We start from the raw sequence: 57671 nt of genomic DNA, 5'->3' as shown, positions 1-57671 counted from the left end.
GCGGGGAGCCGGCCGCCCCCAACTCCTCAAGGACGATGGAGAGTTCGGAGATTCCGCCGCCTCCGCCGCCGTACTCCTCCGGGAGGTTCACGCCGAGGTAGCCGAGCTTGGCCGCCTCGCTCCACAGCTCCTCGGGGTGCCCGCCGGCGCCGACGACGCGGGTCAGGTAGTCGCGGCCGTAGCGCTTGCCGAGGGCCGCGACGGCGGCGCGCAGGGCCTGGTGCTCTTCGGTTTCGAGGACGGTGCTCATGCAGGCGTTCCCTCCTGTACGACGTCTGCGGTGGCTGCGACGTCTACGACGGCCAGCAGCGCGCCGACCTCGACCTGACGGCCGACGGCGGCGTGCAGGGCGGTGAGCGTTCCGGCGGCGGGAGACGAGATGCGGTGCTCCATCTTCATGGCCTCCAGCCAGATCAGGGGCTGTCCGGCCGTGACGGCGGCGCCCTCGGCGAGGCCTTCGGCGACACGGACGACGGTGCCGGGCATGGGCGCGAGCAGCGAACCGGGGGCGCGCTGCTCACGGGGGTCGGTGAACCGGGGCAGGGCGGTGAGCGCGAGGTCGTTGACGTACACCCGGTCGCCGTACGCGGTGATGCGGAACGTCCTTTGGACTCCGTCCACTTCGAGCACGACGCGGTGCGGTGCGGCGTGGACGACGCGCACTCCGTCGGCTGCGAGTCCGTCGCGGGTGTGGCGGTAGCGGACCTCGTGCTCGGTGCCGTACGGCTCGGTCCGGTAGCGCTTGGTCTGGGGCTGTGCGGGGACGTTGCGGAAGCCGCCGAAGCGATGGCCCTGCGCTGCCGAGGCCAGTGCGGCGGCGAGCGGCGCGTACCGGTCCTCGTCGGGGGTCGTCAGCTCGGCGAGGTGCCGCTCGTAGAAGCCGGTGTCCATGCGTCCGCCGGTGAACTCGGGGTGCCGCAGGGACCGTACGAGCAGGTCGCGGTTGGTGACCGGGCCGTGCACCTCGGCCCGTTCCAGGGCCCCGGCGAGCGCGCGGACGGCGGCGGCGCGGGTGGGCGCGTGCGTGACGACCTTGGCGAGCATCGCGTCGTAGTGCACGCCGATGGTGTCGCCGTCGGTGTAGCCGGTGTCGAGGCGGACCGAGTCCGGTACGGCGAGCCGGTGCAGGGTGCCGGTCTGCGGGGCGAAGGAGGCGGCCGGGTCCTCGGCGTACAGGCGGGCCTCGACGGCGTGCCCGCGCGGCGTAGGGGGTGTGGCGTCCAGGGCCTCGCCCTCGGCGATCCGCAGCTGCCACGCGACGAGGTCGAGGCCGTACACCGCCTCGGTGACGGGGTGTTCGACCTGGAGGCGGGTGTTCATCTCCAAAAAGTGGGCGGTGCCGTCGGCGACGAGGAACTCGACGGTGCCGGCGCCGGCATAGCCGGTGGCCCGCACGGCGCGCTCCGCCATCTCGTACAGGGCATCGCGCACCTCGGGTGCGAGACCGGGCGCGGGCGCCTCCTCGATCACCTTCTGGTGCCGCCGCTGCAGCGAGCAGTCGCGGGTGCCGAGGACCCACACCCTCCCGTGCGTGTCGGCGAGCACCTGTACTTCCACGTGCCGCCCGCCCTCGACGTACGGCTCGACGAACACCTCCCCGTCCCCGAAGGCGGACCGTGCCTCGGCCCGCGCGGCCGCCAACGCGCCCTCCAGGTCGGCGAGCCGGTGCACGACGCGCATGCCGCGCCCGCCACCACCGGCGGCGGCCTTCACGAGGACCGGCAGGTCACCGGCGCCGACGTCGGTCAGCGGCGCGATGCCCATCAGCTCCTTGGCGCGCGTCTTGGACGCCATCGCTTCGATCGCCTCGGGCGGCGGTCCGATCCAGACCAGCCCGGCGTCGGTGACCGCGCGCGCGAAGTCGGGGTTCTCGGACAGGAACCCGTACCCCGGGTGCACGGCGTCGGCACCCGCGTCGAGGGCGGCCTTCACGACGAGGTCGGCGCGGAGGTAGGTATCGGCGGGGGCGGCCCCCGGAAGACGTACGGCGAGATCGGCCTCGCGTACGTGCAGGGCCTCGGCGTCCGGGTCGGAGTGCACGGCGACGGTCCGTATGCCCAGGTCGCGGCAGGTACGGAAGACGCGGCAGGCGATCTCGCCGCGGTTGGCGACAAGTACAGAGCTGATCACGGTCGGCCTCACATCCTGAAGACGCCGAAGCCGCCGCGGGCGCCCTCGTACGGTGCGGTGTGGATCGCGGACAGGCAGATGCCGAGGACGGTGCGGGTGTCGCGCGGGTCGATGACGCCGTCGTCGTAGAGCCGCCCGGACAGGAACATCGGCAGCGACTCGGCCTCGATCTGCTGCTCCACCATGGCCCGCAGCGCGGCGTCGGCCTCCTCGTCGTAGGCCCGGCCCTTCGCGGCGGCGGACTGCCGCGCGACGATCGAGAGGACGCCGGCGAGCTGCTGGGGGCCCATGACGGCGGACTTGGCGCTGGGCCAGGCGAAGAGGAAACGGGGGTCGTAGGCGCGGCCGCACATGCCGTAGTGCCCGGCGCCGTACGAGGCGCCCATCAGCACGGACAGATGCGGCACCCGCGAGTTGGAGACCGCGTTGATCATCATCGCGCCGTGCTTGATGATGCCGCCCTGCTCGTACTCCTTGCCGACCATGTAGCCGGTGGTGTTGTGGAGGAAGAGGAGGGGGATGTCGCGCTGGTTGGCCAACTGGATGAACTGGGCCGCCTTCTGGGACTCCTCGCTGAACAGGACCCCCTGGGCGTTGGCGAGGATCCCGACGGGGTAACCGTGCAGCGCCGCCCACCCGGTGACGAGACTGCTCCCGTACAGCGGCTTGAACTCGTCGAAGTCCGAGCCGTCGACGATCCGGGCGATGACCTCGCGCGGGTCGAAGGGGACCTTCAGATCGTCGGAGACGATGCCCAGGAGCTCGTCGGGGTCGTACTCGGGCGGCTCGGCGGCCGGCGGATCGCCGTACGCCTTGCGGTGGTTGAGGCGGGCGACGACCCGCCGGGCCTGCCGGACGGCGTCCTGCTCGTCGACGGCGAAGTAGTCGGCGAGCCCGGACGTACGGGCGTGCATCTCGGCGCCGCCGAGGGACTCGTCGTCGCTCTCCTCGCCCGTGGCCATCTTCACCAGCGGCGGTCCGCCGAGGAAGACCTTGGCCTTCTCCTTCACCATGATCACGTGATCGGACATGCCGGGGACGTACGCGCCGCCGGCGGTGGAGTTCCCGAAGACGACGGCGACGGTGGGGATCCCCGCGGCGGAGAGCCGCGTGAGGTCGCGGAAGACGCCGCCACCGGGGATGAAGATCTCCTTCTGCGACGGCAGATCGGCGCCGCCGGACTCGACCAGCGAGATGCAGGGCAGCCGGTTGGCGAACGCGATCTCGTGCGCGCGCAGGGCCTTCTTCAGCGACCACGGATTGCTGGCGCCGCCGCGCACGGTCGGATCGTTGGCGGTGATCAGACACTCCACGCCCGCCACGACCCCGATGCCGGTGACGAGCGAGGCACCGACGGCGTAATCGCTGCCCCAGGCGGCGAGCGGGGAGAGCTCCAGGAACGGGGTGTCGGGGTCGAGGAGCAACTCGATCCGCTCGCGGGCGAGCAACTTCCCGCGCTTCCGGTGCCGTTGGACGTATTTCTCACCCCCGCCCGCGAGCGCCTTGGCGTGTTCCGCCTCGACCTCGGCCAGCTTGGCGAGCATCGCCGTCCGCCGCTCGGCGTAGCCGGGCCCGGCGGTGTCGAGCGCGGTTCCCAGTACGGTCACAACAGCTCCTCGGGTATGTCCAGGTGCCGGGCGCGCAGCCACTCCCCCAGGGCCTTGGCCTGCGGGTCGAACCGGGCCTGGGCCGCGGCGCCCTCGCCGAGCAGCCCTTCGACGGTGAAGTTGAGGGCCCGCAGCCTCGGCAGGACGTGACGTGCGACGGGCAGACCGGCGGTCTCGGGCAGGAGCCGGCGGAAGCGGTCGACGGTGAGGGTGTGCGCGAGCCAGCGCCACGCCGCGTCGGTACGGGCCCAGACGCCGACGTTGGCCGCGCCGCCCTTGTCGCCGCTGCGGGCCCCGGCGACCAGCCCGAGCGGCGCCCGCCGGGTGCCGCTGACGGGCAGCGGGGCGGGCAGCGGCGGTTCGGGCACCGGTACCGGCACGGCCGACTTGGCGACCGGCGGGACCGCGACCCGCTCGCCGTCCGGCAGGACGGCCACCTGCCGCACCTCCGCCTGCGGAACCGTCACCGCCTCGAACACCCCGTAGGGGGAGCCCTTACCGGGCGGCGCGGTCAGATGGAAACCGGGGTAGCTGGCCAGCGCCAGCTCGACCGCGGCGCCGCTGACCACCCGCCCGACCGCTTCCCGGTCGGCGTCCCGCACCACCAGCCGCAGCAGCGCGCCGGCCTCCTCCTGGACGTCGGCGTCGGCCCGGTCCGTACGGGCCAGCGTCCAGCGCACCTCGGCGGGCCGCCGGCCCGCCGCGTCGAAGGCCGCGGCCATCTGCGTCCGCACCAGCTCCGCCTTGGCCTCGACGTCCAGCCCGGTCAGCACGAAGGTGACCTCGTTGCGCCAGCCGCCGAGCCGGGTCAGCCCCACCTTGAGGTCCGGCGGCGGCGCCTCCCCGCGCACCCCGTCGATCCGCACCCGGTCCGGGCCGTCCTGGGAGAGCCGTACGGTGTCCAGCCGCGTGGTGACGTCCGGCCCCGGGTAGCGCGCGCCGGCCGTCTCGTACAGCAGCTGCGCGGTGACCGTCCCGATGTCGACCACCCCGCCGGTCCCCGGATGCTTGGTGATCACCGCCGAGCCGTCCGCGGCGATCTCCGCCAGCGGGAAACCGGGCCGCCGCACGTCGTGCGCCGTGAAGAAGGAGTAGTTGCCGCCGGTCGCCTGCGCTCCGCACTCCAGCACATGACCGGCCGCCACCGCCCCCGCCAGCCGGTCCCAGTCCGTCCGCGCCCAGCCGAAGTGCGCCGCGGCGGCCCCGCTGACCAGCGCGGCGTCCGTGACCCGCCCGGTGATCACCACCTCGGCCCCGGCCCGCAGGCAGGCCGCGATGCCCTCGCCGCCCAGATAGGCGTTGGCGGTGAGCACCCCGTCGCCCCATCCCCCACGTGCCAGCAGCTCGTCGCCCTCCACATGCGCCACCCGCACCGGCACGCCGACCTTCGCCGCCACCTCCCGTACGGCGTCCGCGAGTCCGGCCGGATTCAGCCCGCCGGCGTTGGTGACGATCCGCACGCCCCGCTCGACGGCGAGCCCGAGGGACGTCTCCAGCTGCCGCAGGAAGGTTTTGGCGTAGCCGCGGGAGGGGTCCTTCAGCCGGTCCCGGCCGAGGATCAGCATGGTGAGCTCGGCGAGGTAGTCGCCGGTCAGGACGTCGAGCGGCCCGCCGGTCAGCATCTCCTCGAACGCGCCGAACCGGTCGCCGTAGAAACCGGAGGCGTTGCCTATCCGCAGCGGCCGGGTGGCGCCGTCACCCTGCCCGCCCCCGCTCACGCGGTGGCTCCCCCGGCCCGTGGCGCGCGCCCCTTCCCCGGCGGTCCGGCGAACGCCTGGGCGATCCCCAGCCAGCGCTCCGCCTCCGCCCCCTCGGCACGCAGCGACGGCAGGTCGTCGCGGTGCGCCCGCTGGGTCACCAGCAGACAGAACTCCAGCGCGTCCCCGGTCACCCGCTGCCCGGCCCCGGTCGGCCCGTACGCCCAGACCGTCCCGTCCGGCGCCCGCAGCTCGACCCGGAACTCCTCGGCGGGCGGGGCGAGTTCATGAGCGGCGTAGGAGAAGTCCCGGGCCCGTACGCCGATCCGGGCGACATGCCGCAGCCGCGCGGTGGGCAGCCGGGTGACGCCCAGCGCATCGGCGACGTCCTGCCCGTGCGCCCAGGTCTCCATCAGCCGTCCGGTCGCCATCGACGGGGCACTCATCGGCGGCCCGAACCACGGCAGCTTCTCTCCCGCCGGCCGCTCGGCCAGCACCCGGAGCAGCTGCTCACGGCCGGCCCGCCAGTCGGCGAGCAGCTGTGCGGGCGGCACCGCGGCACCCGCCTCGGCGGCCTCGTCGACGAAGGTCAGCGGCGAGGCCAGCGCCTCCCGCGCGGCCCGCAGAAACCCCTCCGGGTCGGTCGCCGACCGCAACGCCTGCCGGTCCGTCCAGGCCAGATGCGCGATCTGATGGGCGATCGTCCACCCCTCGGCGGGCGTCCTCTCCGCCCACCTCCCGGCCGGCAGCCCGGCCACGAGTGCGTCCAGCTCCTCGCTCTCCGCCTCTAGATCCGCCAGAAGATCCGCCAGAACGGCACCGGCGTCACGATCGGACACGGGGCACTCCCCTCGTCGACCCCAACTGGCATGCCAGCAGGGCGCGTTGGCTCACGACTTCGACTGGACGACTGCGCGGTCCGAGGGTGCCAGCGCGGGAAGAAACAATCAAGCATGCGTGAATGATTTCTGGCCTACGCCATGACCACTCGGCCTACGCCATGACCACTCGGCGCCCACGCCCGCGTTCTGCCACCGGATCGGCCCGGCCCCCTGCCGGGGACCGGGCCGATGCCTGCCGGGAAGCCGGTTTCAGCGCGCCGCCGACCGCACCGCCCCCACACTCGCCACGACCACCAGCCCGATCGCGACGATCTCCGGCCACCCCAGCGCCTGGCCCAGGACCAGGAACCCGGCGGTGGCCGCGGCGGCCGGTTCCAGGCTCATCATGACCGCGAAACCCGAGGCCGGGAGCTTGCGCAGGGCGAGCAGCTCCAGCGTGTACGGCAGCACCGACGACATCAGCGCCACCGCGGCCCCCAGCCCCAGCGTGACCGGGTTGAGCAGTGCCGCACCCGCGCTGAACACCCCCAGCGGCAGGCTGAGCAGCGCCGCGACGGTCATCGCCAGCGCCAGCCCGTCCGCCTGCGGGAAACGCTGCCCCGTACGGGCGGAGAGCAGGATGTACGCGGCCCAAAGCCCGCCGGCGGCCAGCGCGCACCCCGCGCCGACCAGGTTCAGCCCGTCGAACCCCGCACGCCCCAGCAGCGCCACCCCGCCGAACGCCAGCGCCGCCCACAACAGGCTGAGCAGCCGCCGCGATGTGGCCACCGAGAGGATCAGCGGCCCGAGGAACTCCAGCGTGACCGCCGCACCCAGCGGTATCCGGTCGATCGCCTGATAGAAGAGCGAGTTCATGCCCGCGAGGGCCACCCCGAAGGCGAGCACCGTCCCCCAGTCCCCCCGCGAGTAGCCGCGCACCTTGGGACGGCAGGCGACCAGCAGCACCAACGAGGCGACGACCAGCCGCAGCGTGACGACCCCGAGCGCCCCGGCCCGCGGGAAGAGCAGCACCGCCACCGACGACCCGAACTGCAGCGACACGATGCCGCCGATCACCAGCGCCACCGACCCGATCCGCCCGCGCGCCCCCGCGGCGCCGGCGCCCGCGGCACCGGCCTCCGCCGTCAGCACCTCGGGCGAGGCCGGCACAGCGAGCGGAACCGCCACGTCCGCGGAGGTCATCGCGGTAGCGCCCGCCGTCACGGACGCGCCCGATGCCCCCTCACGGGACGCCGCAGCGGAAATGTTGTCGTCGTAGGGGGCGGGAGTGGCGGATTTACGTCCCTGAGGACCGTCGGCGGAAGCATGCACATCCCCACGCTAAGGCCCGCCCATCCTGTCCGTGAAATGCCTTTCTTCCTCTTGTTATGCTCCGCGCGCATGAGCATCGAGCTGCGTCACTTCCGCTGCTTTCTCGCCATCGCGGACACCCTGAGCATCACCCGCGCCGCCGAGCGCCTGCACCTGACCCAGCCCGCCGTCTCCCGCACGCTCCGCCAGCTCGAACAGGAACTGGGCCGCAGACTCGTCGACCGCTCCACCCACCACCTCGCCCTCACCCCCGACGGCACCGCCTTCCGCGACCAGGCGGCCATCGCCGTCACCGCCTTCGACCGCGCCCTGCGCCTCGGCCGGCACGCCTCCTGGCCGCTCCGCCTGGGCCACGCCTGGTCCGCCGCCGGTACGGACACCACCGCCCTGCTCCGCCGCTGGCAACAGGCCCACCCGGACACCCCGCTCGAACTCCTCCGCATCGACGACCGCACGGCCGGCCTCGCCCGCGGCGACGTGGACGCGGCCCTGATCCGCGGCGAGGTCCACACCCCCGGCCTGCTCACCGCCCGGCTCGCCACCGAACCCCGCGTCGCCGGCCTCCCGGCCGACGACCCCCTGGCCCACCGCCCCTCCCTCTCCCTCGCCGACCTTTCCTCCCGCACCATCGCCCTCAACACCGTCTCCGGCATCACCACCCTCGACCTGTGGCCCGCCGCGGCCCGCCCCACGTCCACGCTGCCCATCGCCAACCAGGACGACTGGTTCGCCGCCGTCACCTCCGGCCGTGCCGTAGGCGTCACCACCACCGCCACCGCCGACATGTACCCCCACCCCGCCATCGCCTACATCCCCCTCCCCGACGCCCCACCCGTCCCCGTCCTCCTCGCCTGGCGCGACGCCCCGGGCCACCCCCGCATCCCGGACCTGATCCAGCTGGCACGGGAGGTGATGGGAGGAGCGGAACGGGAGGGGTGAGGGGGCGGAGCGGACAGGAGGAGTGCGGGGGCGCGATGTAGGCCAGCTGAGGGTCACCATGCACTGTCCCGGTGGAAGAACCGGAAGGTCCTACGGGACTGCCACCTCAAGGGAGACGGCGTTCACCAGGCCAGACCAGGCCATGCCCGGCATCGCCGAGGCCACCACCACTTCACGCTCACGGGGTGACCTGGCTCTGGTTCACGGTGAAGGTGTCCCGTCCTTCCAGCGTCGCGATCCCGTCCGGCGACGTGCAGACAGTCACGACCTCGTCGCCGGCCCCCGCCTCGTCGCCACCCTGGATCACGCACCTCACCGCGACTTCCACCGGGTAGACGGCGTCGGGCGTCAGCTCATCGAACCGCGCGAAGACCGAGCTCTTGTCGATCAACGACCAGCGCTGGCCCGCAGCGTCAACGAACTGAACCTCGACGAGACCCGGAAACGGCTCGTCAGCCACCCAACGAACTGCTTCACAGCGCAGCTCAGGCACCCAGACTCCCGTCCTAGATCCGGACCACAGCGGCCACGAGCGCCAGTATGCCTGAGACGCCAACCTCCGTTACAGGACAGCCTTTAGCCACACTTTCAGGCCCCAAACCCGCCGCGCTTGACGGCCGCCACGAAGGCCGACCAGCCGGCCGCGGGGCTACCGCCGAGCTGTTCGTTCCACTGCTGAGGCGGCTGTTTCCACCCTCGGGACGCCGTAGGGCCGACGCCGCTGCACCCCTGCCCCCGCCGGTCGCACACGAGCGGCAGTACGGACCGGAGGCGGTGGCATGAGCGAGCCATCCGGGGGTGGGTGGCGGGCTGCGCCGACCGCAGCCCGCCACTTCTCCAGCGGGACGCGCCCCGTCAGGCCGTACGGCAACGAGACCCGTCGTACGACGGCCCGACGCCCGCGGTCGCCCCCGGTCGGCGCCCCGTCAGTCCGAACTGAACTTCTTCACCACGGCCCAGAGCACGACGATGACGCCGGTCGCCAGGATGAGCCACTCCCACCAGTCGAGGACGCCGTCGCCGCCGCCTCCGTAGGTGCCGGTGTGGTGGTAGTGGTGGGTGTGGTGGGAGCCACGGGCCAGTAGCTCGTAGGCGAGGTCCCCCGTAATCGGCTTCATGGGGCGGAGGGTAGGGGGAGGCGAGTGGGGGCGCCATGGCGGCACGGCTTCTGTAACCCGGATGAGATGCGGGCGGGGGTGCACAGGCGACGGTGCATGGGCGGAGGCGTACGGCGGAGGCGTACGGGCGGAGGCGTACGGGCCGAGGCGTACGGGCCGAGGCGTACGGGCCGAGGCGTACGGGCCGAGGCGTACGGGCCGAGGCGTACGGGCCGAGGCGTACGGGCCGAGGCGTACGCCCCGTTGTAGGGCGGGCTCAGGCGGGGAAGCGGTCGGCGACCCAGCGCCAGGTGAGTTCCAGCAGGGCCGAGGCCACGACGGCGATGGCGACGGCCGTCCACGGCATCGTCGTGCCCACCAGGCGGAGGTCGAAGAAGGTCTGGAGCCACGGGGTGGCGAGGACGACGAGGAACGCCATGGCCATGGTGAGGACGAGGGCGATCCGCCACCACGTGTAGGGGCGGGCGATGATCGCCAGGACCCACAGGGCGGTGAGGAAGAGGGTCAGGGTCGCGGCACTGGTCTCGGCGGCGAGGGAGCCGGGACCGGTGTAGTGGGCGCGCGCCAGGAGGTAGGTGGCGAAGGCGGCCAGGCCGGTGATGAGGCCGGAAGGGACCGCGTAGCGCATGACCCGGCGGACGAAGTGCGGGCGGGCGCGCTCCTTGTTGGGGGCGAGGGCCAGGAAGAAGGCCGGGACGCCGATCGTCAGCGTGGAGAGCAGGGTGAGGTGGCGGGGCAGGTACGGATACGGGATCTGCCAGCAGGCCACCAGGATGGCGAGCAGGACCGAGTAGACGGTCTTGGTGAGGAAGAGGGTGGCGACGCGGGTGATGTTGCCGATGACGCGTCGGCCCTCGGCGACCACTGAGGGGAGCGTCGCGAAGCTGTTGTTGAGCAGGACGATCTGCGCCACCGCGCGGGTGGCCTCGGATCCGGAGCCCATGGAGACGCCGATGTCGGCGTCCTTCAGGGCGAGCACGTCGTTGACGCCGTCCCCGGTCATCGCGACGGTGTGGCCGCGGGCCTGCAGCGCACCGACCATGTCGCGCTTCTGCTGCGGGGTGACGCGGCCGAAGACCGTGCCCTCGTCGAGGGAGGCAGCCAACGCGTCGCGTTCGGTGGCGAGTTGAGGGAGCCGGCGGGCGTCCACGGGGGCGTCGGCGCCCGGCAGCCCGAGTTTGCCGGCGACCGCGCCGACCGAGACCGCGTTGTCGCCGGAGATGACCTTGGCGTGCACCCGCTGCTCGGCGAAGTAGCGCAGGGTGTCGGGTGCGTCGGGCCGCAGCCGCTGCTCCAGGACGACCAGGGCGGTGGGGTGGACGTCCCGGGCGACCTCGGGGTCGTCCAGCTCACGGGTGGCGCGGGCGAGGAGGAGGACCCGCAGGCCCTGGGCGTTGAGATCGTCGGTCTCGGCGAGGGCGGGGTGCGTCGGCGGCAGGAGGACGTCGGGGGCGCCCAGCAGCCAGGTGCTGGATTCACCGTGCGGGTCGTTGAAGGATGCGCCGCTGTATTTGCGGGCGGAAGAGAACGGGAGTGACTGGGTACAGCGCCAGGACCCGTCCGCGGGGTAGGCGTCGATGACGGCCTGGAGCGAGGCGTTCGGCCGGGGGTCGGCTTCGCCGAGGGCACCTAGGACCTGCTGGACGTAGGGCTCGTCGGCGGAGGAGTCATAGGGCGGGGAGTGATGGGCCGGGGAGTCATGAGCGGCGGGCTCTTCGGCGGAGGGCTGCTCGCCGACCGCGGACGCATCGACGGCGGACGCATCGACGGCGGACACGTCGGTGCCGTTCAGGACGCGTAGGTCGCAGACGTCCATGCCGCCCTCGGTGAGCGTGCCGGTCTTGTCCAGACAGACGACATCCACCCGGGCCAGCCCCTCGATGGCGGGGAGTTCCTGCACGAGGCACTGTTTGCGGCCGAGCCGGATGACGCCGATGGCGAAGGCCACGGAGGTCAGCAGCACCAGCCCCTCGGGGATCATCGGGACGATACCGGCGACCATCCGGCGGATCGCGGCGTCACCGGGCAACCCGAGGGTGAGCAGATGGCTGAGGATCAGACCGAGCGCGGTCGGGATCATCATCCACGTCACGTACTTGAGGATCCGGCTGATTCCGGTACGCAGTTCGGAATGGACCAGCGTGAAACGGCTGGCCTCGTCCGCGAGCTGGGCGGCATACGCGTGGCGGCCGACCTTGGTCGCGGTGAAGGCGCCGCCACCGGCCACGACGAAGCTGCCGGACATCACCGCATCCCCGGGCTTCTTCACCACCGGGTCGGCCTCACCGGTCAGCAGCGATTCGTCGATCTCCAGCCCGTCGGTCTCCACCACCTCGCCGTCGACCACGACCTTGTCGCCGGGGCCGAGCTCGATGACGTCGTCGAGGACGACCTCGGAGGTGGGGATACGGGACGCGGTGCCGTCCCGGCGGACGGTCGGCTGTGCCTCGCCGATGACCGCCAGCTTGTCGAGGGTCCTCTTGGCGCGCAGTTCCTGAACGATGCCGATGCCGGTGTTGGCGACGATCACGAAGCCGAACAGACCGTCCTGGATCGGTCCGACGACGAGAATGATCGCGAAGAGCACGCCGATGATCGCGTTGAAGCGTGTGAAGACGTTCGCCCGCACGATCTCTCCGACCGACCGCGAGGACCGCACGGGAACGTCGTTGATCTCACCCCGGCCGACGCGCTCGGCAACTTCGGCAGACGTCAGGCCGGGGAGGGGGCCGGAGTGGGTTCCGGCGAGGGGGCCGGAGTGGGCCCCGGGGCGGGCTGGGGGACTGCTGGGGGCGGGGGCGTCTGGCGTCCGGCCGGCGCGTTCGTGATCTGTCGGCGCATCGGCCGGGGCAGGGCCGGGGGCGGGCGGTGGTCGGTCGAGCGGTTCCCGGTTGGGCGGTTCTCCACCGGCCGGCTCCCGGTCCACCGGCTCCTGGTTGGCCGGCCCCCGGTCCGCCAGCTCCCGGTTGACCGGCTCCCGGTTGACCGGCTCCCGGTTGGGCGGTTCTCGACCAGCCGGTTCCCGATTGGCCGGTGCCCGGTCGGCCGGTTCCGGTGCCCAGTCGGCCGGCTCCCGGTTGGACGTTTCTGCGTCGACCCGCGCACAACCGCTGGGCCCGCCGGGCTCACCCTCACCCCGCGCGCCCGGCTCACCGTCCGTCGCCATACGGCCGCCCGGCTCACCGTCCGTCGCCATACGGCCGCCCGATTCACCGTCGGTCGCCCCCCGGCCACCCGCATCACTGCCCGTCGGCCCCCGGCCACCCGGCTCGCCGCCCAGTTCACCGCTCGGCGCATCGCTCGACGCACCACTCGGCGCACCGCTCGGTACGGGATTCTCGGTTCCGGTTCTGGCCCGTTCCGTCATGCCCTCGACGTTACGGGTGGAATGCCCGGATCACCCGTCGGCCGAGCGCCCCGACGGGAGGGGAAAAACGCGTCGGACGGTCAGCGCGCGTCCGTAGCGGTCGCCGCCTGCTTGGCCGCGGCGTCGCGCTTGATGGCCGCGTCCCGCTTGCGGACGTACCAGATACCCAGCAGGCCGAGCCCGCCGCCGGCCAGGCAGGTCCACACCCACCAAGTATGACCGTGGTCGGCGAACCAGCCGTAGAAGGGGAGCTGACCGAGGAAGAGTGCGAACCAGATGATGGTGCCGCCGATGATCGTGCCTACGACGGGGCCCTCAAGAGGCGCCGGGGCCTCGCGCAGTTCGGACTTCTTCCACATGGTGCTCAGCTTACGGGGGCCGGTCGGACGGCCTTCCACCAGAGCTGCCGTTGGGGGCGCCCCTTGTCCGCCAAGGGTCTACGCGCGGAGATAGCGATCAATGCATTGTTTATTCATACTGAACCTTTCTGGATCTGACCGGTTTGGATCGTCGATTCATCCAACGCGATCCGGATAGCGATGCTCCTGTACATGTTCCGGGCCCTCGGGGCCCCTGCGCCTGCCCAGGCCCGTCCGACTGAGGTCCCGCATGTCCCCCTCGGCCACCACGCCGGTCGACACCCTTGAGAACCCGGCCCCGCAGCCCCCGAAGAACGGTTTCGACCGGTTCTTCAAGATCTCCGAGCGGGGGTCCACGGTCGGCCGTGAACTCCGCGGCGGCCTGGCCACGTTCTTCGCGATGGCCTACATCATCGTGCTGAACCCGATCATTCTTGGCTCTGGAGTCGACAAGTTCGGCCACCATCTCGACAACGGGCAACTGGTCACCGCCACCGCCCTGATGGCCGGCCTGAGCACCGTCCTCATGGGCCTGTTGGGCAACGTCCCGATCGCCATCGCCGCCGGCCTCGGCATCAACGCCGTGGTCTCCCTCCAGCTCGCCCCCAAGATGAGCTGGCCGGACGCAATGGGCATGGTCGTGCTCGCCGGCCTGGTGCTGATGATCCTGGTCGCCTCCGGCCTGCGGCAGCGGGTGATGGACGCCATCCCCAACGGCCTGCGGCGCGCCATCGCGATCGGCATCGGCCTGTTCATCTCACTCATCGGCCTGGTGGACTCCGGCTTCGTCAGCCGCAACCCGGACGCCGCGCACACCACCGTCCCGATGGGGCTGGGCCAGGGCGGTCAGCTCAAGGGCTGGCCGGTGCTGGTCTTCGTCATCGGCCTGGCCCTGATGTTCGTGCTGGTCGTACGCAAGACCAAGGGCGCGATCCTGATCGGGATGGTCACCATGGCCGTCGTCGCGATCATCATCAACGCGGTCACCAACACCCCGGACGCGGCCTGGGGCCTGGCGGTCCCGAACGTCCCGGACAAGATCATCGGTGCCCCGGACTTCGGCCTGATCGGCCACATCAGCCTCTTCGGCGGCTTCAAGGAAGTCGGCGTGCTCACCGGCTGCCTGTTCGTCTTCACCGTGCTGCTCTCCGGCTTCTTCGACGCGATGGGCACCATCATCGGCGTCGGCGAGGAGGCCGGGCTGACCGACGCGAACGGCAATCTGCCGGGCATGGGCCGGATCCTGATGGTCGACGGCATCGCGGTCGCGGGCGGCGGCTTCGGCTCCGCCTCCGCCAACACCTGCTTCGTGGAGTCCACGGCCGGTGTCGGCGAGGGGGCCCGGACCGGGCTGGCAAACCTGATGACCGGCGGCCTCTTCCTGCTGGCGCTGATCTTCACGCCGCTGGCGACGGTGGTGCCCTCGCAGGCCGCCACGCCCGCGCTCCTCGTCGTCGGCTTCCTGATCATGGCCGCCAATGTGCGGGACATCGACTGGGGCGACTTCACCGTCGGCATCCCGGCGTTCCTGACGATCATCTCGATGCCCTTCACCTACAGCATCACCAACGGCATCGGCATCGGCGTGCTCGCCTACATCCTGCTGCGGACCGCCACCGGGCGCTTCAAGCAGATCCCGTGGCTGCTGGATGTCGTCGGCCTCTGCTTCCTGGTCTACTTCCTGCTGCACCCGATCGAGCTGGCGCTCGGGGTCAAGTAGCGACTCGGAAGCGCGTAGCAAATAGCCGGCCGACTCCCCCTCCCCCCCGCCGCCTGCCCTTCCCGCCGCCTGCCTCCTTCCTCTACGGCAACGAACACGGAGAGTTATTAGTTCCGATCAGAGCGTAGCGGAGAGTGAAGTATTTAGGCAGCTGCTCCGGGATGGGTTCTGGATGCCCGGGCGGGCGTCCCTAGCGCGTCCAGGTTGCCGCCCCCTGGGTGTCCGGGTGGCCATTTCCTGGAGATTCAGGGGCCGAGGGCCGGAGGTTCGAGTGGCCGCCTCCTGGAGGTTCAGGGGGGCGAGATCCGGAGGCTCATGGGAGCGAGGCCCGGAGGTTCAGGTGGTCGAGCACCGGGGGTGCGGGTGGTCGAGAGCCGGAGGTTCAGGTGGCCGCCTTGAGGTTCAGGTGACTGCTTTCGGGGGCTCAGGTGACCGTGCCCCAGACGCCGAGGCGTTCGGTCTCGTCGACCGAGGATTTGAAGCGTTCGTCGAAGTCTTCGCGGATGAGCGTCCGGACGACATAGTCCTGGACGCTCATTCCGCGTTTTGCGGCGTGCCGCTGAATGCGCTCCAGCAGCTCCCCGTCCACGCGCAGGCTGAGCACTCTCGATCCCATACGGACACGGTCCCGCCCCCGAGCGGTCAGGTGTGTCACTTTCCGCCGCGTCCTCACTCATATGGGTGATCTGCGGAGAGCGGCCCCTCTTCGCTTTCCTTAGAGAGGGTAATGAGTTATGCTAAAGACCATGCCGGAACTGTCCCACTCCCAGCCAGAGGGCGGGGAGGCCTCCCCAGAGGACGCGGCCGCGGTCAATGCGCTGCGGTCCGCCGTGATGCGCCTGTCCCGCCGCCTGAAGCACCAGCGGGTGGACGAATCGCTGACGCCGACCGAGATGTCGGTGCTCGGGATGCTGGCCCGGTGCGGCCACGCCACCCCCGGCGAGCTGGCACGCAAGGAGCATGTGCAGCCGCCGTCGATGACCCGCATCGTGGCCATGCTGGAGGCCAAGGGGCTGGTCCGGCTGGAGCCCCACCCCGACGACCGCCGCCAGAAGGTCGTCACGCAGACCGAAGAGGCCGAGGCGATGCTGGAGGAGAGCCGCCGCCGGCGCAACGCCTGGCTCACCGAGCTGGCCTCCGGCCTGGACGAGGACGAGTGGGCCAAGATCCGGGCCGCCGCGCCCGTATTGGAGAAGCTGGCACAGCTGTAGCGAACACGAGGCCCGAGGAGGCGAACCCACTTTGAGTACGGGATCCGGAGCACACTCCGCCCCCGCACCGAACTCCCACGACTACACCATTCACGACGACTCCCCTCCTGCCCCGAGCGCCTCTGCCACGCCGAGCACCCCTGCCGTCCCGAACGCCCCGAGCGCCGCCGCAGGTCCAAGTGCCACCGCAGGCCCGGGCGCCGATGCAGGTCCGGGTGCCACCGCAGGCCCGGGTGCTGACGCGGGTTCGAGCCCGGATGCCGCTGATACGGCCACGATCGGTACCGCCGCGGCGCGTACTGTCACGGGTGCCACCGTCGACACCGGTGCTCCGGTCGACACTGGTGCCCCTCGCACCGCAAGCGCCCCTGGCGTCACTGGTGCCCCTGGCGTCACTGCTGCCCGTACCGCCACCGGTGCTCGTACCGGCCCCGGCGCCCGTCTAGACAACGGTGCCCGTACAGACAACGGTGCCCGTATAGACAGCGGTGCCCGTACGGCCGCCGGCTCCGGTTCTCTCGGCTCGCCGCGTAAGGGGACGTTCAGCTCGCTGCGGATCCGTAACTACCGTCTTTTCGCCACCGGCCAGATGGTGTCCAACACCGGCACCTGGATGCAGCGCATCGCCCAGGACTGGCTGGTGCTCAGCCTGACCGGCTCCTCCGCCGCGGTCGGTATCACCACCGCGCTGCAGTTCCTGCCGATGCTGCTGCTCGGCCTCTACGGCGGGGTGATCGCCGACCGCTTCGCCAAGCGGAAGTTGCTGCTGCTCACCCAGTCCGCGATGGGTCTCACCGGCCTCGCGCTCGCCGCGCTGACGCTCACCGGCCACGTCCAGGTGTGGCACGTCTACCTGGTCGCCTTCCTGCTCGGCCTGGTCACCGTCGTGGACAACCCGGCCCGCCAGGCGTTCGTTTCCGAGATGGTCGGCCAGGACGAACTGCGCAATGCCGTCAGCCTCAACTCCGCCAACTTCCAGTCGGCGCGCCTGATAGGCCCGGCCGCGGCCGGGTTCCTGATCACCGCCTTCGGCAGCGGCTGGGCCTTCCTCCTCAACGGCCTGTCCTTCGTGGCGCCGGTCGCCGGTCTGCTGATGATGCGGACCGCCGAACTCCACAAGGTCGACCGCGTCCCGCGTAGCAAGGGCCAGCTGCGTGAGGGCCTGCGTTATGTGTCCGGCCGCCCCGACCTGATATGGCCGATCGTCCTGGTCGGGTTCATCGGGACCTTCGGTTTCAACTTCCCGATCTGGCTGACCGCGTTCGTCTACCGCGTCTTCCACCAGGGCGCCGGTACGTACGCCCTGTTCAACGGCCTGATGGCGGCCGGCTCCCTGATCGGCGCGCTGCTCGCGGCCCGCCGTGGCAGCTCGCGGCTGCGGCTGCTGGTGGGCGCGGCACTGCTCTTCGGCCTCCTGGAGGTCACCGCCGCGCTCGCCCCGTCCTTCTGGGTCTTCGCGGCGCTGCTCGCACCGATAGGCATGGTCGGCCTGACGATCAACGTCACCGCCAACTCCAGCGTGCAAATGGCCACCGATCCACTGATGCGAGGCCGGGTGATGAGCCTGTTCATGATGGTCTTCATGGGCGGGACCCCGCTGGGCGCCCCGATCGTCGGCTGGGTCACCGACGCCTTCGGCGCCCGGATCGGCTTCCTGACCGGCGGCCTGATCTCCATGGCGGCCGCGGCCCTCATCGGCCTGATCCTCGCCCGGGTCGGCGGCCTCCGCCTCAAGATCGACCTGCGCCCCGGCCACCCGCACGTCAGGTTCGTGCCCCGGGTCGCCGGCAGCACGCGGTCCGAGGAGCAGGAATTGGCCTCGGTGGCGTAGGGCGGTAGGGGTGATAGGACGGTAGGGGGATAGGGCGGTAGGGCGTGGTGTAGGACCGGCGCCCGGGTGCGCCCTGGTGGTGGCTCGGGGCATCGTACGGGCGCCGCAGGGGGCGGCTTACTTACTGTGGCGGCCTACTTACGGTGGCGGCTTACGTACGAGGGCGGCTTACGTGGGTAGGCACGGTGGCTCGGCCGAGTGGTCGAGTGGCCGGCGGCTGGTGCGCTTGACCTCTACCTGCGCTCCGCGCTCCCCTTGCCCCCGACCTACGCTCCGCCTCCCTTGGCCCCGACCTACGCTCCGCCTCCCTTGGCCCCGCCCCGCGGTTCGCGCCCTCGCCTCCGCGTCCTCAAGAGGTCGTACGGCGCTGGTCGTCGCTGTTTCGGCGGAGGCGGTGGGTGTGGCGGGTGAGGTCGTCGATGCGGGCGGCGAGTTGGGGGTGGCGCTGCTGAAGGTGGGGGCGGGTGGCGGTGAGAGGGGCGACGAGCTGGGCGGCGTCGCTGTCACCGAGCGCCTGCCCGAGCTCTTCGAGGGGTGTGCGGGCGGCGGTGGGCAGGTCCGTCAGGGCGGCGATCTGGCCGGCGAGGCGGCGCAGGTCGGCGGCGTTGTGGCGGGCCCAGGCGGTGACGGTGCGGTCGGCGGCGCGGCGGTCGCGGGTCGCCTTGACGCGTTGCTCGCCGGTGGTGCCGGCGGCGCCGGGGCGCAGCCGCAGATAGCGGCGTTCGGCGGCCTGTCGGCTGGCCACGCCGAGGGGTTCTGCCAGGTCGGCCCAGCTGGCGCCGGCCTCCCGGGCGGTCTCGATCAGCCCCGTCTCCCACGTCGCGAGCCGCTCGCGCACCTCCCGCAACAACAGCAGCGAGGCCAGTGCTTGCTCGGCGCGGCTGCCCTCCACGGCCGGTGATGCGCCAGCCGATGCTGCCCCAGCCGGTGATGTCCCAGTCGGTGATGCGCCGCCCGACGGTGCGCCGCCCAACGCATGGGCCGGACCGTCGGCCGGTGCGTCGGTCTCCTCGGTACGGGCGCTGCGCAGGGCCTCGTCGATCGTGCGGAGCGCGGCCGCGGCGGCGAGGAAGGACGCGGGTGCGGCACTCTCGGGGCGTTCGTCTGCGGGCACGGGGCTCTCCTTCGCGACGCGATCAACGTCAAGACACAACCACAACGCCTTAGACACCAGGACAGCGAGATGCCGAGGCGGCACGGCGTGGGTTCTTACCTCATCAAGGCGTCAACTGGTCGATGACATCTCACTTGTCATCCATCGGATGACATGTTACAACGGAAGACAGGTGAAGCGCATTGGCAGGCAATCAGAGCCTGATCCCCCTGGAGGTGTTTCACGATGTTGATGCGCACCGACCCGTTCCGTGAGCTCGACCGTCTCACCCAGCAGCTGCTGGGCACGTCCGGCACCTGGTCGCGGCCGTCCACGATGCCGATGGACGCCTACCGCGAGGGCGAGGAGTATGTGATCGCCCTCGACCTGCCCGGTGTCTCCCCGGACGCGATCGACATCGACGTCGAGCGGAACATGCTGACCGTCAAGGCCGAGCGCCGTCCGATCACCAAGGCCGACGATGTGCAGATGGAGCTCTCCGAGCGTCCGCTGGGCGTCTTCTCCCGGCAGTTGATGCTGGCCGACACCCTCGACACCGAGCGCATCCAGGCCGATTACGACGCAGGTGTGCTGACCCTGCGGATTCCGATCGCGGAGCGCGCCAAGCCTCGCAAGATCAGCATCGGTGGGGACGCGTCCCGCAAGGAGATCCGCGGCTGAGCCGGAGCCGGACCGCCGAATCCCGGTGCTGAACCCTTGAACCGCTGAGCCACTGAACCGCTGAGCCACTGAACCGCTGAGCCACTGAACCGCTGAACCAGAGTGCGGAAACACGTGCGCCGGATCGGCGGTGGACGGCGGCGGACGTGCAGCCGGTCGGTGGTCCGGCTGCGCCACCACCGACCGCCCCCGGCTGCGCCACACTGACCGCATGAGACTCTTCGCCGCCGTCCTGCCGCCGGCCGCCGTGCTCGACGAACTCGCCGCCGAGGTGGCGCTGCTCAAGAAGCTCCCCGCGGCCGAGCGTCTGCGCTGGAGCGCGCGGGACGGCTGGCACTTCACCCTCGCCTTCTACGGCGAGGTCCCCGACGACACCGTGCCCGAGCTGCAGGAACGGCTTGCCCGGGCGGCCCACCGCCGGGATCCGTACGAGCTGCGGATCGCCGGCGGTGGCCGGTTTGCGGACCGGGTGGTGTGGGCCGGCGCGGACGGCGACCGGCCGGCCATGCGCAAGCTGGCCGACTCGGCGGCGGCCGCGGGCCGGCGGGTCGGTCTCGACGTGGACGAGCACCGCCCCTACACCCCGCACCTCACCCTCGCCCGGAACCGCATCGGCCATCTGAAGCTCGCCCCGTACGCGGCCGCACTGAAGGAATTCAGCGGCCGCGCCTGGACGGTCGGGAGGCTCTCCCTGATGCGCAGCCATCCGCCCACCCCCGGCAAGGCCGGAGCCCAGTCCCACTACGAGGAGATCGCCTCCTGGCCGCTGGGCGAGTGAGGCGGGGGCGGTCGAGCGAGGCGGTCGGGTGAGGCCGGGGGCGGTCGAGCGAGGCGGGCGGTCGGTCGGGTGAGGCGGGCGGGCGGTCGGCCCGGTGAAATGTTCGGGTCCACCCCGGTTACGCTCAGAGGGTGGACCCGAAAACCCGTAACCGCGTCATGTCCGGCCTGCTCGCCGTGCTGCTCATCGTCGTGATCGTGGCGGCAGCGCTGCACTGACGCCCCGGAACGCGGTCTACGGCTCGCGGACCACGGCCTCGCGCGGCACGACCTCTACGACCCCACGCGGCACGACCTCGCGGACCCGGACCTCGCGCGGCACGGCCTTCGCGAGCCGCGGCCTCACGGGGCACGGTTTGACGGGGCACGGCCGGCGAACCGGGGTTCACCAGGCGAACGCCTCCGGGGACGGGCCGGGGCCGGGGAAGATCTCGTCCAGTGAGGCGAGCAGTTCGTCCGGCAGCTCCAGCTCGACGGCGCGCAGCGCGGACGCGAGCTGTGCGGAGGTGCGCGGGCCGACGATCGGGCCGGTGACGCCGGGCCGGGTCAGCAGCCAGGCCAGGGCGACCTCGCCGGGCTCCAAGCCGTGCTTGTCGAGCAGCTCCTCGTAGGACTGGATCTGCGCGCGGACCTTTGCGTCGGTGAGCGAATCGGCCGAGCGGCCGGAGACCGACCGGGCGCCGCCGCCCTCCCGCTCCTTGCGGAGCGCGCCGCCCAGCAGCCCGCCGTGCAGCGGGGACCAGGGAATGACGCCCAGGCCGTAGCCCTGTGCGGCCGGGATGACCTCCATCTCGGCGCGCCGCTCGAAGAGGTTGTAGAGGCACTGCTCGCTGACGAGCCCGTACGAACCGCGGCGCGCGGCCGTCTCGTTGGCGCGGGCGATGTGCCAGCCGGCGTGGTTGGAGGAGCCGGCGTAGAGGATCTTGCCCTGCTGGACGAGGACGTCGATGGCCTGCCAGATCTCGTCCCAGGGCGTGTCCCGGTCGACGTGGTGGAACTGGTAGAGGTCGATGTAGTCGGTGCCCAGCCGCTTGAGGCTGGCGTCCACCGCGCGCCGTATGTTGACCGCGGAGAGCTTGTCGTGGTTCGGCCAGGCGCCCTCACTGTCCGGCGCCATGTTCGCGTAGACCTTGGTGGCCAGCACCGTCTTGTCGCGCCGGCCGCCGCCCTTGGCGAACCACGAGCCGATGATCTTCTCGGTGCGGCCCTTGTTGTCGCCCCAGCCGTAGACGTTGGCGGTGTCGAAGAAGTTGACGCCCGCGCTGAGCGCCGCGTCCATGATCGTGTGGCTGTCGGCCTCGTCCGTCTGCGGGCCGAAGTTCATCGTCCCGAGAACGAGTCGGCTGACCTTGAGTCCGGTGCGTCCAAGCTGCGTGTACTTCATGGGTATTCAGCCAAGCCGTTCAAGTGTGCTCTAAGCAAGGGTAGTTGGTTTGGGGGGTTACGTATCTGTCTGCTGCGCTGTGCGGTGCCTCCCACGTTCTTGGCTGTCCCGCCGTGGTGGTTTCTCGCCGTTGTGCGCTCAACAACCGCGGCGGGACGGCCAAGTACGTACGCGGCGCCGCACAGCGCAACGGTGAGCAAGCCCCGCGGCGGGACGGCCAGGTACGTGGGAGGCGCCGCACAGCGCAGCGGAGGGGTACGGGGCGATCAGGCCGCGTCGTAAGGCCGACCCACGCCCCACCCCTGGTGCATCGCGTCGGCGAATGCCGCTGCGAGGAGGTGTTCGCCCCGTTCCGAGGGATGCGTGCCGTCGTACGTGGACAGGTCGATCTGCCAGCCGGCCGGCTCGGAGGCCAGGAGCAACGGTGAGGCGGGGGTGGACAGGTCGGCGACGGCCTTGGCGAGCAGTTCGTTGAAGCGTGCGCACTCCGCGCCGAACGCCGGGTCCGCCGCCGCCCGTACGTTGGGGATGACCGGCATCAGCACCGCCCGTATGTGCGGCGCCGCGTCCCGCGCCGCGGCGACGAACTCCCGGACGTTCTCCGCCGTCTGCTCGGCGTTGGTGTAGAAGCCGAGGTCTATCAGCCCGAGCGAGACCAGCAGGGTGTCGACGCGGTACCGGCGTACCGTCTCGCCGATCACCGGCGCCATGTGCAGCCAGCCCTCGCCCCATCCGGCGAGGTGTCCGCGGGCGCGCTCGGGGAAGTCCGGGTCGCGGTAGGCGTGCGAGGTGGCGGCGTCCTCGGCCGGTTCGTGGAGCGTCTGGCGCGGCCCGACGATCCGGTACGGGCCGCCGAGGCAGGCGTTCAGGTGCTGCCACATCCGGTAGCGCCAGGTGAAATCGCCGGCGCTCCCGATCGTCATCGAGTCGCCGACGAACATGATCCTCATCCGGCCATGATGTCCGAGAACCCCTACTGCCCGGTACGTGACGCTGGCCACGCCACGCCCGCCCGCGACGCCGGCCCCGCCTCCGCCCGACGCGCCCCCCGTCCCACCCGTCCGTGACGCCGGCCCCGCCCGTACGCGCCCCGTCTCCCGCCAGTACGCGCCCCCGTCCCACCCGTACGGTACGCCGGCCCCCGCCCGTACGCGACGCCGGACGCCCCCGGCCAGGGCCGCCCCACGCGCAAGGCCCCCGCGGCCTCCCATGGCCCACGGCCTCCCATGGCCCACGGCCTTCCGTGCCCCCGGCCTCCCTGCCCCGCGGTCTACCGGCCCCACGGTCTACCGGGCCCGACGGCCCGCCCGGCGCGGACCGCCCCCCGGTCCCCACAGCGCCCGCGGCCCCCGCACCCGCACCCGCCCCCACCCCGCACCCACAGATGGCAGTCTGTGGCCATGCGTTCGCTTCTGTGCGCGGCCGGTGCCGCGGGGGCCTTGTGGGTGGGGGTGGTGGCGGTGGTGCCGGCCGCCGCCGATGAGCCGGACGGCTTCACGATCGGTGATCCGCGGATCACCGAGTCCAGCGGTCTGGCCGCCAGCCGCGCGCACCCCGGCATTTACTGGACCCACAACGACAGCGACGACGGCCCGTACGTCTACGCCGTGGACGGCAGGACCGGCCGGACCGTCGCCAGGATCACCCTGCGCGGCATCGGGGCGCCGCGGGACGTCGAGGCGATCTCGCTCGGTCCGGACGGTGACCTCTACCTCGGCGACATCGGCGACAACCTCGGCGGCGGCTGGAACCACGTCTGGATCTACCGCTTCCCCGAGCCGAAGCAGTTGCGCGACACCACGGTCACCGCCACCCAGTACACCGTGAAGTACGCCGACGGGCCGCGGGACGCCGAGGCGCTGATGGTGCATCCCCGGACCGGCCGGGTGTACATCGCCAGCAAGAAGCAGGACGGCGGCGGCGCGATCTACGAGGGTCCGCGGCACCTGACCTCCTCCGGAACCAACACGTTCCGCAAGGTCGCGCCGGCCGACCTGTGGGTGACGGACGGCGCGTTCTCGCCCGACGGCACCCGGCTGGTCCTGCGGGGGTACTTCGGCTCGCGGCTCTTCCGCTGGGCGAACGGTCGCCCAGCGGACCTCGGCAGCGTGGGCGTGCCGATCCAGCAGCAGGGTGAATCGGTCACGTTCACCGCTGACGGCCGGACGCTGATGTACGGCTCGGAGGGCCGGGACAGCGAGGTCACGCCGGTGGGCCTGAGCGGCAGTCAGCTGCCGGACTCGGCCCGGGGCGGCGACCGGAAGGGCGGCGGCGGGTCGGACAACTCCCGGTCGGGGGAGGGGGGTTCTGCCGACGGGGGCCTCCAACCGAGTTATGCCAAGGGTGCGTTGGTGCTCGCGGTGGCGACGGGGCTGGTGGTGGCGGTGCGCAGGTTGCTGCGGCGGCGCTCATAGCGGCGGCACTCGTGGTGAGCGGCGCTCGTGGTCGGCGACGCGCTTGGTGGGCGGCGCTCATGGTGGGCGGCACTGTGGTCGGCGGCGCTCGTGGTCGGCGGCGCGCTTGGTGGGCGGCGCTGTGGTCGGCGGCGCTCGTGGTCGGCGGCGCGCTAGGAGGAGCCGTCCGGTGCCGGACGCAGTTCGTAGTGGAGGGTCCGCTCCCGCTTCAGCCGGTGCAGCAGGGGCACCAGCAGGCCGTGGATGAGCGGGTACTTCCGGGTCAGGGAACGTTCGGCGCGGCGGTATTCGCGGGTCCGGGGGTCCAGCAGCCGCACCCGGGCCTGGACGGTGGGGCCGGTGGGACGGCCGCGCCAGGTGCAGGCGCAGAACTCCACGTCCGGGAAGTTCCGCATCCGCTTGGCCTTGCCGGCGCTGCCGTAGGTGCGGAAGTAGGCGTGGTCCCCGTCGACGGCGAGGTTGACGGGGGTGCCGACGCCGGTGCCGTCCCGCTTGTACGTGGTGAGCAGAACCGCCCCTTGCCGCTCGAAGGGGGCGAGGCCGGGGATCGGGGGAATCGTCATGCCCCCATACAGGCATATCCGGGCGGTTTCGTCACTCCGTGATGCGTCCGTACGGGTGGTGCGTCGGCGACCCGATCGGGTGGTCGTGCGGACGGGCACCGGACGGTCAACAAACGGGCACCGGACGGAACGGGCACTGGACGGCCCCGGACGGGCGCCGCACGGGCAACGCACAGGCGCCGGACGGGCGACGGCCCCGGCGGTTGCCCGCCGGGGCCGTCGTGACGTGCGGCGCGGAGCCTGCCGTTACAGCCGGCCGATGACGTGGTCGATGCAGGCCGTCAGGGCCTCGACGTCCGACGGCTCGATGGCCGGGAACATCGCGATGCGGAGCTGGTTGCGGCCGAGCTTGCGGTACGGCTCGGTGTCGACGATGCCGTTGGCGCGCAGGACCTTGGCGACGGCCGCGGCGTCGATCTCGTCGGTGAAGTCGATGGTGCCGATGACCTGCGAGCGCTTGGCCGGGTCGGCGACGAACGGGGTGGCGTACTTGGCGTCCTCGGCCCAGCCGTAGAGGGTGCGCGCGGAGGTGGCGGTGCGGCGCACCGCCCAGTCCAGGCCGCCCTGGCCGTTGATCCACTCCAGCTGCTCGTTGAGCAGGAAGAGGGTGGACAGCGCCGGGGTGTTGTACGTCTGGTTCTTGCGGGAGTTGTCGATCGCCGTGGGGAGCGAGAAGAACTCCGGGACGTGGCGGCCGGAGGCGTGGATCCGCTCGGCGCGCTCGATGGCGGCCGGGGAGAACACGCCGATCCACAGGCCGCCGTCGGAGGCGAAGGACTTCTGCGGGGCGAAGTAGTAGACGTCGGTCTCGGCGATGTCGACCGGGAGGCCGCCGGCGCCGGAGGTGGCGTCGACCAGGACCAGGGCGCCCTCGTCGGCACCGGCCACCCGCTTGATGGGGGCGGCGACACCGGTGGAGGTCTCGTTGTGGGTGAAGCCGTAGACGTCCACGCCCTGCTCGGCCGACGGCTCCGGGTGGCTGCCCGGGTCGGCGGTGATGACGGTGGGTTCGTCCAGCCACGGCGCCAGCTTGGCGGCCTTGGCGAACTTGGAGGAGAACTCACCGAAGGAGAGGTGCTGGGACTTGCGCTCGATGAGGCCGTGCGTCGCGATGTCCCAGAAGGCGGTCGAGCCGCCGTTGCCGAGGACGACCTCGTAGCCCTCGGGGAGCTGGAAGAGGTCGCGCACGCCGTCGCGCACCTTGCCGACCAGGTTCTTGACCGGCGCCTGGCGGTGGGACGTGCCGAGGAGGGAACTGCCGGTGGCGGCCAGGGCGGCCAGCGCCTCCGTCCGCACCTTGGAGGGGCCCGCGCCGAAGCGTCCGTCGGCGGGCTTGATGTCAGCGGGAATCTGGATATCAGCCACGGAGGAAGCCTAATCCGTCACCGTGCGCGGTCCGGCGGCACGTCCAGACGGTGAGATGACGGCGCGTCGTTCGTGGACGGGCGGCGGGGCGGGGAGCCGGGGCCGTGAGGACGGCCGGGAGCCGGGGCCGTGAGGACGGCCGGGGGCCGGGGCCGTGAGGACGGCCGGGGGCCGGGAGTTACACCGGACGCCCGTGGGCGCTGCCCGGGCGGCGGGTCCGCGGCGTACAGCGCGGTGATGCCGGCCGCGGCCTCGGCCAGCTCCCGGCGGGCCTCGGGCGGATCGAGCACCTCCAGGGCGTCGCCGAACTGCAGCAGCTGCCGCACGGCGCGCAGCACGGGGAAGGCCACTTCGACGACGGCCCACTCCCCGTCCCACTCCCTGTCCTGCTCCCTGTCCTGCTCCCTGTCCCGCTCGCCGCCCTGCTCCCCGGCCACGTGCCCCTTCCCGTCCGAGGCACCGGCCTTCCTCCCCTCCGGGTCACCGGCCCCCCTCCCGTTCGAGGCACCGGCCTCCTCCCCGTCCGGGGCACCCGCCTCCCTCCCCTCCGGGTCACCGGCCCCCCTCCCCTCCAGGTCACCCGTACGGGGCGGTCCGGTCAGTGCGCCGCCCAGGATCCGTACCGCGAGGTCCAGCCGGTCGCGGCGGATCCGGGCGGTCACCCGGACGTCCGCGGGGCGGTCCTCCACCTGGCGGCGCAGCTGCTGCCAGACCTCGGCCAGCTCCACGCCCGGCCGGCGCCGCACCGGGGCGTCGGTGACGACCGCGGACGCCACCCGGTCGGCCCGGAACAGCTGCGGCCGGCCGCGGCGGTCCGCGACGAGGTACCAGGTGCCGGCCTTCGCCACCAGCCCGTACGGGTCGACGGTGTAGGTGCGCAGGCGGGTCTCGCCGCTGTGGCGGTAGCGGATCCGCAGTCGCAGGTCGGCGAAGACGGCGGTCTGCAGCACGTCCAGGTCGGCCGCCGGACGGGGTCCGCCCAGCCAGCGGTCCGGGTCGACGAGGATGCGGCGGCCGGTCAGTTCCGCGGCCGGCCGGTGCGGGGCGGGCAGCGCCGCCATCACCTTGCGCAGCGCCGAACCGAGCGCCTCGTCCAGTCCGAGGGCGGTGTGCGCGCCCTGCGCGGCCAGCACGAACAGGGCGCGCGCCTCGTCGGTGGTCATGCCCGTGACGTCGGTGCGGAAGCCGGGCAGCAGCGCGATGCCGCCGTGCCGGCCGCGCTCGGCGTAGACCGGCACACCGGCCGCGGACAGTGCCTCGACGTCGCGGTAAACGGTGCGGGGCGAGACCTCCAGCCGCTCGGCGAGTTCCCTGGCCGGGACGCGGCCGCGGGTCTGGAGCAGCAACAGGATCGACAGCAGGCGGTCCGACTTCACCTTCCGATTTATATATGACGACGGATGTCCACTTATCCCGGGAGAGTGCGGGGCATGGAGATCAACGCCCCCGCCCCGCAGCCCGCAGCCCCCGCCCCCACCGCGCTCGACACCCCCGCGCTCGACACCGCCGCCCTCGCCCGGGCCGTCCGCGGCCCCGTCCTCCTCCCCGGCGACGACGGGTACGACGCCGAGCGCACCGGCTTCCAGCTGGCGCACCCGCACCGGCCGGCCGTCGTCGTCGGGGCGGCGCACGCCGACGACGTGGTGGCCGCGGTGCGGTTCGCCGGTGCGCACGGCCTGCCGGTCGCCGTGCAGGCCACCGGGCACGGCCTCGCCGCCGGCACCGACGGCGGACTGCTGATCACCACCCGGCGGATGGCCGGCGTCACGGTCGATCCGGCGGCCGGCACCGCGCGGGTCGAGGCCGGTGCCGTGTGGGGCCAGGTCGTCGAGGCGGCCGCCCCGCACGGGCTCGCGCCGCTCAACGGCTCGTCCCCGGGCGTCGGCGTCGTCTCGTACACCCTCGGAGGCGGGGTGGGCGTCCTGGCCCGCACCTACGGCTACGCCGCCGACCACGTCCGCGCGGTCGACCTGGTCACCGCCGACGGGCGGCTGCGCCGTCTCACCGCCGAGCGGGACCCCGAGCTGTTCGGGGCGCTGCTCGGCGGCGGCCACGGCCTGGGCGTGGTCACCGCGATGGAGTTCGCGCTGATGCCGGTGGCCCGGCTCTACGGCGGCCAGCTGGTCTTCGGCGCCGAGCACGTCGACGACGTGCTGGCCGCGTACCTGCGCTGGACCGGGACCGTCCCCGACGAACTGACCTCGTCCGTCGCCCTGATCGCCTACCCCGACCTGCCGCAGCTGCCCGAGCGGCTGCGCGGCCGGTACCTCGCGCACCTCCGCATCGCGTACACGGGCAGTGCGGAGCGGGGCGAGCAACTGGTCGCGCCGCTGCGGGCGGTGGCCCCGCGGGTCAGCGACGACCTGCGGGAGATGCCGTACGCCGCGTCGCACACCATCCACCGGGACCCGAGCGACCCGCACGCGTACGACGGCGACAACGCGCTGCTCAGCGACCTGGACGCGGCCGCGCTGCGCCGGGTGGCACGGCTCACCGGGCCGGCCGCGCCGACGATGTGTGTGGTCCAGCTCAACCATCTCGGTGGCGCCCTGGCCGCCCCGTCCGGCACCGTCGGCCACCGCGCCGCCCGTTACGCGCTGCGCCTCCTCTCCCCGCTCCAGGGCGACGGCCTCCAGGGCGACGGCCTCCAGGCCGTACGGGCCCTGCACGCCGAGGCGCTGGCCGCCGTGGAGCCCTGGCGGCTCGGCCGGAGCGTGAACTTCCTGTTCGGCCGGCACGGGGAGCGGCCGGACGCCGCCGAGGTCGCCCGCAGCGTCCACGACGCCGAGGCGCACCGCCGGCTCGCCGCCCTCAAGTCCCGTCTCGATCCGCGTGACCTCTTCCGTTTCCACCACGCCGCGGCCGCCACGCCGGACCGCACACCGGCCGTCGCATGACCCGGCCCCAGTGGGCAGGCTGGAGACATGGCTGAGCGCACGCAGACGGAGCAGCGGGAGCTGGCGCGGGAACTGTCGGCCGCGGTGCGGGGGGAGGTCTCGTTCACCGCGGCCGACCGGGCGCTGGTGACGATGGACGCGTCCAACTACCGCCGGGTGCCGCAGGCGGTGGTGGCCCCCAGGGACGCCGACGATGTCGCCGCGGCGCTGCGGGTGTGCCGGGAGCACGGCGTGCCCGTGGTGCCGCGCGGCGGCGGGACCAGCATCGCCGGGCAGGCCACCGGCGTCGGCGTGGTCCTCGACTTCACCCGCCATCTGCGGCGGATCGTTTCCCTGGACCCCGCGGCGCGCACCGCCGTCGTCCAGCCCGGTGTGGTCCTGGACGACCTGCGGGCGGCGGCCGGCGCCCACGGGCTGACCTTCGGCCCCGACCCGTCCACGCACAGCCGCTGCACCCTCGGCGGCATGATCGGCAACAACGCCTGCGGCGCGCACTCGGTCGCCTGGGGCACCACCGCCGACAACGTCCGCGAACTGGCCCTGCTCACCTACGGCGGCGAGGGCGTACGGGCCGGCCGCGGCAGCGACGCCACGGGCGCCCCCACCGGTCTCCCGCCGCGCCTGCGGGACGGCGTGAAGGCCCTCGTCGACCGCGAACTGGCCCTGTTGCGCACCGGTTACCCCGACCTCCCGCGCCGTATCTCCGGTTACGCCCTCGATGCGCTGCTGCCGGAGCGGGGCACCGACCTGGCCCGCGCCCTCACCGGCAGCGAGGGCACCCTCGGTGTGCTGACCGAGGCGACCGTGCGGCTGGTGGAGACCCCCGCGGCCCGGGCGCTCGCCGTCGTCGGCTACCCCGACGAGAGCGCCGCCGCCGAGGCCGCCCACACCCTGCTCGTGCACCGGCCGTTGACCGTCGAGGGGATGGCCGCCGATCTGGTGGGCGACGCGGCGGGGCTGCCCCGGGGCGGCGCCTGGCTGTTCGTGGAGATGGGCGGTGCGGGCCCCGCGGAGGCGGCCGCCCGCGCGGAGGCGCTCTGCCGGGCGGCGGCCGCGGACGGCAGCACCGGCCACGCGGTCGTCACCGATCCGGCCGGCCAGCGGGCGCTGTGGCGGATCCGCGAGGACGCCTCCGGGACCGCGACCCGTATGCCGGACGGCTCGGAGGCGTGGCCCGGCTGGGAGGACTGTGCCGTTCCGCCCGCCCGGCTCGGGCCCTACCTGCGTGACTTCCGGGCCCTCCTGGCGCAGCACGGCCTGCGCGGCACCCCGTACGGCCACTTCGGCGACGGCTGCATCCACGTCCGCATCGACTTCGACCTGCTCACCCCGCCCGGCATCGGCCGCTTCCGCGCCTTCTCCCAGGACCTGGCCGAACTCGTCGTCGCGCACGGCGGCTCGCTCTCCGGCGAGCACGGCGACGGGCAGGCCCGCGCGGAACTGCTCCCGAAGATGTACGGGCCCGAACTGGTCGGTCTCTTCGAGGACTTCAAGACGCTGTGGGACCCGGCCGGCGGCCTCAACCCGGGCATGCTCGTCCACCCCGCCCGGCTCGACGACAACCTCCGCTTCGCCCCGCTCCCGGGGAACCCGGTCCCGGTCGCCTTCGGCTACCCGCATGACAACGGCGACTTCAGCGCCGCCGTCCGCCGCTGTGTGGGCGTCGCCAAGTGCCGTAACGCCCGGACCGGACCGGGCTCCGCGGACGTCATGTGCCCGTCCTTCCGGGCCACCGGTGAGGAACAGCACTCCACCCGCGGCCGGGCCCGCCTGCTGCACGAGATGCTCGCCGGCGAGGTGATCACCGACGGCTGGCGGTCCACCGAGGTGCGCGACGCCCTCGACCTCTGCCTTTCCTGCAAGGGCTGCCGCAGCGACTGCCCGGTCGGCGTCGACATGGCCACGTACAAGGCGGAATTCCTCCACCACCACTACGAGGGCCGGCTCCGCCCCGCCGCCCACTACAGCCTCGGCCGCCTCCCCCAGTGGCTGCACCTCGCCGCCCCCGTCGCCCCCGTCGTCAACGCCCTGGCCCGGACCCCGCTGGCCGCCCCGGCCGCCCGCCTGGCCGGTCTCACTCCCGAGCGGCCGCTTCCGGCACTGGCCACGAAGACGTTCACCCGGTGGTGGTGGGAGAGGCGGAGGTCCGCGGGGGTGGCGCACGACAGCTCCGGCGGTCGCACCGTCGTCCTCTGGCCCGACACCTTCACCAACCACCTCTCCCCGCAGGTCGGCCGCGCCGCCGTCCAGGTCCTGGAGGCCGCCGGGCTGCGCCCGTTCCTCCCTCCGACGGCCCCCCTCCGCCCCGGCTTCCGGCTGCGCCGCCACCGCCCCCTGTGCTGCGGTCTGACCTACGTCTCCACCGGCCAGCTCGACCGGGCCCGCCAGGTCATGCGCCGCACCGTCGACGCCCTGGCCCCGCTCCTGCGCCCCGGCCGCCCCCTCGTCGTCCTCGAACCGAGCTGTGCCGCGGCCCTCCGCACCGACCTCCCCGAACTCCTCCCCGACGACCCCCGCGCCGCCCGTCTCGCCGCCGCGGTCCGCACCTTCGCCGAGACCCTGGAGCAGTACGCCCCCACCTGGCAGCCGCCACGCCTCGGCCGTCCGGTCGCCGGCCAGACCCACTGCCACCAGCACGCGGTCCTCGGCGACGCCGCGGACCGCCGTCTCCGTGCCCGCGCCGGCCTCACCGGGGCCCTCGCCGGTGGCTGCTGCGGCCTGGCCGGCAATTTCGGCTACGAACGCGGCCACTACGACGTCTCGGTCGCCTGCGCCGAGGAGCAACTCCTCCCCGCGGTACGGGACGCCACCGAGGACACCGAAATCCTCGCGGACGGCTTCTCCTGCCGTACGCAGCTCCAGCAGCTCGGCGGACGGCAGGGGCGGCACCTCGCGGAGGTACTGGCGGAGGGGCTGGCCGGGGGGCCGGGGGGCGGGGCCGGTTGAGGCTCCTGCGAGTCCGTCCGTGCCGTCAGTCGAACCAGCGCGCGCGTTCCAGTTCGTCCCCCCGGTCGGGGTCCTCCAGGAGGGCGGCGACCTCGAAGCGGCGGGGCCACTGGGCGGTGGCCCAGGCGAGGCCGGCGGCCACGCCCTCCAGGGTGGCGGCGTGGAGGGTGCCGTCGGGGGTCCAGCGCCAGTCGAGTTCGGTGGTCGGGGCCGTGCCGTCGGCGGTGTCCGGGCCGGCGGCGACGAGGAGTTCCTCGTGTTCTTCGTAGGTGGCCGGGGTGGTGGGGCCGAGGAGGGTGCGGACCGCCGGGGGCACCTCGTGCCGGACGCCCTCGGAGCGGACCTCGGCGGTGACCTCCTCGCTCAGCCGGCGCACCTGGAGGAGTTCCGCGAGGTCGGCGGCGCGGGACGGGCCGGCCGGGAGCAGCGGGCGGCCGGTCGCGAGCGGCATCAGGTCGGGGGCGTCGGCGACGACCGCGTCGGCGGCGTCCACCACCCGCACCTCGGTGTCGACGACGGCGCGAAGGTAGTCGGGGAGGGTGACCTGGTCGGGGTCGAGGGTCGCCAACAGGCCGTAGAGGGCGTGGAGTTGGGCGGCGCCGACGGGGTGGTCCGGGTCGGCGAGCCGGGCGAGGAGTTCCGCGGCGCCGCCCGGCTCGTCGAGGAGGGCGGCGACGGAGGTGCGGACGCCGAGGGCGCGCAACACCTGGGCGTCGACGTCACCGGCGTCCGCGGATTCGTACAGGCCGGCCAGCAGCGGGTCGCCGGCGGCGGAACGCAGCCCGGCGGGGCGGCGGCCGTCCAGGACGGGGTGGCCGCGCAGCCACCAGGCCGTGTAGGGGCGGACGGATTCGGTGGTGCCGTCGGGGAGGAGGACCCGGACCGGGGCGGTCAGCGCGTCGCGGAGCGGCGGCCGGGAGAGCATGGCCAGGACCTCGGGCCAGGCGTCGTCGTCGACCAGGTCGAGGTCGCGGACGGCGACCAGTTCGGTGACGACCGGCGGGACCGGGGTCTCGGGGAGGGCGTCGAGGATGTCCTCGCACCAGACGTCGACGGCGTCGAGCAGGCCGACGTCGTCGGGCTCGGCGAAGTCGGTGTCGCGCGGCTCCATCTCGTCCGGGTCGAGGACGACGTCGGTGGCGCGGACGAGGGCGAAGTCGGCCATGACGCCGACCGCGGTCAGCGGCTGCTCGCCCCAGCGGGCCGCCAGTTCGGCGTCGCAGGCGGGCAGTTCGCCCTCGCGGATGACCCGTTCGAAGGCGCTGCCGGGGTAGACGAGCTCGCCGGCCGGGGCCAGTTCGCCGTCCTCGTCGGGGAGGGCGAGGGCGCCCAGCCAGGGCTCGTCGCCCGGGGCGAGGTTGGCGTCGCGGACCAGGCCGAGGACGGTCTCGGCCAGTTCCTCGGAGCCGAGCGGGCCGTTCGGGCCGGCGCCGTCGAGGTCGTCGTCGGGGAAGAGGTCGTAGGCGTCCTCGTCGGCGTCGAGGGAGTTCGCCACGGCGGCGCGCACCTGGGGTGTGGTCAGCACGGCGCGGGGCGCGGCGGGGGTGGCGCCGAGCTTCTCCAGGAGCGGGTGGACGGCTTCGGGGTGGGCGACCTTCAGGCCGAGCCGGGCGAGGGTGCGGTGCCGGGCGGCGGCCCCGCCGTCCTCGTCCGGGCCGCCGCCGGGCAGCGGCAGCAGGACCTGGCGGGGGCCGATGGTGGTCCGTACCGCGCCGTGTGTGCCGGCGGGGCCGGGCGTCGCGGTGCCGGCCAGCGGCACCGGCAGGCCGGTGAGGCGGTCGGGGTCGGTGCCGGCCAGCGCGTCGTAGAGCCGCCACCACCAGCCCGGCGGGCGCTCGACGCCGGCGAGCCGGTCGACCATCTCGCCGAGCGGGACCCGGGTCACGCCCAACGACCGTAGTTCCGGGCGGCGTTCGAGTCCCGCGGGGAGCAGGCTGGGGAACAGTTCGGCGAGGACGGCGACGGTCGCGGCGCCGGCGCCCTCCAGCAGTTCGGCCTCGGTGGGCCGCAGGACGTAGCGCGGGGCGTCCGCGGTCCCTTCGGTGTCGTCCCACTCGTCGCGCGGTGCGCCCGCGGGCTCGGGCTGCTCGTCGGCGCCGGACGCGGCGGTGGTCGGCGCGGCGGCGCTCGGCAGGAAGCGGACCCGTGGCAGCAGGGCGAGCACCTGGCGGCGCAGCTCACTGTCCAGGCCGCCCTTGCCCAGCGGTCCGGGCACCAGGTCGAGGGTGCCGACGGTCACCGGCTGCCAGCCGGCCAGCAGGTCCGCGTAGGCCGCGGCGGCCCGTTGGACCAGGAAGTCGGCGAGCGGGCCGGGCGCGACGTGGCGGCGGGTCGGCTCCAGCGGGAAGGAGGCGATGAGCAGGGCGGGCAGGCCCAGTGGCTCGTCGGTGGGTGTCGGGGCGTGCACGACCGGCGCGGTCCGCGGGCGGGCCGGGGCGCCGTCGGCGTCCACCGGTACCGCCCAGGTCACCGACCAGAACGGGCGCAGCCGCTCCTCGACGGGCCGGTCGGCGAGCAGTGCCGGGTCCAGCGGGCCGCCGTCGGACGCCACCCGCCAGCGGGTGGTGCCGCGCTCGCTGTCCTCGACGACGAGGTACGGCCCCTGCCGGTGCTGCCGCAACTCCCGTACGCCGTCGGGGGTTTCGACGATGACCTCGGCCAGGCCGGGGAGGGTGAGGAGCAGCGCGTCGTCGATGCCGGCGAGCAGCCGCTCGGCGAGGTCCTGCGCGGCGCCGTCGCGCAGCGGCAGGACGACGGCGGTGTCGTAGCCGTCGGGTGCGGTGCCCTCGGCGGGCAGCGGGAGCCGGAGCAGCGGTACGTGGCCCTCGCGGCGGCGCAGCTCACCGCCGAGGCCGGGGCTGTGCGCGGCCACCTCCTCGGTCATCGCGCGGGCCTCGGCCAGGGACCAGCGGACGCCGCCGGTGCGGCCCACGAGTGCCGGTTCGTCGCTGACGGACAGCACGGCGGCGAAGCCGACGCCGAAGCGGCCGACCGCGCCGGCCGCGACGCTGGACTCGCGCTTGGCGGAGGCGCGCAGCGTCGAGAGCGATTCGACGCCGGTGGCGTCGATCGGGGCGCCGGTGTTGGAGGCGACGAGGACGGCGGGCGCGCCGCCGTCGGCCGGGTGCAGGGTCAGCCGGAGCCGGCCGGGGACGCCGGCCCGGGCGGCCGCGTCCGCGGCGTTCTGCGCCAGCTCCACGGCGAGGCGGTCGCGGTAGCCGCCGAGCGCGAGGTCCTCCTCCGCGTTGGCGTCCTCCCGGAACCGGGCCGGTGAGGCGGCCCAGGCGTCCAGCACGCCGCGCCGCAGCCGAGCCGTTCCGAACGGGTCGCCGGTTGCGCCTCGCACCCACGACGTAGCTGCCACGTCTTCGTCTCCTCTGTGTCCGTCGATGAGGTTGACGGTATCGCCCCGCGTTGCGGCCCGCGGCGCCGCGGGCCCGCCTACGGCGGGGAGGCCGGTCCGGGCCGGGGGCGCCCCCGCCGGCGGGGAATGACAAGGGCCGGGGCCGGCTGCGCCTCTGGCGCGGCCGGCCCCGGCCCGGGCTGCCTCAGCTGTGGCCCAGTTCCTCCGCCGGGCCGGCTTCCTCGACAGAGCCGCCGTCGCGTTCCGGGCGCAGGGCCAGCGGTTCGACGACGGTTTCGTCGACCACCGGGGGCGCGGGACGCGGCGGCTTCGGCATGACGGCGGCCTCGGAGTGGGCGCCGCAGCCGTACGAGAGGGAGACCACGCGGCCGTCCGCGGGGGCGAACTCGTTGGCGCAGACGCCGAAGGCCTGGCGCAGCGAGCCCGTGAGCGGGGTGAGGAAGCCGCAGGTCATGCAGGTCGCGGGGGCCGCCTGGGCCATCGGGGTCTTGGCGCCGAAGGCCTCTTCCCAGCGGTCGGCGGCGGCGTGCAGGCCGTAGCGGGACAGGACCCGGGCACGGGTCATGCCGAGTTCCGCGGCGACGTCGGCGATGCCGCCGCGGGCCGGGGCGGGCTGGAGCGCGGGCGAGCCGGGGACGACGTCGGCCTCTTCGGAGTCGGCGACCTCGGCGGCCATGCCCTCGGCGACCGCGGAGTTCGGCGGCGGGGTCTCCTCACCGGTGAAGCCGGGTTCCAGGCGGAGGTCGTCGGCCTCGGTGGGGAGCAGGTCGCCGGGGCCCATGTCGCCGGGGCGGAGGCGTTCGCTCCAGGGCACCCACTCGGGGGCGAGCAGGGCGTCGGGGCCGGGCAGCAGGACCGTCTCGTCGAGGGTGACGACCTTGGCGCGGGAGGCGCGGGCGACCGTCACGGCCCAGCGCCAGCCGCGGTAGCCGGGTTCGTTGCAGGTGAAGAGATGGGTGACGACGCGGTCGCCCTCGGCCACGGCCTCGATGTGCTCGCCGACCATGCCGGGGAGTGCGGTCTCCTCCGCCGCCGCCCGGGCGAGGTCGACCGCCTCGGCGCACAGGCGGTCAGGGGTACGGCTTCGCATCGCAGCACTCACAAGAATCGATTCTCTCTTCCACGCCGTCTCACGAGTGCGCCAGCCGGAGCTGTCCTTGTCCGTCCGGAGGGCCGGGGCGGGCGGAGCGGACCTGGGGACCGCGTCGACGTCCGCGCCCGATCGGTTCGGTCGAGCGCACCTCTTGCAACCCATTCTGCGGGATCGCGGATCGCAATGAGACACGCGGCCAAAACCGACCGCCGGTGGCGCGCTAGACACGCTACCCCTTCAACCGTGTACGACTCCTCGGAGGGAGCGGCAATTGGCAGCGGGTGGTGGTGGCGGCCCGGTGCGCCCCGCGCGGCAAGGGGGAGGAACCGCCCGGTCCTGGGCGAGTTGGGGCACTATGGCCAGGTGGCTGCCGCGCGGGCGTCGAAGGTACGGAAGCCGCGCGCACCGACGCGCGGCGGGTTCGGCGGCAGCCGGGGCCGGCGGGCCGCGCAGGCGGTGGGGCGGGCCGTGCACCGGCCGTTCACCCGCGCGGCCCGTGGCGTGCGGCGGGCCACGCATGCGCACGGCGCGGGCGAGTCGGGGCTGGGCAAGCTGATCGAGCTGCACGCGGTGAACTCCGCGGGCGACATGATGATCACCGTCGCGCTGGCCTCGACGGTGTTCTTCTCGGTGCCGACCCACGAGGCGCGCGGCCGGGTGGCGCTGTATCTGGCGGTGACCATGGCGCCGTTCGCGGTGCTGGCGCCGGTGATCGGGCCGCTGCTGGACCGGGTCCCGCACGGCCGGCGGGCCGCGATGGCCGGGTCGATGCTGGCCAGGGCGCTGCTGGCACTGACCATGTCGGGGGCGGTGGCGACCGGCGGTCTGGAGCTGTATCCGGCCGCGCTGGGCGTGCTGGTGTCGTCGAAGGCGTACGGCGTGGTGCGCAGCGCGGTGGTGCCGCGGCTGCTGCCGCCGCGGATCTCGCTGGTGAAGGCCAATTCGCGGGTGACGCTGGCGGGGCTGCTGGCGACCGGGCTGGCCGCGCCGGCGGGCGCCGGACTGCATCTGCTGGGGCCGCCGTGCCCGCTGTACGGGGCTTTCGTGGTGTTCGCGGTGGGCACGGCGCTGTCGTTCTCGCTGCCGCACAAGGTCGACTCGGCGAAGGGCGAGGGGCGGGCCCGGCTGGCGTCCCGGAACGGGGCGCGGGCGGGGGCGGCGGGGCGGGCGCCGAAGCCGGGGCTGCGGACGGTGGGGCCGTCCGTGCTGCACGGGCTGCAGGCGAACGCCGCGCTGCGGGCGCTCTCCGGTTTCCTGACGTTCTTCCTGGCCTTCCTGCTGCGCGAGCATCCGCTGGACGGGCTGGGCGCGGCGGCGTCGCTGGGACTGGTGGCGGTGGCGGCGGGGGTCGGCAATGCGCTGGGCACGGCGGTCGGGGCGTGGCTGAGGGCCCGCGGGCCGGAACCGATCGTCGCGGCGGTGCTGGGGCTCGCGCTGGCTGCGACGGTGCTGGCCGCGGTGTTCTACGCGGTGCTGGCCGTGGTCGTGGTCACCGCGGCGGCGGCGACCGCGGGACTGTGCCAGGCGCTGGGGAAGCTGTCGCTGGACGCGATGATCCAGCGGGACGTGCCGGAGGAGGTACGCACCTCGGCGTTCGCCCGGTCGGAGACGGCGCTGCAGTTGGCGTGGGTGGTGGGCGGCGCGCTCGGGATCGCGCTGCCGCTGGCCGGGGTGGTGGGCATGGCGGTCGCCGCGGGCCTGGTGGCGGCGGGCGCGGCGCTGTCGGTGCGGGGGCTGCTGCAGGCGGCGCGGCGGGGCGGTACGGCGACGCCGCGGGTGGCCTGAGCGCTGCGGGACGGGGCCGCGGGGGTGTCTTTCCGATCGGCCCGACGTGAGCGGGAGGCACCCCCTCGGGGCGTGCCGCGCGGCACGCCGCACCCGGGGGTGGCGTGGGACGGGGCGCCAGATAGCCTGCCCGTATGACCGCTGCGTTGATCTCCTGGGGCAAGGGCCGCCGCGCCGCTGCCGCCATCGGTGCCGTGTCCCTGGGTCTGGTGACCCTCTCCGCCTGCGAGAAGCCGACCGCGCTCGCGACCGTGACCGTCGGTTCGTCGACGGTGACGGCCGAGGCCACCCCCGGCTGCGACGGCAACGGCAAGGAACTGTCCAGGAAGGTTGTGGCCGCCTGCATCACGAAGAAGGGCGGCAAGACGATCACCGTGCACCCCGGTGAGAAGGTGCGCGTGGGTGTCGACCCGGAGGTCGCCAAGTCCGGCTGGATCGTCATCGGCGCCGGGCCCGTGATGCGCGAGCCGAGCAAGCAGACGTACCGCAGCTTCGACGCGGACACGCTGTTCATGCAGCAGAACCCGCAGACCGGTCAGACGACGTACACCAAGGACGTCACCCTGCAGGTCGCCGAGCTGCACGAGGGTGACGGCCCCACGACGATGTGGCACTTCACGCTGAAGCAGAAGGACTGAGCCCGCTGAGCGCACCGAGCGACGCCGGCCGGCCGCTGCGGGTGCTGGCCGTCACCGCGGTGGCCGCCGAGCGCGACGCGGTGTGCGCCGCGGCGGAGCCCGGCGCGCCGGCCGTGCTGCCGGGCGGCTACGCGCTGTGCCGGGCGGACGGCGGGCCGGTGGCGCTCGACGTGCTGGCCGCGGGGGTCGGACCGGCCGCCGCGGCCGTCGGCACGGCCACCGCGCTGACCGCCGCGGCGCTCGCCGGGCAGCCGTACGACCTGGTGGTCTCGGCCGGTATCGGCGGCGGCTTCTCCCCCGGCGCGCCGCTGGGCGCGGTGGTGGTCGCGGACGCGATCGTGGCGGCCGATCTGGGCGCCGAGACCCCGGACGGCTTCGTTCCGGTCACCGATCTCGGTTTCGGGGCGGTGCGGCACCGCCCCGACCCGGCGCTGGTGAAGGCCGTCGCGACGGCGGCGGGCGCGGTCACCGGCACCGTCGTCACGGTCTCCACGGTCACCGGCAGCGCCGCCCGCGCCGACGAGCTGGCGCAGCGTCATCCGGGGGTGCTGGCCGAGGCGATGGAGGGCTTCGGGGTCGCGGAGGCGGCCGCCGCGCACGGGGTGCCCGTGCTGGAGGTCCGGGCCGTCTCCAACGCCGTCGGCCCGCGCGACCGGGCCGCCTGGCGCATCGGGGCCGCGCTCACCGCGCTGACCGGCGCCTTCCGTACGCTTCCCGGAGCCCTGGCGGCCACCGCCGGGCCGGCTCCGGATCCTCCCCCACGCTCGACTTCGCTCACGCGGGGAGACCCCCACGTCCTTGAGGAGGGCCCGTGACCCGGCCGCTGAACATCGCGTACTCGCCGTGCCCGAACGACACCTTCGTCTTCGACGCGCTGGCGCACGGCCGGGTCCCGGACGCGCCGGAGCTCGCGGTCACCTTCGCCGACATCGACCTCACCAACGGCATGGCCGAACGCGGTGAGTTCGACGTGCTGAAGGTGTCGTACGCGGTGCTGCCCTGGGTGCTCGACGAGTACGCGCTGCTGCCCTGCGGCGGGGCGCTGGGGCGCGGTTGCGGGCCGCTGGTGCTGACCCGCGAGCAGAGGTCGCCGGCGGACCTGGCGGGCCGGACGGTGGCGGTGCCCAGCGAGCGGTCGACGGCGTATCTGCTGTTCCGGCTGTGGGCGGCGGCCGAGGTGCCGGGCGGGGTCGGGGAGATCGTGGTGCTGCCGTTCCACGAGATCATGCCGGCCGTGCGGGACGGCAAGGTCGACGCCGGACTGGTCATCCACGAGGCCCGGTTCACGTACCAGGACTACGGGCTGGTGTGCCTGGCGGACATGGGCGAGCACTGGGAGCAGACCACCGGGCTGCCGATCCCGCTCGGCGCGATCATCGCCAAGCGGTCGCTGGGCGAGCGGACCCTGCGGGAGCTCGCGGCGGCCATCCGGACGTCGGTGCTGATGGCCTGGGACGACCCGGCGGCGTCCCGGCCGTACGTGCTGGAGCACGCCCAGGAGATGGACCCGAAGGTGGCCGACCAGCACATCGGGCTCTACGTCAACGAGTTCACCGCCGACCTCGGCGAGGACGGCTATGCCGCGGTGCGCGGGCTGCTCACCCGCGCCGCGGCCGAGGGGCTGGTGCCGCCCCTCGGCCGCGATGCGCTGCGTTTCGTATGAGGTGGGTGCCGGGCGGTCCTTGAGGTCAGACGTCCAGCTGGTCGGCGACCGCCCGCAGCATGCCGGCGATCTTGGCGCCGTGCACCTTGTCGGGGTAGCGGCCGCGCTCCAGCTGCTGGGTGACGTTCTCCAGGAGCGTGGTGAGGTCCTGGACGATCGAGGCGAGTTCGTCGGGCTTGCGGCGCTGTGCCGCGGCCACCGAGGGTGCGGGGTCGAGGAGTGTCACCGTCAGCGCCTGGTCGCCGCGCTGACCTGCGACGACGCCGAATTCCACGCGCTGGCCGGGCTTGAGTGCGGCCACACCGTCCGGCAGCACCGACGAGTGCACGAAGACGTCACCGCCGTCGTCGCGGGAGAGAAAGCCGAAGCCCTTCTCGCTGTTGAACCACTTGACCTTGCCGGTAGGCACGTCTGTCCTCGTCCTCGTACTCGTTGGAAAAAAACTGGGATGGGGTCTGCCGCGGAACCGCGGAAGAAACGGTCTGGATAGCAATGCAGCGGGCCGCAGGACCCGCCACCACCAAGGCTAATGGTCGCCCGGCCGGTGACAAGACGCCGCCGGGGGGATCCTCGGTGCTTCCGGTGCGGACTTACCCTGGTCAGGTGTCTGACGAAACGCCCCGGGCAGGGGATCTGCTGGTCCGAATCGGCGCGATCATGTTCCTAGTTGGCGCGCTGGCCACTCTCGCCACGGTGACGCCGCTGTTCCTCGGTTCCACGCCGCTTCCGTGGGGCTTCTACTGGCTGTGCATGCTGATGGGCGCCGGCTTCCTGGTCGCCGCGAGCGGAGTGATCCGTTCCGCGGTGGTCCAGCGGCGTCAGGCGGTGGCGGCCGCCGAGGGGTCCGCGCCGTCCGCGCCCGCTGCGCCCTCCGCGAGGTAACGCGCCAGCCAGGACGGGAACTCCGTCAGGTCGGCGAGCAGCACCTCGGCGCCGGCCGCCCGCAGCTCCGCCGCGTCGCAGGGCCCGGTGGCCACCGCCACCGACAGCGCCCCGGCGGCGTGCGCGCCCCGGACGTCACCGGTGTGGTCGCCGACGTAGACCCCCGCGTCGTGGTCGCGCAGCGCCTCGGCCTTGGCCTCCGCCCACAGCGAACCGATCACCGCGTCCGGTCCGAGGCCCAGGTGGGCCAGGTGCAGCTTGGCGTTCGGCTCGTACTTGGCGGTCACCACAATCGCCCGGCCGCCGGCCGCCTGCACCGCGGCGACGGCCTCGTGGGCGCCGGGCAGCGCGGGGGTGGGGGTGATCGCGTGCTCCGGGTACAGCGCGCGGTAGAGGGCACTGATCTCCGCCACCCGCTCCTCGGGGAACCAGCGGCGGACCTCCTCCTCCAGCGGCGGGCCCAGCCGGGTCACCGCGGCCTCGGCGTCGACATGGGTGCCGGTCCTCGCGGACAGCTCCTCGTACGCGGCCTTGATGCCGGGCCGGGAGTCGATCAGCGTCATGTCGAGGTCGAAACCGACCGTCAGGGGGTACGCAGCCATGGCCGCCATTGTGCCCGCCGCCCCACGGGCGCCCGGACGGTGGCTACGCCTAGCCGAGGTGCCGAGCGCGGCGTGCGGGCGGGCGGGCGAAGTCCTGAAGGGCCTCGACCGTCCGTCCTGAGAGGCCTGGGCCGTCAGGGCACCCTGCCGGACGGGCGCCGGCACCGCTAGCGGACCGTCCGCCGCATCCGCCACAGCAGGAACAGCGCCGAGGCGACCGCCGCGACCCGCACCACACCCGGCAGTGCCTCCATCAGCTCCTGGCCCAGCCGCCCCGGCGCGATCGGCTCGCCCCACCGCCCGTCGAACCGGCCCCACAGCCACACCAGCAGACCGCCGACGACGGTCCCGGGCACCCCGAGCGCCGCGAACTTGGCCTCGACGGGGCTGAGCCGCCGCGACACATAGGCGAGCGCCCAGCCGCCCGCCAGCGCGAGCCACGACCCCAGCACCGCCCCGGCCACCAGGAGGACCACCGCCAGCGCCGGCACCGGACTCAGCCAGGCCCGCAGCGGCACCGGCCGGGCGGCCTCCGCCGCCACCGCGTCGTCGCCCGCGCCCTCGTCCGCGCCGCCGTCCGCACCGTCCTCCGCGCGGGCCCGGGCGTCGTCCCCGTCCGCATCGCCGTCGGCCTCCGTGCCGTCCTTCCGCAGCGACGGCCGCCCGGCCGGGTCGCCCTTCGGGCGGTGCCACATCTCTGGGATCTCGATCCCGCCCACGAAGCCGGGCACCGTCTCCCCCGGCCCGTACGGCCCGGGTTCCACCCGCCACCAGTCGGGCGCGTCCTGCCCGTCACCCAGTTCGTCCGCACCGGCGAGGTGCGGCGGCAGCCCGGCGGACGGCGCGGACTCCGGCTCGCCCGCACGCGGGCCGGGCAGCTTGCCGGACGCCGGGCCCTTGGCGAATTTGGCGAGGAGGCCTCCCCTGCCGGACGCCGGCCGGTCGCCGTTCCGGGGCGCGTCGTGCCCCTCCGCCGCCCTGTCCCCGTCCGCCGTCTGCTCCTTGGGCGCCGCCTGCTCCTTGGGCGCCGCCTTGGCGAGCAGCCCGTCGCGCCAGGCCGTCAACGCGCCGAGCCGGTCGCGGACGGCGAACCGGGCGGACGGGCCGGACGAGGCGGACGGAGCCGGGTCCGGCTGCGGGGCCCCGGCCGCCGCCGGGGCGCCCCCGGCCGCCTCGACCACCGCCTCCGGCGTCCCCAGCCGCGCCAGCATCCGCTTGGTGCCCACCACCGAGTCGGCCCTCTGCGCCTCGATCTCCGTCCGGAGCCCCGACACCAGCCGCATCCGCGCGGCGGCGGGCAGGCCCCGCTGCTGGGCCAGGTCACCGACCCGGCTCAGATAGTCAAAGACGAGCTGCTCACTCTCGATCCCCACGAAATCCCCTGCGGCGTCCGCTGGTTGCTGCCCCGACGGTACCGCGCCGGCCGCCGCCCGGCCCGGAGCGGCGGCGCGGCGCCGGCGGATCCCCCGCGGGCGGCCCGGCGCCGGATCCTCCGGTACCCCGCCGCCGCTCCCTGCCCCTCCCCCGTCCGCCCGGCTAACGTTGTACGAATGACCACCGATACCCCCCGGACCCTCGCCGAGGAGCTGCGGACCCGTAGTGACAGCGGGCTCGTCGGGCTGCTGCGGGCACGGCCCGATCTCCTCAGCCCGGTGCCGGGCGACGTCACCCAGCTGGCGACCCGGGCCGGGACCCGGGCATCGGTGGTGCGCGCGGTGGAGCGGCTGGACCGGTTCGCGCTGCAGACCGCCGAGGCGCTGGCGGTGGCGCCCGACCCGTGCCCGTACGACACGCTGGGCGCGCTGATGGGCGGGGACGCCGGGGACGAGGCGGTGGCCGCCGCGCTGCCCGGGGCCGTCGCGGAACTGCGCGGGCAGGCCCTGGTGTGGGGGCCGGACGACCGGTTGCGGCTGGTGCGGACGGCCCGGGAGCTGCTGGCACCCGGCGCCACGCGCCCGTCGCCGACCGGTCTGGGCCCGACGGTCGCCGAGGCGGCCGCCGGGATGTCGCCCGGCCGGCTGCAGGAGATCCTGGCCGCGGCCGGGCTGCCCCCCACCCACGACCCGGTCTCCGCGGTCGCCGCGCTGACCGCGCTGTTCCGCGACCGGGAGCGGATGGCGGCGCTGCTGGACACCGCGCCGGCCGAGTCCGTCGCCGTCCTCGACAGGCTGCTGTGGGGCCCGCCGTACGGCGCGGTCACCGACCGCCCGGCCCCCCATCTGCACTGGCTGCTCGACCGCGGTCTGCTGCTGCCGGCGGGCGCCCGCAACGTCGTACTGCCGCGGGAGGCGGCGCTCCATCTGCGCGGCGGGCGCGCGCACCGCAGTCCGGAGCCGGTGCCGCCGGCGCTGACGCCCACGACGGAACGCGATCCACAGCTTGTGGACAACGCCGCGGCGAGCCAGGCGTTCACCGCCCTGGCGACCGTCGAGGAACTGCTCAAGGAGTGGGACCTGGGCGGCCCGCCCGTGCTGCGCGCCGGCGGGATGAGCGTCCGCGACCTCAAGCGCACCGCGACCGCCCTGGACACCACCGAACGGCTCGCCGCCTTCTGGCTCGAACTCGCCTACGCGGCCGGGCTGATCGCCTCCGACGGCGAGGCCGACGAGCGGTACGCGGCCACCCCGGCCGCCGAGGAGTGGCGGCAGCTGCCCGATCACGAGCGATGGGCGGTGCTGGCGGCCGGCTGGCTGGCCGCGACCCGCACCTCGGGCGTGGTCGGCACCGCCGACGCGAAGGGGCGCGCGCTCGCCGCCCTCGGACCGCACCTGGACCGCTCCCCGGCCCCCGAGGTCCGCCGCCGCGCCCTCGCCCTGCTCGCCACGCTCCCGCCCGGCACGTCCGTACCGGCGTCGACCGTGCTGTCCCGGCTGCGGTGGGAACGACCGCTGCGCGGTGCGGCGGGGCCGGCGGCGAGCGGCGCCGCGGGGCCGGCAGCGGGCGGTGGCCCGGGGTCGACGGCGGGCGGCGCGCCGGGGTCTGCGGCGGGCGGCACACCGGGGTCTGCGGCGGGCGGTGGCCCGGAGTCCGAGTCCGCCGCCGACGGCCTCCGCTCGCGGCTGGCCCAATGGACCCTGGAAGAGGCCGAGTTGCTGGGCGTCACCGGGCGCGGCGCACTCGCCACCCACGGCCGGGCACTGATCGGCATGGCGGAAGCGGAGACGGGAGCAGGGCCGGCGGCAGAGGGCGGGACCGGCGCGAAAGCCCGGGCGGGCGCGGAAACCGGAGCGGGCGCGGAAGCCGGGGCGGAGGCGTCGTCCCTGACGGCCGGAGCGGCGTCCGAGGCCGAGGTACGCGCCGCGGCGACCCGGGCCGCCGGGCTGCTCGCCCCGCTCCTCCCCGAACCCCTCGACCACGTCCTCCTCCAGGCGGACCTGACCGCGGTCGCCCCCGGGCCGCTGCAGCGCCCGCTCGCCGAGGCGCTGGACGTCCTCGCGGACATCGAGTCCAAGGGCGGTGCGACGGTCTACCGCTTCACCCCGGCCTCGGTCCGCCGCGCCCTCGACGCCGGCCGTTCCGCCGCCGAACTGAAGGACTTCCTCAGCAGCCACTCCCGTACGCCGGTCCCCCAGCCGCTCGCCTACCTCATCGACGACGTCGCCCGTAAGCACGGCCGGCTGCGGATCGGCGCGGCCTCCGCCTACGTCCGCTGCGACGACGACGCGCTGCTCTCCGAGATCCTCGCCGACCGGCGCGCCGCCGGACTCCGCCTGCGCCGGCTGGCCCCGACCGTGCTCGCCGCGCAGACCGCACCCGAGCAACTCCTCGACGGGCTACGGGCGATGGGCTACGCCCCGGCCGCCGAGTCCGCCGCCGGCGACGTCCTGATCGCCCGCGCCGACTCGTACCGCACCCCGCCGCGGACCGCCCCCGCCCCCGTCCCGGACGGCCCGCCGTCCCCCGACCGCACCCTCCTCGAGGCGGCGGTGCGCGCCATCCGCGCCGGCGACCTCGCCGCCACGGCGGAACGCCGGCCGGTGCACGCCCCCGCCCCGGCCCCCGGCACGTTCCCCCGCACCACCTCCGCCGAGACCCTCGCCACCATGCAGGCCGCGGTGCTGACCAACTCCGCGCTGTGGATCGGCTACGTCAACGCGGACGGTGCGGCCAGCCAGCGGGTGATCGCCCCGGTACGGGTGGAGGGCGGCTTCGTCACGGCGTACGACCACACCGCCGACGAGGTGCGCACGTATCCGCTGCACCGGATCACCGGGGTCGCGGAACTGGCCGACGACGTGGTGTGAGGCGGCCGGGCCGCCGCCGCACACCGGCGCGCCGTCCGGCCGCCGCCACGAGGGCGACGGCCGGACGGCGGGGAACCCGGTGCGGTTCCGGATCAGCGCGGCCAGCCGCAGTGCACGTGGGTGCCGTGTCCCGCGTCGCCCGGCCCGAGGACCTCCCGCGCACCGAGCTTCCGGCACGCGGCCATCAGGGCACGGTGCGGCGCCCCGCTGCCCACGTGGCGGCCGTTGATGTGGGTGAGGTCGAAGGCCAGCCCCGCGTAGTGCTTGGAGCGGGTGCTGTGGTCACCGCCGACGACCTCGGACACCGCGATGCGGTAGCCGTACTGCGTCCGCAGCTTCAGCAGCCCGCCCAGCATCCGGGTGTCCAGGGCCACCCGGCGGTTGGGCCGGTCGCCCCAGGGGCTGGTGAGCGCGCCCTTGCCGTGCGCGGTGTCGACGATGTTCTGCCGCGCGGAGGAGGCCGGGTGCGGGCGGCTGACGTGGGTGGTGGCCAGCGCGATCCCGTTCGTCCGCAGGATCTGCTGCGCCAGCGCGGCCCGGCTCGGCGCGGCGGACGCGGACGCGGACGCGGGGGCGGAGGCGGGGGCGGAGGCGGGCGCGGCCGCCGCGGAGGCGGAAGCGGCCGACGGGGTGGCGGAGGCGGTGGCCGAGGCGGGGGTGGCGGTGCCCAGGAGGGCGGTCAGCGCCAGCGCCCCGGCGACCAGCCGCGGAGCGCGCGCGGTGGCCACGGAGCGGGGCAGGGAGCGGGGAAGGGAGCGGGGGAGGGAACGGGAGAGGGGCATATCGACTCCTTGTCAGTTTCCGTCTGTGGTGCGGTGATGGGTGGTACCGGGCCGGCGATCAGCCGGCCAGATCCCGCAGCTGCGCGAGGCTGCCGCGGAAGACGTTGCGGTCGCCGGTCCCCGGGATCCCGGGGGTGCGACCGTGCTCGGTGTGCTGCCAGAACGTCCAGGAGCGGCCGGCACCGGGCACCGGCTGCGGCTCCTCCGCGCCGCTGCCGTAGCGCGCGAGCCACAGCCGGTGGCCGGCGAAGGCCCGTCCGTCGCCGCCCATGCACTCCTTCACGAAGGACGCCCGGGTGTAGACGATCGGCGCGACCTTGAAGGCCCTGCGCACCTCCCGGAGGAACACCGCCACCTGCTGCGGGCGCAGCGCGGCGGGGCAGGCCTCCTTCCCGATGCGCCGCACCTTCTCCACGTCCAGTACGGGCGGGAGCTCACCGGCGCGACCGCCCCGGTAGCCGGCCGCGCGGGCGACGGTGATGAACTGCCGCGCCTGGGCGGCGCCGTCGGTGGTGCTCTTGGGGTCGAAGAAGTGGTAGGGCGCGTGCAGCAGTGACGTACGGGCGACCGCCGCGTAGTCACGGGTGAACCACGCGTCGTTGCCCGCCGCGCCGGGCCCCTGGCTGGCCTTGAGGAAAGCGAAACTGTGCGCCTTCGCCACCCGGTTCCAGTCGATCCGCTCGTTCTCGTGCTCCCCGTGGCTGTAGTGGCTGGTGTCCACGCCGGCCACGGAGTACGCCGCCGGCGTCGCGGCCTGCACCGGTGTCGCCGGGAGTGCGACCGCGGTGAGCGTCGCCACCACTACGGCACGGGCAAGCGCGGCACCTACCCGAACGGGTGATGTCAGGGGCATATGTCATTCCCTCGTTCTCGTTGCTGCACAGGTCGGTCGGACGCTCCCTCACCGGATCCGCGCAGGCCGGAGCAACCCTTGGCCAGGGGTGGAAACGGGAGGGGAAGTGCGGGGCCCGGTCGGCCGCGCTCCTCAACGATGCAGGAACGGCAGGGGAGTTCACCACGATCTGCCAGGCTCCGGCTCATGCATCCATGCAGCGGCCCGATGCACGGCGCTGACCTGCACGTATGCAGAACCCGTCGGACGGCACCACAGACCGCCGGACCCCTTCGGAGAACACCGAGCGGGCGCCGGGCCGACGGAGGACACACCAGGCACGAGCCGGACACGAGCCGGACACGGACGACGTACGGATGAGGGAGGGCCGAGCGGCGGCCGACGAACGGCCGAGGCACGGCCGCCCCGGGGGGAAGCATGACGGGATCAACCAGCCCGGACGGCGAGACGGGCCGCGCGAATGGTTCGGCCAGCCTCGGGAGAGGCGAGACGGGCCGCATGATCGGTTCGGCGGCGCACGATGCGGAGGGGGAGGCGGGCCGCACGAACGGTACGGCCGGCCTTGGGAAGGGCGAAGCGGGCCTCGGGAAAGGCGAAGCGGGCCGCACGAACGGTTCGGCGGCGCACGATCCGGCCGGGGAGGCGGGCCGGGCCCTGGCCCAATTACTGCGGCGCTGGTGGGAGGCGTCCGCCCGGGACGGCCGCCCGAAGCCCACCCAGCAGTCCCTGGCCGGGCGGCTGGGCATCGACCAGACCACCCTGTCCCGCTACCTCAACCCCGGCCACCCCTCCACCGCCCCGCTCAGGACCGTCGAACTCCTCCACACCGTCCTCCGGGCGCCGGCCGCCGACCTCCCCCGGGCCCGCGCGCTCTCCCAGCAGGCCACCATCACCGCCTCGGCCCGCCGCACCCCCCGCCCCCGCACCGCTCCCGACACCTCCCCCGAGGCCACCCCCAAGGCCACCCCCGACGCCCCACCCCTCACCACGACCCCCACCGCCCCGCACCCGCCGACGCCGCCCCGCCGCGCCGTCGCCCGTGCCTCTGCCCGTACCGCCCTCGCCCTCCTGGGCGTCCTCGCCCTCGGCACCGGCATCGGCCTCGCATGGGGCACCCTCGCCCACCGCGACGACGCCCCGGCCGCCTCCGTGCACCCGACGGCCAGGGCCACCCGGTGGCCACTGGTCCGCAAGGGCCACCTCATGTGGTCGGCGCGCACGGTCCAGTACCTCCTCCAGGCCCACGGCTACGACGTCCGGCCGGACGGCGACTTCGGGCCCGGGACGGCGGCCGCCGTCAAGAAGTTCCAGTCCGCGCACGGCCTGCTCCCCGACGGCAAGGTCGGCGACCGGACCTGGTCGCACCTGATCATCCGCGTCGATTCCCACAACGACACCGAGCCGGCCGTCCTGGCCCTCCAGTACCTGCTCGACAACACCGGCATCCCCACCGACCAGACCGGCCTCTTCACCCCCTCCACCGTCCGCTCCCTGGAGGAGTTCCAGCGCTCCCACCGCCTCTCCCCCACCGGCATCGCCGACGCCCCCACCTGGCAGGCCCTCCTCACCGCCCAGGGCCCACCCGTCCACCGCTGACCTGCCGGGCTGCCCGGTCGGCCGGTCTCCGCTCCTCCCGGCCTGCCGGTCTCCGCTCCTCCCGGTCGGCCGGTCTCCGCTCCTCCCCCGCTTCCCCGCCGATGGGGCACACTGGAGATTTGGCCGTACGGGACGCTCCCGTGCCGGGCCGCACACCCAACGAAAGGGCGAGGCGCATGAACGGACCCCTCATCGTCCATACGATCAGGCGCGATGCACACACTAACGGATAGGTCCGAGCTGTGGAGTGGTCTACCTGGTCAGTGTGTGCGCAGGCCCGCCGAGGGAGAGCGTCGACGTCGTCACGGAGCGAACTCGGGTCAGCCTTGGGCGGGGAACGATGATCACCGAGGAGCCATCACCATGCCTGCACGGCCAGAGTCGCGAACCGGCCATCGATCCAAGGCAGAGGACAACAGTGGGACCGCGTAAGCCTTCCAAGGGGCACCGCCAACCTCAGGAGCACCGCACGGCTTGCAGCGTTCGAGCCTTCAACCTTCCGACCCGTGGGAGCGGGCAGGGCGCCGGGCGGGAGCTCCATCTTCGTCTCAGCTGTCGCTAGTGACCGTAGTCAACGGCGCTCAGCTCCGGCTAGCGGCGGGGCCGTGCCTCCAACGAGCGTCGACAGGGCCGCGCTCCTGTCCTCTCGGGCATACCCGGCACTGGCCGCATGTCTCCGTTTCCCTCCAACCTGGCCGGCGTCCGTCCCGCGCGGCGCTTGAGGACAAAAAAAGGGGGGTACGACGGCGATCGACCTCAACTGGGTGACAACGAGGGTCGCAGCGATTGAGCAACTACATCATTCACCCCTCTGTCGTCGCTCGCACCACCTAGCATGAAGTGCACCAGGGTGCGCGCTGTGGGTAGTTGGCGCCACTGGCGCCACACCCTCTGCCCCGAGCACTCCGGAGTAGCTGTTGACCGATCTTGCGAGTAGCCCCCTTCCCGTGGATGACGGTGGGCACGACGCCATCAAAGGGTTCGCATACCAGTTCGACAAGACCCTTCTTGAGATCATTCGGAGCCCGCGACAAAGGCTTCAGATCGAAGGCGCGCAAGATCTGAGTGGCGAGCACTATCACATGCAGATCAAGAACCGGTCCGGGAAGTTCTATCTATCGTCGATAGGCAAAGCGGTCCGTAAAATGTTTTCACAGTTTGAGATCAGCCGCCATCCCTCCTACATCTTGCACTGCCACTTTGCGGATCAAACCCCTGGCACCAGCCGATCGCTCAACACTGGTGAACTGGATAGTTTGCTCGCTGACCAGTCCCATACAGTCGATAAAGACTTGAAATTGCAGTTCCTGAAGTCCTTCTCCATCCACTTTTCGGAGGACTACGAAACACAGTTCAAGAACGTGTTGGATTGCATCACTTCCGAGCTTTCCGCTAAGGACTCCACGGAAGCACTCTCCTACCACGCGATTCTTCACGCATATCTGAGAAACCTGGTTTTGACGAAACCTCTAGGTTCTCGTTGGGTCGGGCTCAATGACTTGAAGGCAGCAGTCAAGGAAGCGCAAAGCGCCATCTTCACTGCCACCTACGTCACCTATTGCGGGTACGAGAAGTACCTGAAAATGGTTAGAAGGCAGTACCTTCCGCGACGCGTCAATGTCCCGAACATCGAGCGGCTATTTTCCTTTGAGTGCACCCAGGAGACTAACCCGCAAGACATTGCGGAGGCTGTACTACACATCTGCGAGAGGTACCGCATTGAGGAGAACTCTCCAGCCCCCTATTTCACATTCCGCGGCAAGTTCGACGATCGCTCCATAAAGGCAAGCCTTTGGGAGGCTGGAGCCTACTTCAATGACGGGCGCGGATACCATGGTGGGAACTTTAGGATGGAAATCCTAACCAACCCTCCCTTCGGGGCCGCTCGTATCAAAATCGTGGAGCCAGTGCAACTGCATGACCTCATGACCGAGGTGAGATTTAAGGAGTTCCACGACTTCTTCCTAGTTGAGAAGACTGATTCTCCGATCCCGGTACCGCGTCCACATCACGTGTTTTTGGAATCTCATGGCGACCTGATCGAAGTGTTCCGATAGGGCGGTCTAATGTCTAGCGCAGAAGTAATCGCTGTCTACCCTAACCGTATCAAGATCGCAGTCCACGACATTGGTGAGCTTGCCGATGGCGATCCTGTTGAAGTCGGCTCATATCTAAAAATCTACGACAGCTTGCAGGGCGCCATTATGGCGATCATTGAGAGTTATTCGATCGAGCTTCGCCCCAGCAAGGAAGGAGGGGAAGACCGACAAAAGGTGTACGTCATCGAAGCAGTACCGCTTGGCTTCGTTGATGGTGACGGACGCTTCTCCCGTGGCGGCGGCGGGATCGCCATTCCGCCGAAAAAAGTATCAGTCGCCGTGAAGGATGAGGTCCAGCGCATCTATGACACAGTCGAAACGGAGAAGAGGTTTCACTTCGCTCAATTAGCGCAAGACATTTCGGTAGACGTTCCGGTTGATGGCGATAAGTTCTTCAGCCGCCACGTCGCGGTTGTAGGGTCCACGGGGTCGGGCAAATCTCATGCCATCGCAAGAATTATCCAGACTGCGACTCAGATTCGCGATGAGACTTACGGCGAGTACAGCCTAAATAACGCACACGTCGTGATCTTCGACATCCACTCTGAATACAAGACTGCATTCCCGGAGGCGAATCACCTTTCCGTTGAATCTCTCATTCTCCCCTACTGGCTGCTAAACGCCGAGGAGCTTCAGGATCTTTTTATCGAAAGCAACGAAGAACAGTCACACAATCAGATCGCGGTTCTGAAGAAATCCATCACAGAGAACAAACGGACACACTTCGAAGGGTCGGAGGAGAAGCGCGATCTAATCCACTACGAGTCCCCCATCTTCTTTGAGATCAGTGAGGTACTTGATGCAATTAGGGCGAAAAATGAACAGCGTATTGCCACACCCGGGAAGACTACTGATCGGGCGGGCCCACTCTTCGGCAAGCTTGATAACTTCATCACGCGACTTGAGAACCGCGTTCTCGACAGGCGCCTAGATTTCCTGTTGGGGGACAGGGCAAAATCGGTGAACCTTGAATCCGTTCTCCGCCAGTTCACCGGATACAACCCCGATTCCCTTGCAAACGTAACGGTGATCGACCTTAGTGGCGTTCCGTTTGAGGTCCTCAGTATCACTGTCTCACTGGTGTCCCGATTGCTTTTTGACTACTCGTACTACTTCAAGAAACTCAACGCATCTTCCCAGGTGGAAACTCCGCTTCTACTCGTGTACGAAGAAGCTCACAAGTACGTGCCGAAGAGTGGACTGGCAAAGTTCAGCGCATCCAGAAACTCGATCGAGAGGATCGCCAAGGAGGGCAGGAAGTACGGCATTACTGCCGCTATCGTAAGCCAGAGGCCGGCTGAGATTTCGGAAACAATTTTCTCTCAGTGCAGCAACTTCCTCGCCATGCGGCTTACGAACCCAGAGGATCAGAATTACGTCAAACGTCTATTGCCAGACTCTTTGGGCCCCCTGACTGAGTCTCTTCCCGTACTGAGTTCAGGCGAGGCTCTCTTGTTGGGTGACGCAGCAGTCATGCCGTCGAAGGTTGTGATGGAGCAGGCCCGCCCTGCCCCCTCTTCAAGTGACGTTAGGTACATGGCTGAGTGGATTAAGCCGTGGCAGGACGTTGAGTTCGTACGCGTGGTCGAGGACTGGCAGAAGTAGCTGGGACTGTCTTCGGAGTGCACAGGATGTCCCAGTAGTCACACTCGTAACCCTATGCTTGACGACGCTCGGGCCTATCCCAGGTGCAGCCGTAAAGGCCGGCACTTCGCAACTTGGTACTACGAAGCGGTAGCGCGATGGCCGGAGAATAAGGTCAGCCGAGATAGGGACGCTCACGGTGCTCCAAGAAATGTCGAATCCGGAGCTGCTGCGTGTGGTGCATCGGCAGTTGATCGATTTCCTCCGGCTGGACGAACCTTAGCTCCGTGGACTCGTCCGAGATCGCGAGTCGGCCCCCGACTACTCGGGCTGTGAAGCAGACATTGAACTGGCGACGCACTTCACCGTCCGTATAGGCGATGACATGACGCGGGTCGGTATACGTCCCAACGAGCCCGGTGATCTCCACGTCCAGGCCCGTTTCCTCCTTCACCTCCCGGATGGCGGTTCCCGGTAGCGAGTCGGTCATCTCCATGCCGCCGCCGGGCAGAGCCCAGAGATCGTTGTCTCGCCGGCGCTGTAGGAGAATGCGTCCTTCGTCGTCAGTGACCACTGCGGACGCCGCAACGACCAGACTGTTGGGCTTGGGAGCATCTGGATCGTCGTAGTACTCGGTTCGCGCCATGATCACCTTTCTTGGACTGGCGTCGCGGTCGCCCACACCGCAGTGAAGCTGTCCGCGTACGTATCGAACATGCCGCCTGACCCACTTCGGCGCAGGTGCCACACAGGAGCACCGTAGGCGTTCACGCCCCAGACATGGGCGTTGACCAGCGCCTGGTCATCCGCACGATAGATCGAGTTGTAGAGCGTGGTGGCGTGGGTCCGCACCTCGATGCCGGATACCCCGGCCAGGGGGCGATAGTGCATGAGGGCAAGTCGGCAGCGGGACTCGATCCCGTGACCGAACCTCTCTTCGGCGCCGCGCTGTTGGACATTCGCACTATCCGGATCGCCGATCGCGATACGGACCGCACAACCGTCGGCAGCTCGCTCGCGCAACAGGTCATTCAGCCGCGGGTACGCCTCGTGCAGGAAGACGGCGGCGTACACCAACACGTCGATGTGCTCGCGGGCCTGGGTCAGCATGTCCACGAAGGTGGATACGGGGAGGTCCGCCCGCTGGTCGTAGAGGGCCACAAGTTCCGGACTGACGGCGCGGGCAGGGCGTGCCTGCCGGAGCGCGGGCCAAAGAGCGTGCACGTCTTCTCCTAGTATTTCCGCTGTCAGCATGGCTGTGGCACGACGCGGTGTACGCCCCAAGTTGACCCATCTTTCAACGGACTTGGGATCAACCTCGACCTTGTTCGCAAGGGCGGCGTACGTCCAGCCGCCGGCGGCCATGGCAGCACGTAGCCTCTCGTTCGGCATCCCAATCTCTCCTAACACTCGGGGACGGCACCAGGGACGTTCTACACGACGCGGGACGTCCCGAAGTGGGTTTTGTCGGAGGTTCCAACGTCCCGATGAGCGGCGGAATGCTCGTCCTCATGGCGAGCAACCAGCAGACCAGACCAGGCATTGGTGCATTGGCGAAGGACACTGCCAGTGGACGTATCGGCGTCGTCATGGGTGAGGTCGGTGCCCGGGTGCAGATAAGGCCCATGGGCGGCGGGATCGAGTGGGATGCCATGCCGGACAACGTGGTGGCGCCGACAGCGCGGGAGGAACTGAGCGCGCGTCTTGCCATCAGGAACGGCAACAGCCGCGACGGCCTGTGATGCGCGCCATCGGTCGGTACGCGGGGGTTTTGTTCATCGTCTTGATCAGTGGGTCCTGTGGCCTGGTGATCGGCATGGCCCTCGGTATCAGCCAGTAGACCGGCCGCCCCGGACGGGGTGCCACCTTCCTTGGCTCCCCCTTCCCCGTTCGGGGCCGGCCTTCCATCCCCCGGTCGTCGCGGGACGTGCCTCGTCGACCGGTGTGGGCGCAAGTGCCAGAGCACAGCGACACTCAAGGAGTCTTCGCATGACGACAACGGCCAACGACCAGAGGACCGGCCGCGCGGTGGCTGGTGAGGAGCTGTCCGACAGCCTCACCCACTTCGTGGTCACCCACAACGGACAGCCCCGCGAGCGCGCCGAGAGGATCGCGGACCAGGCCGTGGCCTTCGTGGTCACGGCCGCGACCGCCACCGTCCCCATGGTCCCGTCGGACGACGTGGACCTCGGGCTACACGCCCTCATCCTGCACACGAAGGAGTACGCCGACCTGTGCGAGCGGTTCGCGGGCCGCTTCCTCCACCACAACCCCAAGCCGGGTGGCGGGGCGCGTGAGCCGGAGAAGGTGGCCGCGTCCGCGCACGCGATGAAGGCGGCCGGGTTCATGGTCTTCGACGACCTGTGGACCGTGGACGGCACGAACCTCGCGCAGTGCGACTCCGACTGCGGCCGGCCGTACGGTCAGGCGTAGCGACACGACACCAGCGGCGCGGCTGGCCTCGATGTTGGGTCGGCCGCGCCGCCCGGAAGGAGAACCGACGTTGTCCGGGACATCCCCTGAACTGCCGATCGTCGTGCTCGACGCGCTCATGCCCACGACTCAGCGCCTGGTCCTCAACCGCCGGGGCTCCATGGTCTGGGAAGTAGAGAGCCATCGGGGCCACTACGCCGTGAAAGTCGGCTATCCGATCGAGGCAACGGTCGAATGGCCTGCCCAGCTCTGGACGGCGCTCGCGCCCGCACGCGAAGGCGCGGTGTTGTACCGCCTGGGCCTACATGACTTCGCGTACGGCGAGTGGGACGGCGGTACCTGGAACTTCCAGCCGTGGCGGGAAGGACCGGACCTCTACCAGCTGTGGGAGCCTTGCCGTAAGCCGGGCTCGCGCATCGATCCGCACACGAGCGTCGCCCTGGGCTGCGTGGAGGCGCTGGCCGAACTGCACGCCAAAGGATGGGCGCACGGTGACGTGCAGCCCGCGCACTTCATCATCGGACCCGAGCGGACGCACCTGATCGATCTGGCTTTGGCGCGCGGTGGTCGGGTGCCCGAGGGTTACGACTTCCCGTTCCGCGGCTGCCTCGTCCACTACGAAGCCCCGGAGATCGCGCGCAGTGTGCTCGACACCGGAGAGGCTGAGCCCACCCAGGAAGCCGACATCTACGCGCTCGGCGCTTCCCTGCTCATCTCCGCCACAGGCTGGCGGGCAGTCGAGTACCCCGACGACGCACCGCGCCCTGTGCAGCGAATGGCCGTGGCAGACGGCAAGCGACGGCCCGTCAAGGCGCGGGGTGAGCTGGGCGAACTGATCGAGGCCATGCTCAGCCACGCTCCCGAAGACAGGCCAACGATCTACGAGGTGGGCAAGGCTCTGAGCTGAAGCCGAAGCGTCGGCAGCCTGCGAAGGCGCGACCCACTGCGACGACCAACAAACAGAGACCGGACCACCCTCAGCCTGGACAGCGTGCCGGGTGGTCCGGTCGTGGAAGCCCTGATCAGGACCCCGGTGCCGATGGTACCGGGGTGGTCGGCGTGCCTGAACGCGGGTGCGGCTGCAACCCCGGTACCCCCATGTGAAGTTCGAGAGGGTTCTTGTTGCAGAGCGGTCGGCCGTATCCCAGTCCTGACCTGCACCACCGAAAGTCAGCCACGGCGGCGGGCTCGCCGTACGAGCACCCGTCACGTATGTCTCCAGCAACCCCCTGCCGGCCTCAGCCACGCTTCATCCCATCGTCACGGCCCTCGTCCCGATCCCGGCCTGGGCGTTGCCGACGCGGCTGCCTGACGCATGGGCCTGCCTGCGGTCGTGAAGTCCAGCGGCTGCGAAGCGCGGACCGGTCGGGCGGCAGGGCCTCGCTTGGTAGGTGTCGGCCAGGTCCTGGTACTCGGACTGGTCGGGGCGCTTCCTGCTCAGGCTGTCCGCCTCGGCATGGCTGCGCGCTGAGCGGGTGGGGGCCGCCGGAGCGATGGCGGAGACAAGGAGCGGCGGCGGCCCATGGCCGCCAGCGCGCGCGGCCCGCCGTAGGCGGGCCGCCTTGATCCAGTAAAGAAACTCTGAACAGCTCCGGTGCCCTGGGCCCTCTAGTACTCCAGCAGGATTTCGCTGTCTGACCTGCGTCTTTGGCTGGGTGGCGGGAGTGTAGCGGGACTTCGATCGTGCGGGGGCGGTCTCACGGAGACCGCCCCTCGATCGTGCGACACCGCCGCAGGTAGTGACAACGGCGGGGCAGCCTCCCAAGGTGATCACCGAGTTTGCCGCCGCGCAGTGGGACCT

General features: G+C 72.2%; 47 protein-coding genes and 1 pseudogene (1 of these 48 running past the window's edge). 22 read left to right on the top strand and 26 right to left on the bottom strand.

The window, feature by feature from the left end; translation table 11 throughout:
* The 6 genes from AB0G35_RS22015 to AB0G35_RS21990 form a co-directional block, all read right to left on the bottom strand.
* On the bottom strand, window positions 1-250 hold the beginning of the coding sequence (locus AB0G35_RS22015; RefSeq protein ID WP_360951895.1) for an acyl-CoA dehydrogenase. 941 nt of this gene lie to the left of the window's left edge; 250 of the gene's 1191 nt are visible here — the first part of the coding sequence; it begins with the start codon at window positions 248-250; its stop codon lies beyond the left edge, outside the window.
* Complete coding sequence (locus tag AB0G35_RS22010; RefSeq protein ID WP_360951892.1) at window positions 247-2130, bottom strand: biotin carboxylase N-terminal domain-containing protein; 1884 nt, start codon at window positions 2128-2130, stop codon at window positions 247-249. Before AB0G35_RS22010 ends, AB0G35_RS22015 begins: the two co-directional genes overlap by 4 nt.
* Window positions 2131-2138: 8 nt before the next feature.
* Entirely contained in the window at window positions 2139-3737 is a 1599-nt protein-coding gene (locus AB0G35_RS22005) for a carboxyl transferase domain-containing protein (RefSeq protein ID WP_360951889.1), read from the bottom strand.
* The gene (locus AB0G35_RS22000; RefSeq protein ID WP_360951886.1) at window positions 3734-5455 is read right to left on the bottom strand and encodes an acyclic terpene utilization AtuA family protein; all 1722 of its coding nucleotides are present in this window, start codon (window positions 5453-5455) and stop codon (window positions 3734-3736) included. The genes AB0G35_RS22005 and AB0G35_RS22000 overlap by 4 nt, the downstream gene beginning before the upstream one ends.
* Entirely contained in the window at window positions 5452-6273 is an 822-nt protein-coding gene (locus AB0G35_RS21995; protein WP_360951883.1) for a TIGR03084 family metal-binding protein, read from the bottom strand. The genes AB0G35_RS22000 and AB0G35_RS21995 overlap by 4 nt, the downstream gene beginning before the upstream one ends.
* A 252-nt stretch (window positions 6274-6525) precedes the next feature.
* Window positions 6526-7458 (bottom strand): EamA family transporter, encoded by a 933-nt coding sequence (locus AB0G35_RS21990; RefSeq protein ID WP_360951880.1) that lies wholly within the window; start codon window positions 7456-7458, stop codon window positions 6526-6528.
* A gap of 198 nt (window positions 7459-7656) precedes the next feature.
* Here AB0G35_RS21990 and AB0G35_RS21985 point away from each other — a divergent pair, with 198 nt between their 5' ends.
* Together AB0G35_RS21985 and AB0G35_RS21980 are read left to right on the top strand one after the other, a co-directional pair.
* A complete protein-coding gene (locus AB0G35_RS21985; RefSeq protein WP_360951877.1) occupies window positions 7657-8526 on the top strand; it encodes a LysR family transcriptional regulator in 870 nt (289 codons plus the stop codon).
* Between the two features lie 57 nt (window positions 8527-8583).
* Window positions 8584-8715 (top strand): annotated as a pseudogene (locus tag AB0G35_RS21980) (IS5/IS1182 family transposase); the annotation flags it as partial.
* Here the strand turns inward: AB0G35_RS21980 and AB0G35_RS21975 are convergent.
* The 4 genes from AB0G35_RS21975 to AB0G35_RS21960 all read right to left on the bottom strand — a co-directional run bounded on the left by AB0G35_RS21975 (window position 8705) and on the right by AB0G35_RS21960 (window position 13370).
* A complete protein-coding gene (locus tag AB0G35_RS21975) occupies window positions 8705-8986 on the bottom strand; it encodes a hypothetical protein (RefSeq protein ID WP_360951874.1) in 282 nt (93 codons plus the stop codon). The pseudogene AB0G35_RS21980 and the gene AB0G35_RS21975 sit on opposite strands and share 11 nt — an antisense overlap.
* A 466-nt stretch (window positions 8987-9452) precedes the next feature.
* Window positions 9453-9644, bottom strand: a complete 192-nt coding sequence (locus AB0G35_RS21970; protein WP_360951871.1) for a hypothetical protein — start codon at window positions 9642-9644, stop codon at window positions 9453-9455.
* Window positions 9645-9900: 256 nt separating this feature from the next.
* Window positions 9901-12360 carry an HAD-IC family P-type ATPase gene (locus AB0G35_RS21965; RefSeq protein ID WP_360952042.1) on the bottom strand — a complete coding sequence of 820 codons (2460 nt, stop codon included), beginning with the start codon at window positions 12358-12360 and terminating at the stop codon, window positions 9901-9903.
* Between the two features lie 731 nt (window positions 12361-13091).
* A complete protein-coding gene (locus AB0G35_RS21960; protein ID WP_360951868.1) occupies window positions 13092-13370 on the bottom strand; it encodes a DUF2530 domain-containing protein in 279 nt (92 codons plus the stop codon).
* A gap of 250 nt (window positions 13371-13620) precedes the next feature.
* Here AB0G35_RS21960 and AB0G35_RS21955 point away from each other — a divergent pair, with 250 nt between their 5' ends.
* Window positions 13621-15090 (top strand): NCS2 family permease, encoded by a 1470-nt coding sequence (locus AB0G35_RS21955; protein WP_360951865.1) that lies wholly within the window; start codon window positions 13621-13623, stop codon window positions 15088-15090.
* A 424-nt stretch (window positions 15091-15514) separates the two neighbouring features.
* Here AB0G35_RS21955 and AB0G35_RS21950 read toward each other — a convergent pair whose 3' ends face one another.
* Window positions 15515-15706, bottom strand: coding sequence for a ribbon-helix-helix protein, CopG family (locus AB0G35_RS21950; protein ID WP_360951862.1), 192 nt, complete (start codon window positions 15704-15706; stop codon window positions 15515-15517).
* A gap of 130 nt (window positions 15707-15836) precedes the next feature.
* Between AB0G35_RS21950 and AB0G35_RS21945 the strand changes: the two genes are divergently transcribed.
* Both AB0G35_RS21945 and AB0G35_RS21940 read left to right on the top strand, forming a co-directional pair.
* On the top strand, window positions 15837-16301 hold the full coding sequence (locus tag AB0G35_RS21945; RefSeq protein WP_360951859.1) for a MarR family transcriptional regulator: 465 nt from the start codon (window positions 15837-15839) through the stop codon (window positions 16299-16301).
* Between the two features lie 478 nt (window positions 16302-16779).
* A complete protein-coding gene (locus AB0G35_RS21940; protein ID WP_360952039.1) occupies window positions 16780-18132 on the top strand; it encodes an MFS transporter in 1353 nt (450 codons plus the stop codon).
* A 349-nt stretch (window positions 18133-18481) separates the two neighbouring features.
* Here AB0G35_RS21940 and AB0G35_RS21935 read toward each other — a convergent pair whose 3' ends face one another.
* Window positions 18482-19246, bottom strand: a complete 765-nt coding sequence (locus AB0G35_RS21935) for a type III effector protein (RefSeq protein WP_360951856.1) — start codon at window positions 19244-19246, stop codon at window positions 18482-18484.
* A 225-nt stretch (window positions 19247-19471) separates the two neighbouring features.
* On the opposite strand from AB0G35_RS21935, the gene AB0G35_RS21930 reads away from it, so the two are divergent.
* Together AB0G35_RS21930 and thpR are read left to right on the top strand one after the other, a co-directional pair.
* Window positions 19472-19906 carry an Hsp20/alpha crystallin family protein gene (locus AB0G35_RS21930; RefSeq protein WP_360951853.1) on the top strand — a complete coding sequence of 145 codons (435 nt, stop codon included), beginning with the start codon at window positions 19472-19474 and terminating at the stop codon, window positions 19904-19906.
* 211 nt (window positions 19907-20117) lie between these two features.
* On the top strand, window positions 20118-20684 hold the full coding sequence (gene thpR / locus AB0G35_RS21925) for an RNA 2',3'-cyclic phosphodiesterase (protein ID WP_360951850.1): 567 nt from the start codon (window positions 20118-20120) through the stop codon (window positions 20682-20684).
* 384 nt (window positions 20685-21068) lie between these two features.
* Here thpR and AB0G35_RS21920 read toward each other — a convergent pair whose 3' ends face one another.
* Both AB0G35_RS21920 and AB0G35_RS21915 read right to left on the bottom strand, forming a co-directional pair.
* A complete protein-coding gene (locus AB0G35_RS21920; RefSeq protein WP_360951847.1) occupies window positions 21069-22067 on the bottom strand; it encodes an aldo/keto reductase in 999 nt (332 codons plus the stop codon).
* Window positions 22068-22333: 266 nt separating this feature from the next.
* The gene (locus AB0G35_RS21915; protein WP_360952036.1) at window positions 22334-23008 is read right to left on the bottom strand and encodes a GDSL-type esterase/lipase family protein; all 675 of its coding nucleotides are present in this window, start codon (window positions 23006-23008) and stop codon (window positions 22334-22336) included.
* A 459-nt stretch (window positions 23009-23467) separates the two neighbouring features.
* Between AB0G35_RS21915 and AB0G35_RS21910 the strand changes: the two genes are divergently transcribed.
* Window positions 23468-24481: a hypothetical protein gene (locus AB0G35_RS21910; protein ID WP_360951845.1), complete on the top strand. Its 1014-nt coding sequence runs from the start codon at window positions 23468-23470 to the stop codon at window positions 24479-24481.
* Window positions 24482-24633: 152 nt separating this feature from the next.
* On the opposite strand, the gene AB0G35_RS21905 is transcribed toward AB0G35_RS21910, so the two are convergent.
* The 3 genes from AB0G35_RS21905 to AB0G35_RS21895 all read right to left on the bottom strand — a co-directional run bounded on the left by AB0G35_RS21905 (window position 24634) and on the right by AB0G35_RS21895 (window position 27785).
* Window positions 24634-25044 (bottom strand): PPOX class F420-dependent oxidoreductase, encoded by a 411-nt coding sequence (locus AB0G35_RS21905; protein ID WP_360951842.1) that lies wholly within the window; start codon window positions 25042-25044, stop codon window positions 24634-24636.
* 246 nt (window positions 25045-25290) lie between these two features.
* Window positions 25291-26409 carry a phosphoserine transaminase gene (serC, locus tag AB0G35_RS21900; RefSeq protein WP_360951839.1) on the bottom strand — a complete coding sequence of 373 codons (1119 nt, stop codon included), beginning with the start codon at window positions 26407-26409 and terminating at the stop codon, window positions 25291-25293.
* 17 nt (window positions 26410-26426) lie between these two features.
* Window positions 26427-27785, bottom strand: coding sequence for a WYL domain-containing protein (locus AB0G35_RS21895; protein WP_360951836.1), 1359 nt, complete (start codon window positions 27783-27785; stop codon window positions 26427-26429).
* 54 nt (window positions 27786-27839) lie between these two features.
* Here AB0G35_RS21895 and AB0G35_RS21890 point away from each other — a divergent pair, with 54 nt between their 5' ends.
* Together AB0G35_RS21890 and AB0G35_RS21885 are read left to right on the top strand one after the other, a co-directional pair.
* Window positions 27840-29306, top strand: a complete 1467-nt coding sequence (locus AB0G35_RS21890) for an FAD-binding oxidoreductase (RefSeq protein ID WP_360951833.1) — start codon at window positions 27840-27842, stop codon at window positions 29304-29306.
* A 27-nt stretch (window positions 29307-29333) separates the two neighbouring features.
* Complete coding sequence (locus tag AB0G35_RS21885) at window positions 29334-32252, top strand: FAD-binding and (Fe-S)-binding domain-containing protein (protein ID WP_360951830.1); 2919 nt, start codon at window positions 29334-29336, stop codon at window positions 32250-32252.
* Between the two features lie 25 nt (window positions 32253-32277).
* On the opposite strand, the gene AB0G35_RS21880 is transcribed toward AB0G35_RS21885, so the two are convergent.
* A complete protein-coding gene (locus tag AB0G35_RS21880; RefSeq protein WP_360951827.1) occupies window positions 32278-35616 on the bottom strand; it encodes a molecular chaperone Hsp90 in 3339 nt (1112 codons plus the stop codon).
* Between the two features lie 184 nt (window positions 35617-35800).
* Entirely contained in the window at window positions 35801-36706 is a 906-nt protein-coding gene (locus tag AB0G35_RS21875) for a DUF3027 domain-containing protein (protein WP_360951824.1), read from the bottom strand.
* 459 nt (window positions 36707-37165) lie between these two features.
* On the opposite strand from AB0G35_RS21875, the gene AB0G35_RS21870 reads away from it, so the two are divergent.
* The 4 genes from AB0G35_RS21870 (at window position 37166) to AB0G35_RS21855 (ending at window position 40795) form a co-directional block, all read left to right on the top strand.
* Entirely contained in the window at window positions 37166-38494 is a 1329-nt protein-coding gene (locus tag AB0G35_RS21870) for an MFS transporter (RefSeq protein ID WP_360952033.1), read from the top strand.
* A gap of 134 nt (window positions 38495-38628) precedes the next feature.
* A complete protein-coding gene (locus tag AB0G35_RS21865; protein ID WP_360951821.1) occupies window positions 38629-39132 on the top strand; it encodes a hypothetical protein in 504 nt (167 codons plus the stop codon).
* Window positions 39133-39167: 35 nt separating this feature from the next.
* The gene (locus AB0G35_RS21860; protein ID WP_360952030.1) at window positions 39168-39947 is read left to right on the top strand and encodes a futalosine hydrolase; all 780 of its coding nucleotides are present in this window, start codon (window positions 39168-39170) and stop codon (window positions 39945-39947) included.
* Window positions 39944-40795 (top strand): 1,4-dihydroxy-6-naphthoate synthase, encoded by an 852-nt coding sequence (locus AB0G35_RS21855; protein WP_360951818.1) that lies wholly within the window; start codon window positions 39944-39946, stop codon window positions 40793-40795. The genes AB0G35_RS21860 and AB0G35_RS21855 overlap by 4 nt, the downstream gene beginning before the upstream one ends.
* Window positions 40796-40820: 25 nt before the next feature.
* Here the strand turns inward: AB0G35_RS21855 and AB0G35_RS21850 are convergent, their stop codons facing one another.
* Window positions 40821-41204 carry a cold-shock protein gene (locus tag AB0G35_RS21850; protein WP_018089689.1) on the bottom strand — a complete coding sequence of 128 codons (384 nt, stop codon included), beginning with the start codon at window positions 41202-41204 and terminating at the stop codon, window positions 40821-40823.
* A 194-nt stretch (window positions 41205-41398) separates the two neighbouring features.
* Between AB0G35_RS21850 and AB0G35_RS21845 the strand changes: the two genes are divergently transcribed.
* Window positions 41399-41677 (top strand): hypothetical protein, encoded by a 279-nt coding sequence (locus AB0G35_RS21845; protein ID WP_360951815.1) that lies wholly within the window; start codon window positions 41399-41401, stop codon window positions 41675-41677.
* Here the strand turns inward: AB0G35_RS21845 and AB0G35_RS21840 are convergent.
* Both AB0G35_RS21840 and AB0G35_RS21835 read right to left on the bottom strand, forming a co-directional pair.
* Window positions 41614-42279, bottom strand: coding sequence for a haloacid dehalogenase-like hydrolase (locus AB0G35_RS21840; RefSeq protein WP_360951812.1), 666 nt, complete (start codon window positions 42277-42279; stop codon window positions 41614-41616). The genes AB0G35_RS21845 and AB0G35_RS21840 overlap by 64 nt on opposite strands.
* Window positions 42280-42446: 167 nt before the next feature.
* The gene (locus AB0G35_RS21835) at window positions 42447-43652 is read right to left on the bottom strand and encodes a hypothetical protein (RefSeq protein WP_360951809.1); all 1206 of its coding nucleotides are present in this window, start codon (window positions 43650-43652) and stop codon (window positions 42447-42449) included.
* Window positions 43653-43829: 177 nt separating this feature from the next.
* On the opposite strand from AB0G35_RS21835, the gene AB0G35_RS21830 reads away from it, so the two are divergent.
* Window positions 43830-46523 carry a helicase C-terminal domain-containing protein gene (locus tag AB0G35_RS21830; protein ID WP_360951806.1) on the top strand — a complete coding sequence of 898 codons (2694 nt, stop codon included), beginning with the start codon at window positions 43830-43832 and terminating at the stop codon, window positions 46521-46523.
* 92 nt (window positions 46524-46615) lie between these two features.
* Here the strand turns inward: AB0G35_RS21830 and AB0G35_RS21825 are convergent, their stop codons facing one another.
* Both AB0G35_RS21825 and AB0G35_RS21820 read right to left on the bottom strand, forming a co-directional pair.
* Window positions 46616-47305: a hypothetical protein gene (locus AB0G35_RS21825; protein WP_360951803.1), complete on the bottom strand. Its 690-nt coding sequence runs from the start codon at window positions 47303-47305 to the stop codon at window positions 46616-46618.
* Between the two features lie 58 nt (window positions 47306-47363).
* Window positions 47364-48158 (bottom strand): glycoside hydrolase family 25 protein, encoded by a 795-nt coding sequence (locus AB0G35_RS21820; protein ID WP_360951800.1) that lies wholly within the window; start codon window positions 48156-48158, stop codon window positions 47364-47366.
* 498 nt (window positions 48159-48656) lie between these two features.
* Between AB0G35_RS21820 and AB0G35_RS21815 the strand changes: the two genes are divergently transcribed.
* The 3 genes from AB0G35_RS21815 (at window position 48657) to AB0G35_RS21805 (ending at window position 53458) form a co-directional block, all read left to right on the top strand.
* Window positions 48657-49754, top strand: coding sequence for a peptidoglycan-binding protein (locus AB0G35_RS21815; RefSeq protein WP_360951797.1), 1098 nt, complete (start codon window positions 48657-48659; stop codon window positions 49752-49754).
* Window positions 49755-50671: 917 nt separating this feature from the next.
* Window positions 50672-51811 (top strand): hypothetical protein, encoded by a 1140-nt coding sequence (locus tag AB0G35_RS21810; protein WP_360951794.1) that lies wholly within the window; start codon window positions 50672-50674, stop codon window positions 51809-51811.
* Between the two features lie 9 nt (window positions 51812-51820).
* On the top strand, window positions 51821-53458 hold the full coding sequence (locus tag AB0G35_RS21805; RefSeq protein WP_360951791.1) for a DUF87 domain-containing protein: 1638 nt from the start codon (window positions 51821-51823) through the stop codon (window positions 53456-53458).
* A 154-nt stretch (window positions 53459-53612) separates the two neighbouring features.
* Here AB0G35_RS21805 and AB0G35_RS21800 read toward each other — a convergent pair whose 3' ends face one another.
* Complete coding sequence (locus AB0G35_RS21800) at window positions 53613-54083, bottom strand: NUDIX domain-containing protein (RefSeq protein ID WP_135791955.1); 471 nt, start codon at window positions 54081-54083, stop codon at window positions 53613-53615.
* Between the two features lie 2 nt (window positions 54084-54085).
* Window positions 54086-54829: an XRE family transcriptional regulator gene (locus AB0G35_RS21795; protein WP_360951787.1), complete on the bottom strand. Its 744-nt coding sequence runs from the start codon at window positions 54827-54829 to the stop codon at window positions 54086-54088.
* Window positions 54830-54948: 119 nt separating this feature from the next.
* Here AB0G35_RS21795 and AB0G35_RS21790 point away from each other — a divergent pair, with 119 nt between their 5' ends.
* The 3 genes from AB0G35_RS21790 to AB0G35_RS21780 all read left to right on the top strand — a co-directional run bounded on the left by AB0G35_RS21790 (window position 54949) and on the right by AB0G35_RS21780 (window position 56777).
* Window positions 54949-55179, top strand: coding sequence for a hypothetical protein (locus AB0G35_RS21790; RefSeq protein WP_229918922.1), 231 nt, complete (start codon window positions 54949-54951; stop codon window positions 55177-55179).
* Between the two features lie 247 nt (window positions 55180-55426).
* Window positions 55427-55870, top strand: coding sequence for a hypothetical protein (locus tag AB0G35_RS21785; protein WP_360951784.1), 444 nt, complete (start codon window positions 55427-55429; stop codon window positions 55868-55870).
* Window positions 55871-55940: 70 nt separating this feature from the next.
* Window positions 55941-56777, top strand: coding sequence for a protein kinase (locus AB0G35_RS21780; protein WP_360951781.1), 837 nt, complete (start codon window positions 55941-55943; stop codon window positions 56775-56777).
* The last annotated feature ends 894 nt before the right edge of the window (window positions 56778-57671 follow it).

Origin of the sequence: Streptomyces sp. NPDC021749 (assembly GCF_040640655.1) — a bacterium.
GTDB lineage: Bacteria > Actinomycetota > Actinomycetes > Streptomycetales > Streptomycetaceae > Streptomyces.
This window is presented reverse-complemented; position numbering and strand designations above follow the sequence as displayed.

What these genes read in the sequence shown, in the direction of transcription:
- AB0G35_RS21990 (WP_360951880.1), bottom strand. Translation starts at nt 7,458, where the DNA reads ATGACCTCCGCGGACGTGGCGGTTCCGCTCGCTGTGCCGGCCTCGCCC.
- AB0G35_RS21985 (WP_360951877.1), top strand. Translation starts at nt 7,657, where the DNA reads ATGAGCATCGAGCTGCGTCACTTCCGCTGCTTTCTCGCCATCGCGGAC.
- AB0G35_RS21970 (WP_360951871.1), bottom strand. Translation starts at nt 9,644, where the DNA reads ATGAAGCCGATTACGGGGGACCTCGCCTACGAGCTACTGGCCCGTGGC.
- AB0G35_RS21960 (WP_360951868.1), bottom strand. Translation starts at nt 13,370, where the DNA reads ATGTGGAAGAAGTCCGAACTGCGCGAGGCCCCGGCGCCTCTTGAGGGC.
- AB0G35_RS21955 (WP_360951865.1), top strand. Translation starts at nt 13,621, where the DNA reads ATGTCCCCCTCGGCCACCACGCCGGTCGACACCCTTGAGAACCCGGCC.
- AB0G35_RS21950 (WP_360951862.1), bottom strand. Translation starts at nt 15,706, where the DNA reads ATGGGATCGAGAGTGCTCAGCCTGCGCGTGGACGGGGAGCTGCTGGAG.
- AB0G35_RS21945 (WP_360951859.1), top strand. Translation starts at nt 15,837, where the DNA reads ATGCCGGAACTGTCCCACTCCCAGCCAGAGGGCGGGGAGGCCTCCCCA.
- AB0G35_RS21930 (WP_360951853.1), top strand. Translation starts at nt 19,472, where the DNA reads ATGTTGATGCGCACCGACCCGTTCCGTGAGCTCGACCGTCTCACCCAG.
- thpR (WP_360951850.1), top strand. Translation starts at nt 20,118, where the DNA reads ATGAGACTCTTCGCCGCCGTCCTGCCGCCGGCCGCCGTGCTCGACGAA.
- AB0G35_RS21920 (WP_360951847.1), bottom strand. Translation starts at nt 22,067, where the DNA reads ATGAAGTACACGCAGCTTGGACGCACCGGACTCAAGGTCAGCCGACTC.
- AB0G35_RS21915 (WP_360952036.1), bottom strand. Translation starts at nt 23,008, where the DNA reads ATGTTCGTCGGCGACTCGATGACGATCGGGAGCGCCGGCGATTTCACC.
- AB0G35_RS21910 (WP_360951845.1), top strand. Translation starts at nt 23,468, where the DNA reads ATGCGTTCGCTTCTGTGCGCGGCCGGTGCCGCGGGGGCCTTGTGGGTG.
- AB0G35_RS21905 (WP_360951842.1), bottom strand. Translation starts at nt 25,044, where the DNA reads ATGACGATTCCCCCGATCCCCGGCCTCGCCCCCTTCGAGCGGCAAGGG.
- AB0G35_RS21890 (WP_360951833.1), top strand. Translation starts at nt 27,840, where the DNA reads ATGGAGATCAACGCCCCCGCCCCGCAGCCCGCAGCCCCCGCCCCCACC.
- AB0G35_RS21885 (WP_360951830.1), top strand. Translation starts at nt 29,334, where the DNA reads ATGGCTGAGCGCACGCAGACGGAGCAGCGGGAGCTGGCGCGGGAACTG.
- AB0G35_RS21875 (WP_360951824.1), bottom strand. Translation starts at nt 36,706, where the DNA reads ATGCGAAGCCGTACCCCTGACCGCCTGTGCGCCGAGGCGGTCGACCTC.
- AB0G35_RS21865 (WP_360951821.1), top strand. Translation starts at nt 38,629, where the DNA reads ATGACCGCTGCGTTGATCTCCTGGGGCAAGGGCCGCCGCGCCGCTGCC.
- AB0G35_RS21840 (WP_360951812.1), bottom strand. Translation starts at nt 42,279, where the DNA reads ATGGCTGCGTACCCCCTGACGGTCGGTTTCGACCTCGACATGACGCTG.
- AB0G35_RS21830 (WP_360951806.1), top strand. Translation starts at nt 43,830, where the DNA reads ATGACCACCGATACCCCCCGGACCCTCGCCGAGGAGCTGCGGACCCGT.
- AB0G35_RS21825 (WP_360951803.1), bottom strand. Translation starts at nt 47,305, where the DNA reads ATGCCCCTCTCCCGTTCCCTCCCCCGCTCCCTTCCCCGCTCCCTGCCC.
- AB0G35_RS21820 (WP_360951800.1), bottom strand. Translation starts at nt 48,158, where the DNA reads ATGCCCCTGACATCACCCGTTCGGGTAGGTGCCGCGCTTGCCCGTGCC.
- AB0G35_RS21815 (WP_360951797.1), top strand. Translation starts at nt 48,657, where the DNA reads ATGATCGGTTCGGCGGCGCACGATGCGGAGGGGGAGGCGGGCCGCACG.
- AB0G35_RS21805 (WP_360951791.1), top strand. Translation starts at nt 51,821, where the DNA reads ATGTCTAGCGCAGAAGTAATCGCTGTCTACCCTAACCGTATCAAGATC.
- AB0G35_RS21800 (WP_135791955.1), bottom strand. Translation starts at nt 54,083, where the DNA reads ATGGCGCGAACCGAGTACTACGACGATCCAGATGCTCCCAAGCCCAAC.
- AB0G35_RS21795 (WP_360951787.1), bottom strand. Translation starts at nt 54,829, where the DNA reads ATGCCGAACGAGAGGCTACGTGCTGCCATGGCCGCCGGCGGCTGGACG.
- AB0G35_RS21790 (WP_229918922.1), top strand. Translation starts at nt 54,949, where the DNA reads ATGGCGAGCAACCAGCAGACCAGACCAGGCATTGGTGCATTGGCGAAG.
- AB0G35_RS21785 (WP_360951784.1), top strand. Translation starts at nt 55,427, where the DNA reads ATGACGACAACGGCCAACGACCAGAGGACCGGCCGCGCGGTGGCTGGT.